The following is a 55606-nucleotide window of genomic DNA, read 5'->3' on the forward strand; positions in this document are numbered from 1 at the left end:
CCACGCCGGGTCGAGACGGGCCGGCGGCGTCGCTCGGTCGGCGCCCAGCGCGCGATCGGGCGGGGGCGGCATACCGGTGCCGAGCTGGACGCGACGCTGGTCAGCCTGGTCGACAAGGTCACCCGGCGACTGCGATCCGGCGAGCGCGTCGGGCGGACCTTCATCCTGCGACTGCGGTTCGACGACATGACCCGGGCGACCCGGTCCCGCACCCTGCGCCGCGCGACCGCGGGCACCGACGCCTGGCTGGTCGCCGGGCGCGCACTGCTCGAGGAGGCGATGCCGTTGATCGCCGACCGCGGCGTGACGCTGATCGGGATCAGCATCAGCGGGCTCGACGAGTCGGCCGACGAGCAGCTCGAGCTGCCCTTCGAGGCAGTCGCGCCGTCCCGGCTGGACGGCGCGCTCGACGCGGTGCGCGACCGGTTCGGCAGCACGGCCGTCACCCGGGCCGTGCTGCTCGGCCGATCGGAGGGATTCAGCACCCCGCAACTGCCCGATCAGCGGTGACGATGTGCGCCATACTTTCGCCATACACACGAGAACCCCCGAACCACAGCGTGATTCGGGGGTTCTCGGATGCGAAGTGAGTCACTCCTTGGCGGCGTGCCGGCCCCGTCGTGAACCGGACACCGACGCGTCGACCTTCTTCTCGAGGTCGCCGACCGCGTCGTCCGACACCGGGAGCGACGTGGTGTCCTCCACCGGGTTGACGTCCAGCTTCTCGATCTCCGGGGCGGTGACCTGCGGGTTCTTGGCGCCGGACTTCTGGCCGCTGAGGTAGAGCGCGACCGCGCCCGCTCCGGCGAGCAGGCCGAGGGCGATGAACACCTTGCCCTTCTTGCGGCGCTTCTTGGCGACCTGCGGGGCGACCGTCTCGACGGCGTCGCGGGCCTGCTGCGGCAGCGCGGCATACGCACTGCTGCCGGCGGCGGCCGTCGCGGCGATCGTCTCGTGGATGCGGGGCATCCACTCGTCGGCGAAGAGCCGGTGCGCCTGCTCCTTGGTCAGCCCTGCTGCCTCGGCGCGGTCGGCCGTGCTCGCCTTGACCCTCGCGGCGTCCTTGGCTGCCTGCTGGGCAGCCTTCTTCGCGGCCTTGCGTGCCTTCTTGACGCGAGGCGCCGCAGCGTCGGCGGCATCCTTGGCGGCTTGCCGGGATGCCTGCTTGGCGGCCTTCTTCGCCTGCTTCACACGCGGTGCCGCCGCGTCCGTCGCGTCGGCGGTGGCCTCCTTGGCCTTGGCGATCTGCGGAGCCGCAACCTCGGCGACGGCCTCCTTGGCCTTGGCGACCTGGGGTGCTGCTGCCTCGGAAACGGTCTCCTTCGCCTTCGCGACGTGCGGTGCCGCGGCGTCGGACGCCTTGTCGGCCGCATCGGAGAGATGACCGGCGACGCTCTCGACGACCGGTGCGATCTTCTCGCGGCCGGCCTCCGCTGCATCGGCCACCGCCGAGACCAGGTCGGATGCCAGGTCGGACGCCTTGTCCGATGCCTTGTTCACGGCCACGTCCTTGCGCGAGGTCTTGCTGAGCACTGGAGCCCTCCTAGGCTTGAGGCTTAGTTGGTTTCATCCTGCCAAGTCGCACCGGCGAGCAGTAACGCCGGGTCCGGGTGTACCTGAGAGTATGGCGTCTGCGGATGCCAGACTATGGGCATGATCGCAACACTGCAGACCAACCACGGTGACATCAAGGTCAACCTGTTCCCGAACGACGCCCCGAAGACTGTCGACAACTTCGTCGGCCTGGCCGAGGGCACCAAGGAATACCGCGACGACGAAGGTCGCACCAACCCCACGCCGTTCTACGACGGCCTGACCTTCCACCGGATCATCCCCGGATTCATGATCCAGGGCGGCTGCCCGCAGGGCATCGGCATCGGCGGCCCGGGCTACGAGTTCGACGACGAGATCTCCCCCGAGAAGAACTTCGCCGCGCCATACATCCTCGCGATGGCCAACGCCGGCAAGCGCGGTGGACACGGCACCAACGGCTCGCAGTTCTTCATCACGGTCGGTCCGACCCCCTGGCTGCAGGGCAAGCACACGATCTTCGGTGAGGTCGCCGACCAGCCGAGCCGCGACGTCGTCGACAAGATCGCCGCCGTGTCGACGGGTGCGCAGGACCGCCCGAACGAGCCCGTGGTGATCGAGAAGGTCACCGTCCAGAAATGATCGTGACCTGACGATCGTTCACCTCACGTGACCAACAGCATGGGGAACCTCCCCACCTGCCCTCGCCACCCGGACCGGGTGGCGATGGTGTCCTGCCAGCGATGCGGCCGTCCGACCTGCGCCGAGTGCCAGCGGCCTGCCGCGGTCGGCGTGCAGTGCGTCGACTGCGTGGCGGCGCAGCGGAAGGACAGCCGCTCCCTGGTGTCGATCTTCGGCGGCCGGGTGGCCCAGGGCCGCCCGGTCGTCACGATCACGCTGATCGCGATCTGCGTGGTCGTCTGGATCGGGCAACAGGTCAACGACAAGGTCACGACGGACCTGTTCTATGAGCCGATCCTGTCCAAGCAGGACCCGTGGCGGTTCCTCACGGCGGCCTTCGTGCACTCGCCGTCGTCGATCTTCCATCTGCTCTTCAACATGTACGCCCTCTGGATCGTCGGGCAGTACCTCGAGCCGCTGCTCGGCCGGGTGCGGCTGCTGGCGATCTACCTGATCTCCGCGTTCGGCGGATCAGTCGGCTACGAGTTGCTCGCGTCGACGCCGAACTCGCCCACCGACTACCCGACCGGGTGGGTGACCCCGACGGTCGGCGCGTCCGGCGCGGTCTTCGGGCTCTTCGTCGCGGTGGTCGTGCTCAACCGGCACCTCGGGCGTGAGGTCGGCCCGATGGTGGGCCTGATCGTCATCAACGGCATCCTCGGGTTCGTCGTGCCGGACGTCGCCTGGCAGTCGCACCTCGGCGGCGCCATCACCGGTGGCCTGTGTGCCGGGGCGATCGCGCTGCTCGGCCGCAATCGCGCGCAGCTGCAATGGTTCGCGCTCGCCGCGATCACGGTGCTGCTCGTCGTCGCCGCCGTGGTCCGGTTCGAGTCGGTCCACCTGCCTACCGGTTGACGTCATACGGAACGGACCGGAGGTCCTGACCAAGTCCTGAGAAAACGTTTACTCACGGACCCGTCAGTAGCCGCCCGCCAGCTGCGAGTGTGAGTCGTGGACACCGTGTCCACCGCCAGGGAGGAACTCACATGTCAGTCATTTCTCGCCGCAACCTCATCAGGGGAGGCGCGGCCGCCGCCGCGCTCACCGCCGTCGGAGTCGGCAGCACCGGTGCCGCCGACGCGGCAGTGCCGGGTCTCGAGGAGACCTGGAATCTGCGGGTCAGCCCCCGCTTCTGGGACTTCCGGTTCGCCACGTCCGCGATGACACTCTTCCAGCCGTCGGTCCGGGTGATCCTGCCCGACGGCTACGACCAGAACCCCGGCCGACGCTATCCCGTCCTCATGCTGCTGCACGGCGGACACCCGGAGGGCGTCGATCCGGCGCAGCGGTTCCCGGGTGCCTACCTGGACTGGACCATGCATGGTGGCATCGCGGACCGACAGACCGCCGGTGCCGACGTCATCATCATCTGCCCCGATGGCGGCAATGGCGGCTTCTACGTCGACTGGAAGGGGCCGCAGGGTGCGACGGTGAACTGGGAGGAGTTCCACGTCCCGCAGCTGATGAACTGGGTGGACCAGCGCTTCCGCACGATCGTCGGCTGGAAGACCAAGGCGGTCGCCGGCCTGTCGATGGGCGGGTATGGCGCGATCACCTACGCGGCGCGCAACCCGCAGGTGTTCTGCTCGGCGAGCGCCTACTCGGGGCCGGTCGACGTGTTCGACGTCAATCAGATCGCCGTCATGACCGGTGCACCCGTGGCCGACGGACAGTTGCCCGGGTCCATCTTCCAGACGGACACCGCGATGATGCAGCAGTGGAATCCGCGTGCGCTCGCCGACCAGCTGCGCGGCATACGCCTGTTCCTGTCCAGTGGCGACGGCGCGGGCGGCGACCCGGCGTCCTGGATCCAGGAGTCGACCGTGCGGCGCACCCAGGATGCCTTCGTCGGTGACCTGCGGGCACGGAACATCGCCGTCGACTACCGCTTCCTGCCTGGGGGCCAGCACGACTGGAACAGCTGGAACAAGTTCTTCGGCGAGGACATCGGCGGCATCGTGGCGAGCCTCCCGCACCAGTAGGACGTGTCATCCGCGGCCCCTGCCCGCCGGGCAGGTAGGTTGCGGAGATATGTCTGAGGCTGGCCACGTTCATGGCCCACTCCCGCTCACCGGTGACCATCGACTGACCGAGGACGATCTGCTGCGGGCCTACCCGTGGCCCCAGCACGGTCCCTGGCTCCGGGCGATGATGGTCACCACCCTCGACGGGGCGGCGGCCGGGCCGGACCGACTGAGCGGCTCCGTGTCGTCCCCCGCCGACCAGCTGATCTTCAACGCCGTACGCCGGGACGCCGACGCCGTGCTCATCGGCGCCGGCACGTTGCGCGCCGAGCGCTACACACCGATGCGTGCCAAGTCAGCCGACGAGCAGCGTCGTCAGGCTGCGGGCCAACAGCCCGCCCCGGTCGTCACGGTGGTCAGCGGGTCACTCGACCTGCCGTGGGATCTGCCGTTGTGGCACGAATCCAGTTGTCGGCCACTGGTGTTCACCCATGACGGCGCCGATCGGGACCGTATGGCGACGGCGCGCGAGCACGCCGACCTGGTCGTCCTGGACCGAACCGGTCCGCAGGAGATCGTCCACGAACTCGTCGACCGGAAGCTGACCCGGATCGTCTGCGAGGGTGGTCCGCAGCTGCTGCGTGACCTGGTCGCCGCCGATCTGGTCGACGAGGCGGACATCACGGTCAGTCCGGTGTTCGCGGGGACGGAGAACTCACCCTCGACGCCGGCCATGCCGCAGGTGAGCGAGTTCCGGCTGGCCCACGTGCTGCACGGCGACGACACCCTGATGATGCGCTACCTGGCGCCGGGCCGATGATCGACCTCACGGCGCTCGCCCAACTCGCCCAGCGCTACGAGAGCGACCTCTCGGCCCCGATCGAGCCATTGCGGATCGGCACGCGGACCATCGACACGGACGAGACATCGGTGCTGATGAGCGTGGTCAACCTGTCACGCGACTCGTCCTACCGGGAGAGCATCGCGGTGAGCACCGAGTCCGCGGTCCGCAAGGCCCGAATGCAGACGGCCGCCGGCGCGGACCTCGTCGACGTCGGTGCCGAGTCCACCCGGGCGACCGCGGCCCGTGCCGACCTCGCCGAGCAGCAGGCCCTGCTGACGCCGGTCGTCGAACAACTCACCGCCGACGGCATACCCGTCTCGGTCGAGGCCTATCAGGAGCCCGTGGCGCGAGCAGGTCTCGCCGCGGGAGCCTGCCTGCTCAACCTCACCGGGTCGGACGACGACGACCGGATGTTCACCCTGGCCGCGGAGCACAGTGCGACGGTGGTGCTCTGCCACGTCCTCGGCCCGAACGCCCGCGCGCTCACCGGCGACGCGGTCGACACCGATCCGGTCCCACGGATGCTGGACACCTTCGGACAGCGGATCGATCGCGCCCGGGCGCTGGGCGTCACCAGCGTCGCCATCGACCCCGGCCTGGGCTTCGGTTTCCACCTCGACGACCAGCGCGCGCGAGCCCGGCACCAGGCGACCGCTCTGCTGCACACCTTCCGGCTGCGGCGGCTGGGCGTGCCGATCTGTCACGCGCTGCCGCACGCGTTCGACATCTTCGAGGACCAGTACCGCAGTGGCGAGGGCTTCTTCGCGGTCCTCGCGCACCTGGGCGGCACCGGCGTCTACCGCACCCACGAGGTGCCGCTGGTGCGCAGCGTGCTCGACGCGTTGCGGTTCTTCGCCGCCGAGCCCGACCCGAGCTGACCCCCGCCGCGGCCGATCACCTGATCGAAGTTACACACATGTAGTTATCCACTGCTGTGGATAACTCTGTGGACAACGCGCCCTGAGCCACGTGGACCAGCCGGAATTCGGCGGAATCGGTCCTCGCTCTTGACAGCCCTAATGTGATGTGGTTCACACCGGGTGGCCCACTCGGTCGGTCGAAGGCGAGTGCCGGGTGCCTGGACGTGCGACCGGCGCCGAGAGTGACGCCGCCGATGCGTCATACCTGGCCCGGATTTGGGTGCCCCGCGACCGTATCGGGCCCGGCGGACCGAGATTGCAGCGAATCATGAGACACGGCAGTGGATTTCGGTGTTTCGGTGCAGCTCTGACTCCGACCAGGCTCAGATGAGCGCCTGCTCTCACCGACCGCGGGTTCCATAACCGTCGAGTGCGCTGCCGGAGTTCGAACTGCGCTCGCAGTCACGCGGATCCGGGCGGTCGACGGTCTGCACCAGGGTCTGGCAGGAAAGGCAAAACAGCGCCCCGCAAGGGCGCTGAATTACATGTGTGTAGTTTTCCACCACCTGTGGATAACCCTGTGGGTAACCGTGGGACGGCGGTCCTGCCGGGTGGCGCCGAGTGGTCAGCGCCAGCGGGTCGTCATACCGAATCCGATCAGGATCAGTACGAAACCGATGGCCATGTTGCCCAGTCCGATGCCTGGAATCGGGTACTTCTCGCCGGTCAGGTAGTAGACGACGAGCCAGAACAGTCCGACGACCATGAAGGTGCACAGCGTCGGCACCCACCAGCCGGGGCTGGGCGCGTCGACCATCTTCGCGACGCGCTTCTCCTCGCGCTCGCGGTCCTCCTCCTTGCGGCGGTTGGCCTTCTCCTCCTTGGCGGCCGCCTTGTTCGCCGCCTTCTTGGCAGCGGCGTCCTCGTCACCGGCGGGGACTGCAGACCTGTCGTCGGCGTTGTTCTCGGACGTGCTCACGGCGTTCTCCCAAAGCGAAATGTCAGAATTTGCTCCACACTATTTCACCCACCCGGATGCCGGGGGCGCCCAGACCCCTGCGGGATCATGGTGGGACCGTGACGGAGACAGCGAGGAGGCACGACATGTGGCGACCACAGAACCGATGGGCGTATGCCGTGCCCGCTATCGGCGTCGCTGCCGGTCTGCTCTTCGGCATCAGCGCCACCACCTCGCAGGGCACCGACCTGCGACCCGGCACGAGTGATCTGGTGCAGGTGGTGCAGGACGGCAACCGCCGGGTCGCCCGCCAGGCGTCCGACGTCGCCGGACTGCAGGCGACCGTCAAACGGCTCGGCACCAAGGACGCACCGGGCTCCTCGCAACTGCGCAAGACACAACAGACCGCCGACGGGTATGCCGGGACGGCCGGCCTCACCAAGGCCACCGGCAAGGTCGTGACCGTCACGCTCAACGACTCCACCCGCGACCCGTCGACGCTGCCGGACGGCGCCAACCTCGACTGGTTGGTCGTGCACCAACAGGACGTCCAGGCAGTGGTCAACGCGCTCTGGGCCGGTGGCGCGACCGCCATGATGCTGATGGACCAGCGGGTCGTGTCCACCTCGGCGGTGCGTTGCGTCGGCAACACCCTGCTGCTGCAGGGACGGGTCTACTCCCCGCCGTTCCGGATCCGGGCAATGGGTGACCCCGCCAAGCTGCGCAAGGCACTGACCGATGACCCGACGGTTGCGAACTACCGGGCCTACGTGCCCCTGGCCGGCCTCGGGTATGACGTGCAGACCTCCGACAAGGAGACCTTCCCGGCATACCAGGGTGCGCTCGACCTGAAATACGCGAAGGCCGGCAAGTGACACAGAAAGTGACCTCATGACCAGCAGCACGACGAAGATCCTGGTGATCGACAACTACGACAGCTTCGTCTTCACCATCGTCGGCTACCTGCAGCAGTTGGGCGCCGAGACGACCGTCGTGCGCAACGACGCGATCACCGCAGCCGAAGGCGCCGACTACGACGGGGTGCTCGTCTCCCCCGGACCGGGCACGCCCGAGGAGGCCGGTGTCTCGACCGCGATGATCGAGGCCTGCGCGCAGCGCGAGCAGCCGATGTTCGGGGTCTGCCTCGGGCACCAGGCCCTCGGCGTCGTGTATGGCGCGACGGTCGACCGCGCCCCCGAGCTGCTGCACGGCAAGACCTCCCGCATCGTGCACGACGGTGCCGGCGTGCTCGAGGGGCTGCCGTCGCCGTTCACCGCGACCCGCTACCACTCGCTCGCGATCGAGGCCGACACCGTCCCCGACGAGCTCGAGGTCACCGGCCGCACCGACTCCGGCGTCATCATGGCGGTCCGCCATCGGACGCTGCCGTTGCACGGAGTGCAGTTCCACCCCGAGTCGGTGCTGACCGAGGGCGGGCACCGCATGCTCGCCAACTGGCTGACGCTGTGCGGCATGTCCGATGCCGTCGAGCGTTCCGCCGGCCTCGCGCCGCTGGTGCACGGCCCGACGGCCTGAGCCGGTCCTCCCTTACGGGAAGGTCGGCACCGGCGGTAGCCCGGTGTGGCTCGGGTGCGTCGGCTTGGACGTCGGGCTGGTCGGCTCCGTGGTCGAGGACCCCGTGCTGCTGCCGCTGCTGCCGCCGGTCGAGGTCGGGGTGTCGGACGAGGAGCTCGGTGGCGGAGTGATCGTCACGGTCGTCTGACTGGAGTAGACCCCCACGGTCAGCGTCACCGTCGAGTCCCGGTCCACCCGGGCACCCTGCTTCGGCGAGACCTTCTGCACCTTGCCGCCCTGGTCCGGGTCGCTGACCGGGACCTGTTTGGTGTCCCACTTCAGATGTGCCTGGCGCAGCGCGAACTGGGCGTCACCGGCCTCCTGGCCGAGCAGGCCGGTGGGGACGTGCACCTTGCCGCTGCTGACGCTGAGCGTCACCCGCTGGCTCGGGTCGGCCATCGAACCGCTCGCCGGGGCCGCCGAAACGACCTGTCCTGCGGCGTATTCGGAGTCGTCGACCTTCTTGCTGGCGACCGTGACCTTGGTGAACCCCTGGTTCGCCAAGGTCTGTTTCGCATCGGCGACGGACTTGCCGGCCACGTCCGGGACCGACGCGAGGCCGGGACCGTCGCTGACGTTGAGCAGGACTTGGTCGGCCGGGTCGACGTTGGTGCCACCGTCCGGATCGGTGCTGGCGACATACCCCTTGGTGACGTCGCTCTTGACGAGCTTCACCTTCACGTTCTTGAAGCCGTGATCGCTCAGGATCCGTTTCGCGGCAGCGGCCTTCTGCTGGACCACGTTGGGCACCGCCTCGGTCGACGGCTTGTTGCTGTTGCCGTTCATCACCAGGTAGCCGATGCCGAGGATCGCCAGCAGCGCGATGACGCCGGCGACGATCCAGAGACCGGTCAGTCGCCGCTGTGGTTCCTTGTCGTGGATCTCGCGGGTGTGGTCGCGGCGCACCGGCTGCGGTGCCTGCGGTTCGCGGTCCATCACCGACGGCGCCGCGGCCGCGGCGGAGGAGATGACAGCCGTCGCGCCGTCGCTGAGCGGAGCGCCGGTCCGGGCGGCCTGCAGGTCGGCCCGGAAGTCCGCGGCGGTCTGGTAGCGGTCGTCGCGGCCCTTGGCCAGCGCGTGCAGCGTGACGGCGTTCATCGCCTTCGGCACCGACGGCTCGTATGCCGACGGCGGCTTCGGCGGATCGGTGATGTGCTGGTAGACCAGCGCGACCGGCTCGCCGACGAACGGCGTGCGACCGGTCAGCAGCTCGAAGAGCACACAACCGGCGGAGTAGAGGTCGGAGCGTGCGTCGACCGTCTCGCCCTGCGCCTGCTCCGGGGACAGATAGCGCGCGGTGCCGACGACGGCCTGGGCCGACGTCATCGTCGCGCCGGTGTCGGCCAGCGCGCGGGCGATGCCGAAGTCCATCACCTTGACGCTGCCGCCCTTGGTCAGCATCACGTTGGCGGGCTTGATGTCCCGGTGGACGATGCCCTTGTCGTGCGAGTACTCCAGCGCCGACAGGATGCCCATCGTCACGCGGGCCGCCTCGTCGGGGGACAGCTTCTCCTCGTCGTTGAGGATCTCGCGCAGGGTCTGCCCGTCGACATACTCCATGACGATGTAGGGCACGTCGATCTCGGCGCCACCGGACTCGGTGAAGGTCTCCTCGCCGGAGTCGTAGACCGCGACGATCGCGTGGTGCGACAGTCCGGCCGCGGAGTGTGCCTCGCGCCGGAAGCGGGTCAGGAACGTGCTGTCCCGGGCCAGGTCGGCGCGCAGGATCTTGATCGCCACGGTCCGCCCGAGGCGGGTGTCGTGGCCGAGATGCACCTCCGCCATACCGCCGCGGCCGATGAGTTCACCGACTTCGTAGCGACCGCCGAGGATGCGTGGCAGTCCGTCACTCACGCCAAACCCCTCGTTCCTGCCACCCCACGAAGTTCTCCGCTCCTTCGTCGCTCCGATACTTCGCGGGGACCCCGGCTGGGGTTGGCCTGAATCTGAGCCCTTGGTCGCTCGCTGCGCTCGCTCACGAAGAAGCCTCCGGGCTGTAGGTCACGATCGGTTGGTTGAACGGTCCGCTGTCGGGTGCGGTGGGGACCTTGGGACCGCCACCGCCGCTGGTGGCCAGTATGACGCCCACGATGATCGCGATGATCACCACCGCCACGACGCCACCGCCGATCAGCAACTTCTTGGTGCGCGAACCATCGGTCTGGGTGACCGCCTGGCTACCGGAGGTCACTCGCTGCCCGCCCGATGTGGCGAGCGGCTGCGGCCCGGACTGATGCTTGCGCTGGGACCGGGAGAGTTTCTGGCCACCGGAGGTCTGCGGCTGACCTCCGGAACGCATGCCGGTCTGCGGTCCGGACGTGTGCCCGGACTGGGGTCCCGACTGCGCACCGGATTGCGGACCCGACGGGCCGCCCGCTCCGGCCGCTCCGGCCGGACCGGTCGGCTGCGGTGCGGGCGCCCAGATGTTCAGGCCCATCTGCTCGCTGTCGGTCACGGCCTGGCGCAGCGCCCGGCCGAACTCCTGCGCGGAGTTGGGTCGCGACTCCGGATCCTTCTCCAGGGCGACGTGCACGACGGCACGCAACGGCGCGGGCACCTCCTGAGGCAGCGGCGGCGGCTGCTCGTTGACGTGCGCCAGCGCCAGCGCGACGGCGCTGTCGGCGGTGAACGGCCTTCTGCCACCGAGCATCTCGTAGGTCACGACGGCCAGCGAGTAGACGTCCGTGAGCGCGGTCGTGTCGCGGCCCATCGCGGCCTCGGGCGCGAGGTACTGGGCGGTGCCCATCACCTCACCGGTCTTGGTCATGGCGGCGGAACCGACCGCGCGGGCGATGCCGAAGTCGGTCAGCTTCACCACACCGTCCGGTGTCACCAGCATGTTGGCCGGCTTGACGTCGCGGTGGATCAGCCCGGCCCGGTGCGCGGCGTGCAGCGCCGCGGCGGCCTGGCCCATCAGGTTGGCGGTGTCGGCCGCCGAGATCGGACCGCGCTCGTGCAGGATCTTCGACAACGGCTTGCCCGGGACGTACTCCATCACCAGGTAGGCGAGGTTGCCGTCCTCGCCGTAGTCGTAGACCTGCGCGATGTTGCCGTGCGCCAGCGCCGCCGACAGTCGGGCCTCGTTGCGGAATCGCTCGGTGAAGCCCTCCTCGTCGGTGAGCCCCTCCTTGAGCAGCTTGATCGCGACGGTGCGCCCGAGGATCTCATCGCGGGCCTGCCACACCTCGCCCATGCCGCCGGCCGCGATCCGGTCGGTCAGCCGGTAGCGACCTCCCATCAGGTCCCCCATACCGGTCATTTGCCGATCACCGCTTCCATCACTTGCTTGGCGATCGGTGCTGCCACCAGACCGCCGCTCGCTTCCTGTCCGACCGTTCCGCCGTTCTCGACGAGCACCGCCACGGCGACCTTCGGGTTGTCCGCGGGCGCGAACCCGGTGAACCAGACGTCGGCGTTGCGGCCCTGGCCGTGCTCGGCCGTGCCCGTCTTACCTGCCACCTTGATGCCCGGGATGGCCGCATTGGTTCCCGTGCCCTCGCTCACGACCGACTCCATCATGTCGGTCAGCGTGCTGGCGGTGTCCCCCGAGATGGGGTTGGCGAACTCCTTGGAGTCGGTGGTCTGGATGACATCCAGGTTCTTGTCGCGCACCGATTGCACGAGGTAGGGCGTCATCTCCTTGCCGCCGTTGGCGATGGCCGCGCTGACCATTGCGATCTGCAGCGGCGTCGCGCGCACGTCGTACTGGCCGATGGACGACTGGGCCAGCTGCGGCTTGTTCAGGTCGTTCGGGAACACGCTCGGCGTGACCGACATCGGGATCGACAGCGACTTCCCGAAACCGAACTTCGTCGCCATACTCCGCACGTCGTCCTGGCCCAGGCTCATGCCGAGCGACGCGAAGGCGGTGTTGCAGCTGATCGTCAGGGCGCGCTTCAGGGTGACCTTGTCCCCCGCGCCGCAGTTGCCCGGGAAGTCGTTGGGCAGGTAGTTGTTGGTGCCCGGCAGCCGCAGCTTCGCCGGCCCGGGCAACGTCGAATCTGCTTGGTACTTACCGGACTCGAGCGCTGCGGCCGAGGTGACCAGCTTGAACGTCGAGCCCGGCGGGTAGAGGTTGCCGTTGATGGCGCGATTGAGCAGCGGCTGGTCGGGATCCTTGGACAACTTGCCGAAGGACTCCTGCACCTTGTTCAGGTCGTGCCCGGCGAGCAGGTTCGGGTCGTAGCTCGGGCTGGTGACCATCGCCAGGATCGCGCCGGTCTTCGGGTCGAGTGCGACGACGGCGCCCTTCTGGTTGCCCAGCGCCTTTGCCGCGGCCTGCTGCGCCTTGGCATTGATCGTCAGCTGCACGCTGGCACCCTGGGCCGACTGACCGGTCACGATGTCGATCAGCCGCCGGTAGAACAGCTTGTCGGAGCTGCCGTTGAGGAAGTCGTTGTAGGACCGCTCGACCCCGGTGCTGCCGTAGGTGAACGAGAAATAGCCGGTCACGTCGGCATACAGCGAACCCTGCGGGTAGGAACGCAGCCACTTGAACTGGTCGTCGGTCTTCTTCGAGACCGCGGCGGCCGAGCCGCCGACCAGGATCGACCCGCGTTCCTTGCTGTATGACGACAGCAGCGTGCGCCGGTTGCCGGCGCGGTCGTCCAGGCTGCGCGCCTGCACGAACTGGATCAGCGTGGTCGCGACCAGCAGCGCGCAGAACATCGCGGCGACGACGAGGCCGAGACGGCGGATGGGGGCATTCATGCGCACGCCGATCGAACGTCGTCCTGAGTAGCCCGGAGCCTGCGACGGGCGTATCGAAGGATGGCGGAGGAGCCGCGGGTCGAGCGGTGCCCTGAGTAGCCCGGAGCTTGCGAAGGGCGTATCGAAGGGTGCCGGAGGAGCGCAGCAGGGGAGGTGTTTCGAGACCAGCGTATCGAGATCAAGTGCGTCACTTCGTCTTCACCACTTGGGTGTCGTCGGTGCTGAGGTTTTCGGGTCGGTCGTCGGAGGTCGGCCGGCGGGCGTGGTCGCTGATGCGCAACAGCAGCGCGATGATCACCCAGTTGGCCAGCAGCGACGAGCCACCGGCGGAGAGGAAGGGCGTGGTCAGACCGGTCAGCGGGATCACCCGGGTCACGCCGCCGACGACCACGAAGACCTGCAGCGCCATCGAGAACGCCAGACCGGTCGCCAGCATCTTGCCGAAGCCGTCCCGGGACGCGACGCCGGTGCGCAGGCCGCGCTCGACGATCAGGCCGTAGAGCACCAGGATCGCGCAGAGTCCGACCAGGCCGAGCTCCTCGCCGAACGACGGGATGATGAAGTCGCTGTTGGCGAAGTAGGTCAGCTCCGGGTGGCCCTGGCCGAGCCCGGTGCCGAACATGCCGCCGGCCGCCATACCCATCAGGCCCTTGGCGATCTGGTCGGACATCCCGGGCTGGAACGGGTCCAGCCACAACGACACCCGCTCCTGGAAGTGCGCGAACAGCAGGTAGGCGACATACGCGCCGGCCAGGAAGAGGGTCAGCCCGATGATGATCCAGGACCGACGCTCGGTCGCGACGTAGAGCATGCCGACGAAGAGCCCGAAGAACAGCAGCGAGGTGCCGAGGTCGGACTCGAAGACCAGCACACCGAGCGAGGCGATCCAGGCGATCAGGATCGGACCCATGTCGCGCGCTCGCGGCAACGGCAGCCCGAGCACCCGGCGACCGACCAGGGACAGCGCGTCACGGGTCTGCACCAGGTAGCTGGCGAAGAAGATAGTGATCAGGATCTTGGCGATCTCACTGGGCTGGAAGGAGAAGCCGCCCACGACGATCCACACGCGAGAACCGTTGATGTTGCGCCCGATTCCCGGCAGCAACGGGGTGAGCAGCAGGAAGAAGCCGATGAGCCCGAAGGTGAAGGTGTAGCGACGCAACCGGCGGTGATCCGGCACGAAGAAGATCAGCGCGACCGCAGCAGTGGCGGCAACGGCCGTCCACATCAACTGCTTCGGCGCGGCGTGCGGTGACCCGGGCGCCAGGTCGATGCGGTGGATCATCACCAGCCCGAGCCCGTTGAGCAGCGTGACGATCGGCAGCAGCACCGGGTCGGCGTATGACGCCTTCCACCGCAACGCCAGGTGGAACACGAACGTGACGACCGCGAAGCCGCCGCCGAGTGTGTAGAAGTCAACCGGCAGCGAATTGTTCACTGCCAGACCGACATTCGCATACGCCACCAGCACGATGGCGACAGCGACGACCAGCAACACCAGCTCGGTGTTGCGTCGTGTCTTGGGCAGTGCCGACTGGATGCCGCGCCTTCTCATCCCTAGCAGCTGCTTCCGTCCGCGACCTGGGCCTGGCAGCTGACCATGTCCGCGCGGAGGTTCTCGACGATGCTGATCGCGGATTCCTTGCTGCCCGCCGTCATGTTCCCCGCGGCGACCTTGTCGCGGTCGTAGCTGGGCAGGTCGGCGACCCAGACGTCACTCACGGTGTTGACGGAGTGCAGCTTGATCGGGCCGAGATTCTGCGAAATGCCTTGGTAAATGGTGACTTTGCCGTCGTGATCGGCGATGTAGTACTGCCGCTGCGTCGCGGCATACCCGAAGACGGCGATGACGGCGAGCACGGCCACGACGAGTACGGCGAACAGGCCGCGGCGCAACCAGGTGAACCGACGCGGGCCCTCCTCGGCCAGGACCGGCAGGTCGTCGTCCTCGTCGTCGGGCGGCTCGGGGGTGTTGGCGGCCCGCCGGAGCGCGGCAGCCTTCGCCGCCGGGCTGGTGGGGGCGTCATCGGTCTCGGCGGAGCCGGAGACATCGTGCGCCGCCGCGGCGCCGACGACCTGCGGCGCGGTCGAGGTCTCGCCGTCGTCGTCACCATCGACCACGTCGGCCACGACGACCGTGACGTTGTCCCGGGTCGCGGCCTTCAGCGCGATCGCGATGAGGGCGTCGGCGATCTGCGCCGGGGTGCCCTCGCCGGTGATGATCTGCTCGATGGTCGGTGCGGCGACGTAGTCCGGCAACCCGTCGGAGCACAGCAGCAACCGGTCGCCCGGCTTGGCCTCGCGCAGCGACAGATCGGGCTCGTCGTCCTCCCGGCCGGTGAGCACCCGCGTCACCAGCGAGCGCTGCGGGTGGTGCTCGGCCTCCTCGGGCGTGATCCGGCCCTCGTCGAGAAGGGTCTGCACGAAGCTGTGGTCCTTGGTGATCTGGCTGAAGACGCCGTCCCGCACCAGATAGGCGCGTGAGTCGCCGATGTTGGCCAGCGCCAACATGTTTCCGCTGCGCAGGAACGCGATGAGCGTGGTGCCCATGCCCTCGAGCTCGGCGTCGTCGTCCATCTCCGCACGCAGCCGGGCGTTGGCGTTGTGGACCGCGGTGGCGAGGCGGCGCAACGCCTCGTCACTGGCGTAGGACTCACCGTCCAGGGCAACCAGCTCGGACACGACGGTCGAGCTGGCCATGTCGCCGGCAGCGTGCCCGCCCATGCCGTCGGCCAGCACGAGCAGGTCGGGCCCGGCATACCCGGAGTCCTCGTTGCGGCTCTTGCTGCCGAGACCGATGTCGGTGCGAGCGGCATACCGCAGGGAGATCGACATGTGGCGGTTACTTCCTGACCTCGAGGACGGTCTGGCCGATGCGCACGCGCGAACCCTCGGTCAGGGGCATGCCCTCACCGATGCGCTCGCCACCGACGTAGGTGCCGTTGGTGGAGCCGAGGTCGTCGATCATCCAGCTGTCGCCGCCGGCATAGATGCGGGCGTGCCGGCCGCTGGCGAAGTCGTCGGAGAGCACCAGGGTGCACTCCGGGTTGCGGCCGATCAGCACGCCGTTCTCGGTGAGCGGGATGCTGCCGCCGCGCATCGGGCCCTCGATGATCGCCAGCCGGGTCGGGCCGCGACGCACCGGCTTCGCCGGACGCTGCGGAGCGGCCGGGGTGCTGCGGCGATCGCTGGACCGCGTGGTGACGTGGGTGCCGTAAAGATCACCGCGCAGCACACTGACGATGCTGAAGATGAACGCCCAGAGCAGCGCCAGCAATCCGAGCCGGATCGCGGTGAGAGTGAGTTCGCTCACCGGGTCCCGCCTTCGTGCACCGTCAGGTGCGTTCGTCCGATGGTGATGCGGTCGCCCTCGTGCAGGTGCAGCGTCCCGATGGGGTCGCCGTTGACGAAGGTGCCGTTGGTGGAGCCGAGGTCACGAATGGTGATCACCTGGTGCGGGCCGTCGTAGGTGATGCGAATCTCGCTGTGCCGCCGCGAGATTCCCGGGTCGTCGAGCAGTATGTCGGCATCGTCGTCCCGTCCGATCACGGTGATCGCACCCAGCAGGGTGTAGCGGTCGCCGTCGACGTCCAGCCACGGTCGCTGGCGCAGCTTGCGCGGTGCCGCCGGTGACGGCCGGTGGTCGCTCTTGCCGGTCGACGGGTAGCCGGAGGCCGGGCCCGTCGAGATGGCTGAGGAGCCGGAGGGGCGAAGCGGAGGAGCCGGAGTTGCGGGTCGAGTGCCGGAGGAGCGGGGCGGGGGAGGTGTATCGAGACCAGGCCGACGCTGTCCGCCCGGCTGACCCGGCTCCTGTCCGCGCGGTGCGCGCGGGTCGTCGACATCGCGGGCCGGCGGCATACGTTCCGGCATCCGGCGCATGTCGGGCTGGACCTGGCGGGCGTTGGACGGCCGCAGCCGGAAGACACCGGTCTCGAGGTTCTCGTCCTCGGCGAATTGCACGCTGACCGGCCCGCCGGGCTGGTAGCGCTGGCTCTCGGCGTGCTCGGACGCGGTCGCGATGAGGTCGTCGGCCAGCTCGTCCTCGTGCTCGGTGACCAGCGCCTCGTAGTCGGTGGTGGACAGCTCGACGACGAAGAGGTTCGGGACGACGTGCCGCTTGCCCTTGCCGGCGCTGACCGCCCGGTCGTCCATCGCGCGCCGCATCGCGCTCGCGATCTCGACGGGCTGGACCTCGGAGCGGAACGCCTTGGCGAACACGCCGTTGACGCCGCGTTCGATGCTGCGTTCCAGTCTGTCGAAGATGCCCACGGTCGCCTCCTTGCTCCGGGTCGTGCGTGATCGCTTGTCCGCGGCGGCCGAGCCGCGCACGCCATGGTAACTGTGTGGCGTATGACGGCTCGGCATACGCGCTGGGATCCTTCCGAATCGGCACCGGCCGACCGCTGACGTCTCACGGACCCCGTCGATTTGGCGTTCTGCGGTCGGACAGGGCACACTTGACCCCGCACTCGCGCGAGTGGCGGAACGGCAGACGCGCTGGCTTCAGGTGCCAGTGTCCGAAAGGGCGTGGGGGTTCAAATCCCCCCTCGCGCACGTTTGGTCCCGGGCTCGACATCCACTGGATGTCGGACCCGGGACCTTTTGTATGCCGATCCGGATGCCGTTCTGTGTGCCGTCCTGGTCGGGGGTCAGCCGAGGATCGGGAAGCGTCGCACGATGTCGGTCCGCTTCCACCACGCGCCCAGGCCCCAGGCCTCGTCCGCGTGCAGCACGGGCAACGCCAGGACCGCGATCGCGTAGATGAGGTGATCGTCCATGAACGGGTTGTTCGCCGGCGGGAGCACGACCGACCACATGAGCACCAACATGATTGCGGCGGCGACCGCGGATGCGCGCATCGCGACGCCGACACACAGGCCGATTCCGATGCCGAGCAGGCCGAGCATGAAGAGCCAGTCGGCCCAGCCCTGACCGGCGATGTCCTTGTAGAGACCGGCGAACGGACCCTTTGCGGAGAAGTGCAGGAAGCCGTAGGTCGGGCTGCCGCCGTGGATCCACGCCTGCTTGCTGGTCGTGTCGTGCCCGAGCCCGAACGTCTTGTCGAGGAAGGCCCACAGGAACACCCACCCCAGGCTGAGCCTGAGGGCAGCGAGCAGGTAGCGGCGACCGACGGACGTCGACGGTGGTCGACCGGTGGTGGTGTGCACCTCGACCCGAGCCGGGTGTGCCCGTCGGATTCGCGTCTGCGCGGAAAGTTTCATGAAGTCCTCCTCGGTTCGCCCGGCGTAGCGGGTCTTGCTGTCATGGCCAGCGTCGCGCGGTCGAGGGGCTGCCGACAGAGACGAAAGTCCCGGGGACTGTTGGGTATTCGCCTCGTCGGACGGTGCTGCGGACCGGAGGTGTTTGCTCCAGTCGACCTGACTCAGCGCCACGAGCCCGGCCAGCATCGCGACCTCCAGCAGCACCCCCGCGGGAGACGTCAGAGTGGAGGTCATCAGATCCGCGGTGCTGGTGCCCTTCACCAGGTGTGCTCCCCCGAGATACAGGCTGTAGCTCACCAGTCGCCCGGCGAAGAACGATGCCGTGAGCGGGACCAGGCGGACCTGCATCAGCCCGGCGGCCTCGAACAGCTGCGCCGACGGGATCGGTGAGAGCGCGAACAACATGAGTCCCGCGACGGATCCGGCCCGTCGGCGCATCAGCACCGAACCGGCCGCCGTGAGGTTGTGTCGCCGCCCGGCGGGTAGGTGTCGGCCCAGCGCTCGGGTGCCGACGGCGAGCGCGAGTCTGCCGGCGGCCGCGGCCACCGCACCGGTCGGGACCAACAGGACCTCGGACAGATCGTCGCGCAGGTAGAAGAGCACCAGCACCGCCCAGGTCGGTGGCCCGAAGGCGGGGATCAGGTTGATGCCGAACACCGCCGCAGCCATCCAGAGGTACGTCATGGTGGATCCTCCCGCCGAGCACCTCCTCCTGCTCTCCGGGATGTCTTCATGCCGAGGTGTGGCTCTGGTCGTGCCCGCCGCCGGCTTGTTCGGCGCGGGTGTGGGAGACCACGGCGACCGGGCACAGCGCGCGGCGCATCATCCGTTGGCTGACGGCTCCGAGCACGAGGCCGGTGACCTCCCGGTGGCCCCGAGTGCCCACGACGAGCAGCGACGCGTTGGTGCTGTGCTCGACGAGCGTTTCGGCGGTGGGGGCGCATTCGACCCGAGGAGTGACCCGAACGCTCGGATAGCGTGCGGACGGCCCGGCCAGCGCCTTCCTCAGCAACCCGCGATGGTGTTCCTGGGCCGCCGCCATGTTTCCGCCCGGCATCGGGATGCCGCTGGCGAAATCCATGCGGTCCAGTTGCCAGCACAGCACGGCGACCACGCCGAGTCCACGGCGGTCGGCCTCGGCGAAGGCGAAGTCGAGTGCGGCGACGCCATCGGGTCGCAGGTCGACACCCACCACGACCGGTCCCCGTGACTGAAGTTCGGTGAAGGCTGCTCGGATGACCAGGACCGGGCAGTGCGCGGCGGCGGAGACGCGGGTGGCTACCGAGCCGAGTACGGCGCCACGAACGGCGCCCAATCCCCTTGTCCCGAGCACGATCTCACCAGCGACGATGGAGGCGTCGACCAGCGCGTTGACCGGTGAATCGGCAGGTTGTGACCAGGTGACGGCAAGATCCGGATGGTGGTGCTGCACGATGCCGAGGGCTTCGTCGCAGATGTTGTCGATGGGGTTGACGTCGGGCGTCGGACCGTAGGTGGAGTACAGCGCGCCCTCGGCGTGCATGACATGCAATGGGCTGGCTGCCTCCGCCGCCCGGTCGGCGGCCCAGCGGAGCGCATTCCAGCTTTCCCGGGATCCATCGACTCCGACGACGACCGCATTGCTCGGGATGTGGTTACTCATGGAAGGCCTCCTCGACCGCGCTTCCGGGTGGTGCCGCAGGTATTCAGGATCGATCGAGCGCGCCGAGCGGGTGAGGGGCGAAGGTCCCGAATCCGTTTCGTGACCGGCTTCCCGGTTCTAGGCTGGTCTCCATGCAGAGCCCCGAAGACGGTTCTGACCACGCCCGGTCCCTGGTGACACCGTCCACACTCGGTCTGGACGACCTGATCGAAGAACTGCGCGCCCGTGCGACGCAACGCTTCCGTTCCCACGAACAGCTTGCGCACCTGCTGGACGCGGTCGTCGCGGTGACGGCCGACCTCGAATTGAGCGATGTCCTGTCGCGGATCGTGCGCGCCGCATGCGAACTGGTCGACGCCAGGTATGGCGCCCTGGGTGTCCTGGATCGCGATCGGGAACACCTGGTCGAATTCGTCACCCGAGGACTCAGCCCCGAGGAGAGAGCCGCGATCGGAGATCTGCCGCACGGGAACGGTGTGCTCGGCCTGCTGATCCACGAGCCGCAACCGTTGCGCCTGGCGGACCTGGCCACGCATCCCGCCAGCTACGGGTTTCCCCCTCACCACCCTCCGATGCACACCTTCCTGGGGGCGCCGGTCCGGATCCGCAACGAGGTGTTCGGCAACATCTACCTGACCGAGAAGTCCGACGGCACCGAGTTCACCGCGGATGACGAAAGCATCCTGGTGGCGCTCGCCGCTGCGGCGGGCATCGCGATCGACAACGCTCGCCTGTACGAGCGGACCCGTCGGCAACGGGCCTGGGTGGAGACGAGCAATGAGCTCAGCCAGCGCCTGCTCGAAGGATCCAGCGAACGGGACGCCATGCGGTTCCTGGTGGCTGCAGCCGTGGAGCACGCGTATGCGCGCGACGGTTTCGTCGCGCTGCACGACGAACTCGGCCACCTGCATGTCGCCACGTGCAAGGTGGGCGCGCAGCCTGCTGACATCGTGCTCGCCGCGCCCGCTTGGAGCACCCTCGTCCGAGAGGGCGAGCCGGTGCTGATCAACAGGTCCGAGGAACCCGCACCGGACGCGACTGCCGCCCTGGTCGGCGAAGTGGCTGCCGTGCTGGGTGACGGGGACGGCGACGTCGCAGTCATGCCGGTCGTCGTCGGCACCGAGGACGTCGGAGTCCTGGTGGTCGTCTGGGACAGGGACCGCGGATCCGTGGCCGCCGAGATGCTCGAACTGCTGGCGGCGCTGGCCGGCCAGACCGGTCTCGCCCTGACAGCATCCAGGGCCCAGCGGGACAAGTCTCGTCTGGTGCTGTTGGAGGATCGGGACCGGATCGCCCGGGACATGCACGACCACGTCATCCAGCGGCTGTTCGCCACCGGTCTGTCCTTGCAGGCCGCGAGCCAGTTGGCGACGCATCCGACGGTCCGGGCCAGGGTCGACGACGCCGTCAACGACCTGGATCGGGCGATCAAGGACATCCGGCACGCGATCTTCGAGCTGCACGATGTCGAAGCATCGACCGCACAGCAGGCTGTGCAGGAGTTGATCACCGCGCTCACGTCCGCCCTGGGGTTCCGCCCCGAGATCTCCCTGCAAGGACCAATCGACCGGCTGCCGGCGGAGATCCTCGCCGACGTGCTGGCCGTCGTGCGGGAGGGGCTGTCGAACGTGGCCCGGCACGCGGAAGCGGATCACGCATCCGTCCGCGTCGAATGCTCGCAGGAGCTGAGCGTGAGGGTGCGCGACAACGGCACCGGGATCGGGACCGTCTCGCGGCGCAGCGGTCTGGACAACCTCGCCCGGCGTGCGAAGGCGCGCGGCGGGTCGTTCGGCGTCCGGTCGGTCACACCGGCCGGGACCGAGCTGGCATGGTGCATCCCGTTGAGCGGAGGCTCGACGGGACCGGCAGAACAGGTAGGACGCGCATGACGATACGAATCTTCCTGCTCGACGATCACGAGGTGGTGCGGCGTGGGATCCGGGACCTGCTGACCGCCGAACCGGACTTCGAGGTCGTCGGCGAGGCCGGCACCGCTGCCGACGCCCTCCGCGAGATCGTGCTGTCGGCCCCCGACGTCGCGCTGCTCGATGTCCGTCTGCCGGACGGGTCGGGTGTCGACGTGTGCCGCGATGCCCGGTCCGCGCTGCCGACCATGAAGGCCCTGATGTTCACGTCGTACAACGATGCGCGCGCCCTGCAGGCAGCGGTGCTCGCCGGAGCGGCGGGCTACCTGCTCAAGGACATCAAGGGCCCGAGCCTGACGGATGCGGTTCGCGCGGTGGCCAACGGTCGGGATCTGCTGCAGGACCACGAAGTGGAACAGTTGCGGCGCTCCTGGCAGGAACCCGACACGACCGACCGCCGGCTACAGCTCCTGACGCCCCAGGAACGCCGCATCCTGGACCACATCGCCCGGGGCATGACCAACAAGCAGATTGCCGACACGCTCCACCTGGCCGAGAAGACCGTGAAGAACTACGTCACGTCGCTCCTCGCCAAGCTCGGCATGGAACGCCGTACCCAGGCGGCGGTCTTCGCGGCCACACATCCCGAGGAAGGGCAGAAGCGGGACCAATGACCCTGGGACGACACCGACCCGCCGAGGACCGTCGTTGTCATGAACACAAGCAGCGACACACACACCGTCAACCTGTCCCTCTCCGAGTGCTGGGCACTGGTCCGGTCCGTCCCGGTGGGACGCCTGGCGGTCACCGTTGACGGTCATCCGGACATCTTCCCGGTCAACCACGTCGTCGACCACGGAACGATCATGCTGCGCACCGGCCCCGGCACGAAGCTGGCGGCGTCCGACAAGCAGGCGGTGGCCTTCGAGGTCGACGGGTATGACGCCGAGCACGCCCAGAGCTGGAGTGTGGTGATCAAGGGCCGTGCCCATTCGGTCGATCGGTTGCACGACGTCGTCGACGCACTGCAACTGCCGATCTTCCCCTGGCAGGAAGGCCCGAAACCGTGCTTCCTGCGCATCGAGCCGGACTCGGTCACCGGGCGGCGCATCACCGTGAGCGGCGGGCATCTTGCCGGTCCGCTCGCCGGCCGGTGACGGCCCACCGGTCGTCCGCCTAGCCGTCGAGCCGGACGGTCTCGCCGAGGCTCGGCGTGACCACACACCACCCGGTCGCCTCGCGGATCCGGCGTGCGAGGGCCTGTCGTGAACGATCCTCCCCGTGCACCAGGTAGATCACCTCCGGTGCCGCGGGCAGTTCCTTCACCCAGGACACGAGTTCATCGGCATCCGCGTGCACGGAGAAGCCCTCGTCGGCGACCACCGTCGCCCGGACCGGCACGTACCGGCCGTACAGCTTGAGCGCAGTGGCGCCTTCGGCGAGCAGCCGCCCCGGGGTGCCCGAGGCCTGGTAGCCGGTGAGAACGACCGCGTCGCCGGCGCGCGGCAACATGCTCAGCAGGTGGTGCACGACCCGGCCGCCCGTCCCCATCCCCGATGCGGAGACCACGATCGACGGTTCGGGTGGGGTATTGAGGACGATGGACTCCTCGGCGGTCCGCGCCAACCGCAGGTCGAGGTCATCGGCGATCGCGGACGTCAGGTCCGTGCGCAGTTCGGAGCGCATCGCCGGGTCGCGATAGATCTCCCAGGCGGCCAGGGCCATGGGGCTGTCGACATACACCGGCACACGTGGGATCTGTCCGCCGAGGGTGAGCTCGTTCAGCGTGCGCAGCACGATCTCGGTCCGGTCCAGTGCGAAGGCCGGGATGAGGACGGACCCACCACGTCGGACCGTGTCGCGGACGGTCTGCGCGAGGACCTCGTGCGCGGTGGCCACCGGTGTGTGCGAGCGGTCGCCGTATGTCGACTCCAGGACCACCGTGCGCGCCGCGGGAGGTGGTTGGCGCGGCAGCAGGATGGGGTGGTTGGTCCTGCCGAGATCCCCTGAGAACAATACGGTTTCACCGCCGACGTCGACCAGCGCCGACGCTGCGCCGAGGATGTGCCCGGCGCGCGAGAAGGTGACGGTGATGTCGTCGACAATGGTCTGCGCAGCCCCGTACTCGACGGGTGAGAGCAACTTGCTGGCGTCGTCCGCGTCGCCGGCTCGATACAGCGGCGCCGGCGCGCGGTGCCTGCTGAAGTGGCCGGTGAAAGCTGCTTGCGCGTAGTGCTCCTGCAGGTGCGCGCTGTCACGCAGCACGAGGGGCGCAAGACGCGCCGTCCCGGGGGTGCACCAGACGGGTCCGCGGTAGCCCGCCCGGGTCAGCACCGGCAGGCGACCGCAATGGTCGAGGTGCGCATGCGTGAGCACGACCCCGTCGATGCCCGCGGCGACGAACGGCAGCGGCTCCCAATTCCGTTGGCGCCATTGCCGATCGCCCTGGTACATCCCGCAGTCGACGAGCACTTCGCGCGCCCCGCGCCGCAACAGGAACGAGCTCCCGGTGACGGTGCCCACTGCGCCCTCGAAGCCGAGCGTGACCGACATACGACTATTCGTCATCGGCGCCGTCCTCGGTGACCGTCGCGTCGAACGGACGCAGGGTGCCTTCTCGCGCGATCAACACCGGGCAGACGGCCCGTCGCAGGACGGCCTGTCCGACCGAGCCCAACAGCGCCCCCGCGGCTTCGTGGCGACCGTGCGAACCCAGCACCAACAATGATGCGTTCGCACTGCTCGTGAGCAGTATGTCGGCCGGATCGCCGCGTTTCACAAGCACGTTCACACTGTTCGTCGGATGATTTCGTCGTTCGGCGGCCACCAGCTGCTCGATCCGAGCGCGCTCCAGGAAGCCGTAGTCCGTGACGTGCACGACCACCAACGGGCGCCGGTGGATGTCAGCGGCCAGGAATGCGGCGCGCAGCGCATCGCCGTCACTCGGGCGGCCCTCGAGGCCCACGACGACCGGGTCGGACTCCTGCACCTTGCGCAGCGGAGTCCGCGAGACGACGACCGGGCAGTGTGCGTCGGCGATCAACTCGACCGCGGTCGACCCCCCGACGACCTGGCGGACCGGCCCTCGGCCACGGGTGCCGACCGCGAGCAAGGTGGCAAAACGTGACGCCCAGGTCAACGCCGGCAGCGGGTCGCCATACGGCTGACTCCAGGTGACGGCCAGTGTGGCGTAACTGTCGGCCAACGCCCTACGTGCGTCGGCGACGCACCCCGATGGTTCCGGCTCGTAGTCGTCGACGCCGTCCGGCCCCAGCCACAGCGGCGACTGCACCGCGTGCAGCAGATGCACCGGGAGGTCGCGTCGGACGGCCTCGGCAGCGGCCCACTCCAGCGCGGCGGTGCTCTGCGGTGAATGGTCGAGACCGACGACGATCGCGTGCGCCGGGATCGTCGTCGATCGACCGGGGACCCCTGTGCGGTGGGTCGAGGTGTCGGCGTGCTCGATCGGGTTCATGACGATGCTCCCGCCGTGTTCTCGTCCGGTGCCGTCCGGAGTGACGTTCGCCCGTCGCGCACGACCAGCACCGGGCACGTGGCGGTTCGGATCACGCTCTGACTGACCGAACCGAGTACGGCGCCGCCGATCTCACCACGCCCCCGCGACCCGACCACCAGGAGCGCGGCGTCGGCGGAGAAGCGGGCCAGCGCATGGGCGACGCCGTCCTGAACCGCATGGGCGGTCACCTCGACGTCGGGATGGTTGTGCGCCTGGTCGGCGATGGTGCGGTTCAGCAGCGCGAGTTGGTGCTCCTGCGCCTCCCGGATCGGCAGGCCCTGCAACTCGAGGCCGTCCACGATCGTCGAGGCGTCCAGTTGCCAGGCGTGTACGACGACGAGATCGACATGCCGGTCACCGGCCTCCGCGAAGCCTGCGGCCAGGACCGGTCCGAAGCATCGGTCGTATCCGACGCCGACGACGACGGGCGCGCCCGGCCGCGGTATCGGGGTGTCCGCGCGCAGCACGGCCACCGGGCATCGGGTCTGCGCGATGAGCCGGGTCGTGGTCGATCCGAGCACTGCGTCGCCGACGGCGCCGTGTCCTCGGGAGCCGACGACCGTGACGCGTGCGCTTCGGGAGCCGCTCGCCAGTGCGGCAGCGGGATCGCCGGCCGGCTGGGACCAGGTGACTTGCAGGTCGGGGTGCCAATCGCTGAGCATCACCAGCGCGTCCCGGACGACCGAACGCATCGGACGGGAGGTGGTGCTCGAGTAGACCCAGGCCTCGTCGTCGACCACGTGCATGAGGTGCAGCGGCCAGTGCCGTCGGCGCGCCTCGGTGGCCGCCCAACTGAGGGCTCGTGCGCTCTCCGCGGACTGGTCCAATCCGACCAGTACCGCTCCCAGGGGGACAGCAGTGTCCATCAGGAACTCCTTCCGTCAATGCGTTGCCGTCAATGCGTTCAGGGCTCCAGCGTCCGTCGAACGCAGCACGTCCGGCAGGGACGAACGTCCCGCGACAACGATGCTCCGGAAGTGGGCCATTGGTCCCTGTGCGCGCCGGTTCACAGGGGCTGGACTGGTCGGAGCAGGTCAACCACCGGATGGAGACGTCATGACGACCAGTAGCGAATCATCAACGATCACAACCACTTCCGGAGCTTCCTCCGGCGGCACGACGATGAGAGCGGTCGTCTACGACGGGAACGGTCACAAGTCCTGGGACGAAGTGCCGCGGCCGACGATCCAGGCGCCCACTGACGCGATCGTGCAGATCGACGCTGCCACGATCTGCGGGACCGACCTGCACATCCTCGGTGGTGACGTACCGGAGGTCACCGCCGGGCGAATTCTCGGTCACGAAGCAGTGGGCACCGTCGTCTCGGTGGGCTCGGCCGTGAGCACCCGCTCCGTCGGCGACCGCGTCCTCATCTCCTGTATCACGGCCTGCGGCAACTGCGACTACTGCCGGCGCGGGCGGTACGGACTCTGCCTGGGAGGCGGTGGCTGGATCCTCGGCCACACCATCGACGGCACACAGGCCGAATACGCCCGCATCCCGTTCGCCGATCGGTCCACCCACCTCATCCCCGCGGAGGTGAACGATGAGGAGGCGCTGATGCTCGCCGACATCGGACCCACCGGATACGAGGTCGGCGTGCTCAACGGACATGTGGGACCCGGCGACACCGTCGTGGTGGTCGGTGCCGGCCCGATCGGCCTGTCCGCCATACAGTCCGCACGACTGTTCAGCCCCTCGCGGATCGTCGCGGTGGACCTCGCACCCGCCCGGCTGGCGGCTGCTCGACGGTTCGGCGCCGACGTCACGGTCCGGAGCTCGCAGGACGACCCGCTTTCGATCGTTCGCGATCTCACCGACGGGCTGGGCGCCGACGTCGCGATCGAAGCGGTCGGGACCCCGGGGACCTTCGAGCTGTGCGCCCGACTGATCCGTCCCGGCGGACGGGTCGCCAACGTCGGGGTCCACGGCAAGGCGGCCACGTTGCATCTGGAAGAGCTGTGGCCGCGCGACATCACCGTGACCACGGGACTCGTCGACACGTTCTCGACGCCGCTTCTCCTCCGGCTGCTGCAGCGGCGTCGCCTCAGCACCGCTGAGTTCGTCACCCACCGCTTCGCGCTGCACGAGTTCATGGCCGCGTACGAGGCCTTCTCCCGCGCCGCTGACACCAACGCACTCAAAGTCGTGCTGACCCGTTGAGGGCCGGCACCCAGCTCAGGAGGTAGACCCGTGCGACCCGCATCCGTCCGGATCCGTCCGTTCGACACCGCTGACACCACAGCCGTGCGCGCCCTGTTCCGTCGTTGGGGCGACCGGTCCGTCGAGCAGCGCTTCTTCGCCATGTCGCCCTCGCTGGCCGACGGGTACGTCGACGCGTTGGGCGACCCGGACAGAACCCTGTTCGCGGTCGTCGCCGGCAACGCAGCGGGTGACATCGTGGGTGTCGGATCCACCCATCGCCTCGGCGCCGATCGTGCGGAGTTCGGACTCTCCGTCGACGACGGCGTGCAGGGGCGCGGCGTCGGTACTCGTCTCCTGGCGGCATTGCTGCACGACGCCGACCGGCGGAACCTGTCGGCACTGGTGGCGTATGTCGAGCCGGCCAATCAGCAGATGCTGGAAGTGATTCGGGACGAACTGCCCGATGCCACCCGAGAACGACGGGACGGCGTGGTCACGGTGACGGTCCCCGTCGGAACGGCCCTGCAGCACGCGTCGGCCCACCTTCGCGAAGACGTGGTGCCGTCATGAATCGCGACTTCTTCCTCGACAACCCCTTCGGTGTGCATCACTCAGGTGCGACGGGTCCCCGATCGCCGCGAGTCCGTGCTGCGGTGAAAGGCGTTGGCGGAGACCGTATTCGGCTCGCCACGATCGGTCGGACCCTCACCGTCCTCGAAGCGACCACGGACCCCTGCCTGAGTCACCTGATGGCCGAGGACACCTGTTGGCGCTTCTCGCACGAGCAGTGGGTGCGGGCACGCCCGTCGCGATGGAACCGGGAGCAGTGGCACCGCTGGCAGGACGACGGCTACCGACTTCAGGACAAGCTCCGGCGCATCGAACAGCTGGCCCGCGGACTCGGCCTACCTCCGGAGCCGACGCCACGGCTGCGCCGGTGCCGTCGCATCCTGGGGTCACTCGGTCGATTGTTCCGGTGCTGACGATGAACACGACAACCGTGGGAAGCCCCGCGGCAGCAGGACCCGACAGCGTGCGAGACCTCGCGGTGAGCGTGATCACCATTCGTGACCTGCACAAGAAGTTCGGTCACACGGCAGCGCTCGCGGGCCTGGATCTGCAGGTGTCCGAGGGCGACGTGCACGGGCTGCTGGGACCCAACGGCGCCGGAAAATCCACCACCATCCGGATCCTGCTCGGTCTGTTGCGGGCGACATCCGGCCGCGCGCGGGTGCTCGGACTCGATCCGTGGTCACAGGCGACCGAGCTGCATCGGCAGCTCGCCTACGTGCCGGGCGACGTCGCCCTGTGGCCCAATCTCACCGGGGGCGAGGCGATCGACCTGCTCAGTGCACTCCGCGGAGGCGTCCCACGCGCACGACGCGACGAGCTGATCGAACGATTCGAGCTGGATCCCACGCGGAAGGGGCACACCTACTCCACCGGCAACCGGCAGAAGATCGCGCTGGTGGCGGCCCTGGCCGCCGACGTCCGGGTGTTGTTGTTCGACGAGCCGACCCGTGGGCTGGACCCGCTGATGACCCTCGTCTTCCAGCAGATCCTGCGGGAGCGCAAGAGCGAGGGACGGACGGTCCTGTTGTCCAGCCACATCCTCAGCGATGTGGAGGAGATCGCGGACTCGGTCACCATGCTGCGCGGTGGCACGGCCATCAGCAGCGGCAGCCTGAGCCGGCTGCGACATTCCGCCCGCACCCGAGTGCGCCTGGACCTGCGGACCGGCCCGACGCAGCACGAGCTGGCCGCGCTCCACGGCATGTACGACGTCTCCGTCGGTGACCTTCCGGGGTCCGGTCCGGTGCGCTGCCGGGTGACCTTCACCGCGGAGCCGAGCGACGTCGGGGGACTGATCGCCGCCCTGAACCCGCACGGTGTCACCGAAGTCGCATGCACCCCGCCATCCTTGGAGGACCTGTTCCTGGAGAAGTTCCGGGTCGCGCCATGACGGGGTTCGCGGGAACCGGTCCCCTGCTGAGAGTCGCCGTCCGCCGGGATCGACTCATGGTGTCGGTGACGGTGATTCTGCTGGCTGTGCTGGTGGCCGGCTCGGATCGCGCCACCCGCAATCTCTATCCGTCCGGCACGCATCTTCCCGCGAGCCTGCTGGACACGATGCGTAATCCGGCATTCGTCGCGCTGTACGGATCGCTCCCCGAACCGGCCTCGATCGACGCCGTCGGTGTCTCCAAGACGCTGCTGCCGGCGGGGTTGGGTCTCGCGATCCTGGCCCAGGTGATCGTGCGACGTCATACCCGCGCGGACGAGGAGTCCGGGCTGGCCGAACTCGTCGGGGCACAGATCGTCGGCCGGCACGCCGCACTCACCGCCGCTCTGCTCCTTGCGGTCGGAGCGGTCGCGTCCGGGGCCGTCCTGGCCGCCCTCGGGCTGTGCCTGGTCGGATCACCCGTCGCCGGCGCGGTCTGTTTCGCCCTGTGCTGGGTGGTGATCGGGTGCACCGGTGCCGGCCTGGCAGCCGTGTGCGTCCAGATCGCCGGCAGCACCCGGGGCGCGGGTCAACTCGGACTCAGCGCGCTGGCGGTCCTGTACCTGATCCGGATGGTCGGGGACCTCGCGGCTCCTGCGCTCACCTGGTCGAGCCCGATCGGCTGGGCGACGAAGGCCGAGCCGTTCGGAGCGAACAACTACTGGGTGCTGGGACCCGGGCTGGGCGTCTGCATCGTGCTGGTGCTCCTCGCGTACCTGCTCCGGGGACGCCGGGACATCGGTGTCGGACTACTTCCGCAACGGACCGGCAGAGCGCGCGGACGGATCGCCGGGCCGGCCGGGCTCACCTGGCGCCTGCTGCGCGGAGGCGTCGCCGGGTGGCTGGTCGCGTTCGGGGCCTTGGGTGTTGTCGTGGGCAGTCTGACGAGCACTCTCACCGGGTCGGCCGATGCGGCCGTCCAGCGCATGTTGCGCAGCCTCGGTGGTGGGCAGGGTTCCTTCATCGAGCTCTATCTGGCGACCGAGATCTCGGTCTGCGCACTCATCGCCACCGCCGCCGGCATCTCCGTCGCCGGTCACCTCGCCACCGAGGAACGTGCCCGCCGGATCGACCCGCTGCTCGCCACCCCGTTGAGCCGACGGCGTCTCCTGGCGCCATACCTGCTGTGGGCACTCGTTCTCCCTGCGGCGTTGATGCTGTTGTTCGCGCTGTCGGTCTGGGGCGCCGATCGACTGACCGGGTCCCGGCTGGCACTGACGCCGTTGCTGCGATCGGCTGTTGCGACCTTCCCGGCGATGTGGACGGTCGTCGCGATCAGCCTGTGCCTGTTCGCCATACGTGCGGCGTGGATGCCGGTGAGTTGGGGTGTCCTGGTGCTGGCCGGCACGGTCGCCCAGTTCGGTGGTCTGCTCTCCCTTCCCGGCTGGGCACGTTCCTGGTCGCCGTTCGAGCACCTCTCCGCGTTCCCGGCGGATCAGCTGAACGTCGCCGCGCTCGGGGTGTACCTCGCGCTCGCTCTCATCGCGGGTGCGGCGGCGGTGTTCGGATTCATGCAGCGCCAGATCGGCTGATCGCCCCCCTATTCAGCGGTATGCCGGGCCGGGACCAAAGACCCTGCAGCTGATCCGACCGCAGCGGAAGGCTGGGCACATGCAGTCATCGACACACCCCCGAACCCAGCAACTGACCTCCGAGCAGTGCATCGAGCTGCTCGCATCGGCGCCCATCGGGCGTCTGGCCGTCATCGTGGCGGGGCGACCGGAGATCTACCCGGTCAATCACACGGTCTTCCAGGGGGATGTCCTCTTTCGAACCGGTTCGGGCACCAAACTGGACGCGGCCAAGGGCCAGCACGTCTCCTTCGAGGTCGACGGCCTCGACCAGTCAACGCGCACCGCGTGGAGTGTGCTGGTCAGCGGAGTGGCAACCGAGGTCGCCGAGTTGCACCAGGTCCTGGATCTGCTGCGGCTGCCGGTATTTCCGTGGGAACCCGGTGCCAAGCCGCACCTGCTGCGCATCCACCCCGAGACCCTCACCGGCCGGCGGTTCAGAGCGATCGACCTGCTGAGCACCTTCGTCACGCACCAGAACAGCACCATGTGAATGTGGTCGTGAACCCGCAGTGAGCGCCTGCTCATCGGCGATCTGCCCCGGCATACGCCTCAGGACGGCCCGGCCTGTCGATCGGCGTCGAACAGGACCTCAGCGGTATGTCGCGCGATCGGCAGCTCTTCGTTCGTCGGCACGACCAGGACCGATACGGCGGAGTCCGGCGACGAGATCAACCTGGTTCGACCTGAAGCGACGGCGTTGCGCGTCGGATCCAGTGTGATCCCGAGGTGCTCGAGACCGGCCACTGCCATCGCACGCACTCTCTCGCTGTTCTCCCCGACTCCGGCGGTGAAGGACAGCACGTCGAGTCCGCCGAGCACCGCCGTGTATGCGCCGATGTACTTGTGCAATCGGTGAGCCATGACGTCGAGTGCGAGTTGCGCAGCTTCGTCCCGGTGGTCGGCGGCCTCGAGGACATCTCGCATGTCCGCAGACCCGGACATCCCCAGTAGACCGGAGCGTCGCGTGAGCAGGTCCTGCAGGGTGTCGCTGCTGAATCTCCCGGTGCGTAGTAGATGCAGCAGAACACCCGAGTCCAGGTCTCCGGCCCGAGTGCCCATGACGAGACCCTCGAGCGGGGTCATGCCCATGGACGTGTCCACCGGAATGCCTTTGTCGATGGCCGAGACGGACGCGCCGTTGCCCAGGTGCAGGACGATCTGCCGGACGTCGGTCGCCGGTACGCGGAGGAACTCCGGCCCCGCGACCGAGACGAACTCGTGCGACGACCCGTGAAAACCGAATCGGCGGATGCCGTGCTGTTCAGCCACCGCCCGGTCGATGGCGTACGTCGCGGCGGTTCCCGGAAGGTCGGTGAAGAATCCCGTGTCGAAGACCGCGACCTGCGGAACGTCGGGGAACGCCCGAAGTGCAGCCCGAATGCCGGCCAAGTTCGCAGGGTTGTGCAGCGGAGCCAATGGCACGGCTGCCTCGATGGCGGCGAGGACGCGATCATCGATCCGTGCCGGCCTGCTCTGTGCAAGGCCGCCGTGCACCACTCGGTGCCCGATCGCGACGGGAGGATCAGTGGCCAGGTCGAGTCCGAGAGTGCTGAACTGCCCGACGATCAGGTCGAATGCCGCCTGCACGCCGCGTTCTCCGGCAGCACCGGAGGCGCGACGCGCTCCGCACCGCACGCGGTATCTGGCGTCGCGACTTCCGAGCCGCTCGACGGCGCCGGCCGCTTCGCCCTGGTTGCCCGACGTGGGATCGATCAGCTGCACCTTGCAGGACGACGAGCCGGCGTTGACAACGAGGATTCTCATCGCGACAGTTCGGCCGCGCCGATCGTGGCCCGGTCGCCGGCTGAGCAGTCCGCGGTCGTCGGTGGGGCCATCAGGACGCGCCCGCCGCTGTCTGCCGAGAGGACGAGAACAACGGCTTGCGGCCGTCCCGTACGACGAGCACGGGGCAGGGGGCCAACCGGATCAGGTTCTGATTGGCCGAGCCGAGTACGGCGCCGCCGCTCTTCCGGTGGCCGCGCGATCCGACGACCAGAAGTGACGCCTCGGCCGCGTAGCGGCACAGGGCCTCAACGGCGCCGTCCGGCACGGCATGGGTGGTGATCCGTAGGTAGGGGTGACTGCGCGCGACTTCGGCGATGCTCCTGCGCAGCAGATCTGTCTCGCAATGGTGTGCCTCAGCCATCGAGGTGTCCCGGAGGTCGGCCTCGCCCGTCATGGTGGGCGCTTCTGCTCGCCACGTGTGCACGATGATCAGGTCGACATGGCGACTGCTCGCCTGTTCGAACGCCGTCTCGAGTGCACCGACATACGGCCTGCCGTACTCCAGACCCACGACCACCGGCGCTCCCCTTGGTGGGATCGCCGTGTCGGCCCGCAGCACCGCAACCGGACAGTGGGTCTGCGCGATGAGATGGGTGGTCGTCGATCCCAGGAACGCGTCGGCCGCGGCGCCGCGCCCACGCGACTCGACGACGACGAGGCGGGCGACCCGTGCGGCGGTGGCCAGCACCGTCGCCGGGTCACCGATCACCTGCGACCAGGTGATGTCCAACCCGTCGTTCGCCGCGGCGAGCCAGCTGAGCGCGTCGCTGACCACCGGCGCTGTCGCACGTTGCGACAAGGCATATGTCGGCCAGACCCGCTGCGACTCGTCGAGCACATGCATCAGGTGCAGTGGCCAGTGCCGCCGACGAGCTTCGGCTGCCGCCCAGTCCAGCGCCGCGGACCCTGCGCCCGAGCCGTCGAGGCCGACGAGCACCGCTCCCAGTGGCACGTTGACATCCATCATTCGCTCCCTTCACCCAGCAGAACGGTGGACATCTCCAGGGTGCGCCGCGCACCCGGTGTCCGGGAGGGACGAACGTCCTCGCATCGGACCGCGACATACACCGGTTGCGTGGTCCGGCAATGCCTGACGCGGGGCGCGGCAGCGGCAAGGCCAGGGCAGCGCAGGGCAGGAATGACGTGCGCATCCTCGGCCACCCAGGGACCAAAGGCCCTCCGGGCAGGGCGGCCGCCTCGGCATACTCAGCCCATGCAGCCGACCACCTATCTGGCTCCCGAGCACCTCGACCGTGACCGGTGCCTGGGTCTGGTCGGCTCGGTGCCGGTCGGCAGACTGGGCATCATCGTGGGCGGCCGACCCGAGATCTACCCGGTGAATCACGTCGTGCACGAGGACAGGATCTTGTTCCGGACCGGGTCCGGCACCAAGCTCACCGAGGCGCTCGGCAGGACGGTTGCCTTCGAGGTCGACGGGCTGGAGAGGACCGGCACGGTCTGGAGCGTCCTGGCCATCGGGATGGCCACCAAGGTGGCGCGACTGCACGACCTGCTGACGCTGACCGATCCGCCGGTCCGGCCGTGGGAGCCGGGCGCCAAGCCCCACCTGATGCAGATCCGCCTGGACACCCTCAGCGGCCGCCGCTTCCCCGTCGCCCCGGTCCGCCCGACCTGATCTGGAACCGGTGGTGACGACATGTCGAACGGCGGCGGCCACGCGGTGCGGGCACAGCACGTGCAGGTTTCGCTGCGCCGGACCCCTGTGTTGCACGATGTCTCGTTCGACGTACCCCGTGGGACGGTGGTGGGTCTCATGGGCCCCTCCGGCTGCGGGAAGACCACTCTCATGCGGGCGATCGTGGGCGTCCAGCGGGTCCAGGCGGGGCGACTCACCGTGCTGGGCGTGCAACCCGGCTCCCCACGGCTGCACCGGCGCATCGGCTACGTCACCCAGACACTGAGCATCTATCGGGACCTGACCGTCCGGCAGAACGCGACGTACTTCGCCGCGCTGCAGGGATACGACAGGGTGGCGGCCGCCCGCGCGATCGCCGCCGTCGGGCTCGCCGCACTCGCCGACCGTCGTGTCGAACGGCTCTCCGGCGGGGAGGCGAGCCGGGCGTCGCTGGCGTGTGCGCTGGTCGGCGAACCGACCCTGCTGATCCTCGACGAACCCACCGTCGGGCTGGACCCGGTCACGCGCGTGGAACTGTGGCACCACATGCAGTCCCTCGCCGAGCGTGGCGTCACCCTGCTGGTCTCCAGCCACGTGATGGACGAGGCCGCGCGCTGCGACAGCTTGCTGCTGATGCGCGACGGGCGCCTGCTCGACCAGCTGAGTCCTGCGGAGCTGCTCGAACGTGCCGGCACCTCGTCGTACGACGAAGGGTTCCTCCGGCTGATCCGGGCCCGGGGCACGACATGAGTTCGCGGGCGCTCGCCGCCACCGTCCGGCGCATCCTGCAACAGTTGCGTGCCGATCCCCGCACCGTCGCGCTGATCGTGGTCGTGCCGGCGCTGCTGCTGACGTTGCTCTACTTCGTGTATGACGGCGGGCCGCTCTTCAACCGCATCGCGCTGACGATGCTCGGGATCCTCCCGATGCTGGTGATGTTCCTCATCACCTCGGTCGCCATGCTGCGCGAACGCACGTCCGGCACCCTCGAACGGCTGTGGACCACTCCCTTGCATCGTGCGGATCTGCTTGCCGGCTATGGGATCTCGTTCGCGCTGGCCGCGGTCGTCCAGTCGGTCGTCCTCGTCGCGGTGAGCGTCTGGGGACTGGGCGTGACGACCGCCGGCCCGATCGCGTGGGTGCTGCTGGTGGCTGCTGCGTCGGCGATCGTCGGCGTCGCGACCGGGCTGCTCGCCAGTGCGTTCGCCCGCACCGAGTTCCAGGCCGTGCAGTTCATGCCCCTGGTGATCGGGCCGCAGATCTATCTCTGCGGCCTGCTCGTCCCTCACAGCTCGATGCCGCGCGCCCTGCAGTTGTCCTCCGACATCCTGCCGATGACGTATGCCGTGCGCGCGCTGAGCGCCATACGCGACCAGGCAGCGCCGGCCGGTGACGTGCTGCGCAATGTGCTCGTCCTCGTGCTCTTCGGACTCGGCGCGCTGCTGCTCGGGGCACTGTCAATGCCGCGGCGGACGCGCTGACCCACGTCCCGGCACAGCGACGAATCGTGCGGACCGGCGCCGCACCCGGCGGCGGTGGGTGAAGCTGCGGGGCGCGGCCGTGTGAGGTGCGGCGTGGTAGAAGAGCCGCTTGCCCAGCTCGATGAGGATCAGGTAGCAGCCGACCATGGCAAGCAGCGCGAGGAAGAACAGCGGCGGCAGCGACGCCAGGCCCAACGGCGCCGCGAGCGGACTCAGCGGCAGGAGGGCACCGACGCAGACCACTGTGAGCACGGATGCGGTGAGCGGGACGCTGGCATGACTTCGCAGGAACGGGATGTGGCGGGTGCGGATCGCGAAGATAACCAGGGTCTGGGTCGCCAGCGATTCGACGAACCAACCGGATCGGAACTCCGTCGCCTGCGCATGGAAGACCCAGAGCATGACGCCGAAGGTGAGGAAGTCGAACACGGAGCTGATCGGGCCGAAGACGAGCATGAACCGGCGGATCAGGGCGATGTCCCAGTGCGCCGGGCGTCGCACCTGTTCGTCGTCGACCCGGTCGGTCGGGATCGCGAGCTGGCTGGTGTCGTAGAGCAGATTGTTGAGCAGGATCTGCGACGGCAGCATGGGCAGGAACGGCAGGAACGTCGACGCGCCGGCTGCGGAGAACATGTTGCCGAAGTTGCTCGAGGTTCCCATCAGTACGTACTTGATCGTGTTCGCGAAGATCCGGCGGCCGGCTGCGACCCCGTCGGCGAGCACGTCGAGGTCCTTCTCCAACAGGATGATGTCGGCGGCGTCCTTGGCGACGTCGGTGGCGGAGTCGACAGAGATACCGACGTCGGCGTTGTGCAGAGCGAGTGCGTCGTTCACCCCGTCGCCGAGGAAGCCGACACCGTGTCCGCTGTGCCGGTGCAGTTGCACGATCCGCGTCTTCTGCTCCGGGCTCACCCGGGCGAAGACGGTTGTTCGTTCGATCGAGGCCGCCAGGGTCTCGTCGTCCATCGTCGCGATCTCGCGACCGGTGAGGGCGGCCGTGCAGGGCAGGGCGAGTTCCTCGCACACCCGTATGGCGACGTCGGCGTTGTCGCCCGTGACAACCTTCACCTCGATGCCGAGTTCGGCGAGTCGGTGCAGCGCAGCATCCGCACCGGGCTTGGGCGGATCGAGGAAGACGAGGAATCCGGCGAGTCGCAGTCCGTGCTCGTCCGCGGCCTCCAGCCGGCCGGACGCGACTGCATCGCGCACTCCCACGGCGACGACCCGGTTGCCCGCCGCGAATTCCGTCCGGAGCTGGGCCACCGCTGTCGGTGGTAGGTCGACGCAGCGCTCCAGCACCCGCTCCGGGGCGCCCTTGGTGATCTGTGTCGTCGTGCCGGCTGTGTCTCGGACGATCACTGACGCCATCGTGCGGTCGTGGTCGAACGGCAGGACGGACAACGTCTCGTAGGTGGCCTGCACGGAGGCCGCAAGGTCTGCCGGCGCGCCCTGCCACAGCGCACGATCGAGCGGGTTGCCGCCGATCGCCCGTCCCTGCGGGTCGGTCTCGGTGCACAGCAGTCCCCAGCGCAACACCTCGCTCGGCGGATCCGTGCCCACCGGCACCGTCCGCTCGAAGCTCACCTGCCCGACGGTGAGAGTGCCGGTCTTGTCGGTGAAGATCACGTCCAGATCGCCCAGGTCCTCGATGCACACGAGCCGCTTGACCAGGACCTTCAGGTGCCGCATCTCCCGAGACCCGGCGGCGAGACTGGTGGAGACCACGGCGGGGAGCAGTTGCGGCGTGATGCCGACTGCGATCGCCAGCGAGAACAACAACGAGTCGATCAACGGGCGATGCAGTACGACATTGACCGCGAAGATGCCGCTGGTCAGGGTGGCGGCGACCACCAGCAGCAGCGTCGAGAACCGGCGCAGCCCGGCCTGGAACTCGGTCTCGGTCTGGCGGTGTGCCAGACCCGCGGCGAGCTTGCCGAACTCCGCGTTGCGTCCCGTCGCGACCACGACGCCGTGCCCGCTGCCCGCACTGACAACCGTGCCCATCAGCGCGCAGCAACCGAGCTCCGCCAGAACGGTGCCGGGTGCTGCCGGTTCGACCGACTTCGTGACCGGGAGCGCTTCACCGGTGAGCACCGATTCGTCGCACTCGAGGTCGTCGACCGTCAGCAGCCGTAGGTCTGCGGGCACGATGTCGCCGAGCCCGATGCGCACCAGATCGCCGGGCACGAGTGCGGTGACGTCCACGGTGGACTGCCTGCCGTCACGTGTCACGACGGTCGTATGGCGGAGTGCCGAGTGCAACGCCGCAGCGGCACGCTCCGCCCGGTACTCGTTGACCAGCCCGAGGCCGACCGACAGAGCGATGATCACCCCGATGATGACGGCGTCACTGCGTTCGCCGACGAAGTAGGAGGCGGCTGCGGCGATGAGTAACAGCAGCAGCAGGGGCGAGTTCACCTGGCGCCACAACAGCGGCAGCAGTCGCGCCCGGTGCGTGGCCACCGCGTTCGGTCCGATCTCGCGGAGACGGCGGTCGGCCTCGGCGGCGGAGAGCCCGACGGTCGGCTTCGAGCCGACGGACGCGATCACGTCGGACGCCGCCAGGGACGCTGCGGCGACCACCGACGGCTCGTTCCCCTGGCGCGGGACAACCGCAGCAACCGTCATACCTGCACCATCGCGCGCTGGGGTACCGCTGCGCAGGGGCGAAAGTCCTTCGTCTCGACAGGGACCAAACGCCCTGGCTGCGTCCTGGCCGCGTGGCGAACGCTGGTGCGACAAGGTCCCTCTGCGAAAGGACAGGGCAATGGGCGGAACAGGCCGGATAGTCGTAGGTCTCGATGGCCCCGGGGCGGCCTACGACGCGTTGCGATGGGCCATGGAGGAGGCGATCATCCGCGACTGTGCCGTCGAGGTGGTCACCGTGCTGGCGAACCCGGACCTGGATCACGACTCGGTCGAGCGCATGCAGGACCGCCTCATCGAGGCGGCGTCGGAGAAAGTGCCGGACCCACCATCGGTCGCTCGACGGTGCGTCGTCGGTGCGGTGGCGACGGGCCTCGTCGACAGTTCGCACGGAGCGGCACTACTGGTCATCGGCCGACGACAGGTGCCGGTCATTCACGACACGGCGACCGGATCCGTGGTCGAGTACTGCAGTCGGGCGTGCGAATGCGCCGTGGTGGTCGTGCCGCACGCGATCGACGAAGCGCCGGCGAGGGAGCACTACCGGTGGCGCAGTTATGCCGGGGAGCTGTGAGTCGCGGACGTGACGATGGTCCCTGGTCCGCGCAGCGAGGTCGGGCCACGCTCAGGGGTATGACGCTCCCGCCCGACGAAGTTTCCGCTCTCGACGCATGGTTTCGAGCTGCCAATTATCTGTCCGTCGGGCAGATCTACCTGGTGGACAACCCCCTTCTCGAGCGAGACCTGGAGCCTGACGACATCAAGCCCCGACAGCTCGGGCATTGGGGGACCACACCCGGACTGAACATGATCTACACGCACCTCAATCGGCTCATCCGGCAACGTGACGTGAACGCGATCTTCCTGGTCGGTCCCGGACACGGTGGTCCTGCGGCGGTCGCATCGGCATACCTGGACGGCACCTACAGCGAGGTCTATCCGCGGATCGGCCGTGACCGCGACGGGCTGCGTGCGTTGTTCCGGCAGTTCTCCTTCCCCGGCGGCATCCCGAGTCACGTCGCTCCCGAGACGCCCGGATCGATCCATGAGGGCGGTGAACTCGGATACGTCCTTTCGCACGCCTACGGCGCGGCGATGGACAACCCCTCGCTGGTGGCCGTGGCGGTCGTCGGCGACGGCGAGTTCGAGACCGGTGCGTTGGCCACGTCGTGGCACGCGAACAAGTTCGTCGATCCGGTGCACGACGGAGCGGTGCTGCCGATCCTGCATCTCAATGGCTACAAGATTGCCAATCCCACTGTGCCGGCGAGGATTTCGCGAGAGGAGCTGGTAAAGCTGCTGGAGGGCTACGGCCACGAGGTGCTCGTCGTCGAAGGTGACGAGCCGCTCGACATACATCAGCAGATGGCGGGAGCAATGGACCGCGCTCACGACATGATCCTCGACATACAGAACACGGCGCGGGCCGGCGGTTCGTCCGCCCGCAGACCGTGGCCGATGATCCTGCTGGCCACTCCGAAGGGCTGGACCGGCCCGCAGGAGGTGGATGGTGTGCCGGTCGAGGGGACCTGGCGCGCCCATCAGGTGCCGTTACCGGGCACCCGAGAAGACGCCCGCCACCGGCGGCAATTGCAGGAATGGATGCGGTCCTATCGACCCGAGGAGCTGTTCGATGCCGACGGCTGCGTCCGTGCCGCGATCTCCGCGCTCGCCCCGGTCGGCACTCGGCGGATGAGCGCCAACCCACACGCAAACGGCGGCTTGCTCCGAACGCCTTTGCGAATGAACGACTTTCGTTCCTATGCCGTAGCTGTTCCGCGGCCGGGAGGTTCTACGCACGAGGCGACCCGGGAACTCGGTCGGATGTTGGTCGACGTCGTCCGCGACAACGGGAACACCTTCCGGATCTTCGGTCCCGACGAGACCGCGTCCAACCGACTGGACGCGGTGTACCAGGTGACCGACAAGGTGTTCGCCGGCGAGATCCGAACCACCGACGAACATTTGGCCCACACCGGTCGCGTGGTGGAGATGCTGTCCGAACACACCTGTCAGGGCTGGCTCGAGGGCTACCTGCTCACCGGGCGGCATGGTCTGTTCTCCTGCTACGAGGCGTTCATCCACATCGTCGACTCGATGGTCAACCAGCATGCGAAATGGCTGCACACCACCCGCCAGATCGAGTGGCGGCCTCCGGTGTCGTCACTGAACTATCTGCTCACCTCGCACGTATGGCGTCAGGACCACAACGGGTTCTCCCACCAGGATCCGGGATTCATCGATCACGTGATGAACAAGAAGGCAGACATCGTCCGCGTCTACCTACCCCCGGACACGAACACGCTGCTGTCGACGATGCAGCATTGCCTGACCAGCGAGCACTACATCAACGTCGTCGTCGCGGGGAAACAGCCGCAGTTCGACTGGCTGACCGGTCAGGAAGCGGACGACCATTGCGCCCGAGGCCTCGGCATCTGGGAGTGGGCCTCCAATGACGACGGTGACCCCGACGTCGTGCTGGCAGCAGCCGGAGACGTTCCCACACTGGAGACACTCGCGGCGGTGTCGATCCTGCGGAAGTACTTGCCGGCGCTGCGGATTCGCATGATCAATGTTGTGGACCTGATGCGGTTGCAGGACGAGACGCAGCATCCGCACGGTTTGTCCGGGCGGGACTTCGACGCACTCTTCACGACCGATCGCCCGGTCATCTTCGCGTACCACGGCTACCCGTGGCTGATCCATCGGCTGACCTACCGACGGACCAATCACGACAACCTGCACGTGCGCGGTTACCGGGAGGAGGGCACCACGACGACACCCTTCGACATGGTGATGATGAACGACATCGATCGTTTCCACCTCGTGATGGATGTGATCGACCGCGTGCCGTCGCTCGGCTCCGGCGCGGCTCGGCTCCGTCAACAGATGGTCGACACCCGGCGGCGCGCGAAGGAGTGGACGCGAGCCCATGGCGAGGACCTGCCCGAGGTGCAGCGCTGGACCTGGTCCGAGCTGCCGGTACCGCCTACGGTCCCGGAGGGGTCACCCGATGCCGGATCTCGCTGAGTTGCACCAGGCGCATGATCGCTGCCGTGGAGATCACCCCGACGGCGTCGTGGCGATCCACCACGACGGCCGTTGACCCCGATCGCATCCGGGTGAGCATGTCCCCCAATGGCTCCGTCGGACCGACCAGCAGCGCCGGCACGTGCCGGGGCAGGTCGCCGACACGCACTTTCGCGCGTCTCGCCCGAGACGCATCCAGCAGCTCCGTCATGGTGACCGCGTCGACGACGTGACCGTCGAGATCCACGACCGGTATGGCGGCTGCGCGCGCCTGTTCGACACTCAAGGCGTCGATGATCTGGCCGAGGGTCCACCACGACGGGACGGAAGCCGGAGCCGGCAACATTGCGTCACGAGCGACCAACGACTCCAGGTCCGACAGGACGCTGTCCCGTCCTTGCAGCGTCGCCGAGTTGCGGATGTAGAGCCCGATCAGAAACAGCCAGAGTCCAGCCGGACTCCAGGTGAGTACGAACACCAGAAGCCCCAGGGTCAGGAGGGTGGCACCCAGCCGGCGCCCGGCACGGGCCTCCCCGCGAACCGCGGCCCGCCGGTCGCCGCTGCGCGCCCACAGCGCGGCTCGCAAGACCCGACCGCCGTCCAGTGGCGCTCCCGGCAACATGTTGAACAGCCCGATGAGCACGCTGACGGCGGCCAGCCATATGGTCGCCGATCGCATCAGTGGATCCGTGACGAGCAGCGCGGCTCCGCCGCACACGATGCCGATCGCGATGCTGATGAGCGGACCGCTGAGTGCTACGACCGCTTCGTCCCTCGGCGTGCGTGGCTCCTCGGCGAGTTCGGTCGATCCGCCGAGCGTCCACAGGGTGACCCGCTCGACCCCCATGCCGCGACGCCGTGCGACGAGGGCGTGCGACATCTCGTGCAACAGCACCGTCACCAGGAACAGTGTCACGGTCACCACGGCGACCAACCAGGTTCGGATCCAACGGTGCGGCGACGAACCGCCCGGGAGGACCTCCGCGCCGAGCAACTCGACGAAGATCGCAGCCGTGACGATCGTCGTCCAATGAGCCCGGACCGGAATGCCGAACCACCGGCCCAGGCCGACCGTGCCGGAGGTCGCGCCGGTCCGGGCGTTCGCGTTCGTTGGCACGTGTCGCCGCGTCGGTGCGGACATGCGATCCGGCCGTCGTCTCAGCTGAACGGCAGCTCGGGCGGCAACCGGTCAGCACTCGTGGCGCCGGACGCGGCCACGCCGGCGGTGGCTCGCCGCTGGCCGTCGTCGCGACCGAGGACCGTCGGCGTGGATCCGGCCCGTGCCGGGCCGACGTCAGCAGCCTGTTGCTCGCGCGCGAGGAAGGCGCCGAGCTCCTCGATGGTGCTCATCAGTGGTGCCGGGAACACGACGGTCGTGTTCTTGTCGACGCCGATCTCGACGAGGCTCTGCAGGTTGCGCAGCTGCAACGCCAGGGGGTGCGCCATCATCGTGTCGGAAGCAGTGCCCAGTGCCGCGGCTGCCAACGCCTCGCCTTCGGCGTTGATGATCTTGGACCGCTTCTCCCGTTCCGCTTCGGCCTGGCGGGCCATCGCCCGCTTCATCGTGTCGGGCAGCTGGATGTCCTTCAACTCCACCAGGGTGACCTCCACGCCCCATTCGGCGGTGGTTGCGTCCAAGATCTTGCGGATGTCCATGTTGATGCGATCGGTCTCGGCGAGCGTTTCGTCCAGCGTGTGCTGCCCCACGACCTTGCGCAGAGTGGTTTGCGCGATCTGATCGATGGCCGGGCAGACGTTCTCGATGGCGATGACCGACTTGACCGCGTCGACGACACGGAAGTAGGCCACTGCGGAGACGTCGACGCTCACGTTGTCGCGGGTGATGATTCCTTGGGACTGGATGGGCATCGTCACGATCCGCAGCGAAACACGGCGCAGTACGTCGATGAACGGCACGATGAACCGGAGTCCGGGGTCCCGGACGCCGCGGAGCCGACCGAGGCGGAAGAGCACGCCCTTCTCGTACTGCTTGACGATGCGGATCGAGAGCCAGCCCAGCACGATGGTCACGAGCGTGACCACGACAAGGACGCTGATCAGGGTGTTCATGATGATCCTCACGGTCGGCGGTGACGCCGGCGGGTCCACCCCGGCCGGGCGTCACCGGAAACCTTGTGTCAGTTGATGGTCAGGTGGGTCGTCTTCGCCGCGGGCGCCTTCGGCATGGTGACGGTGAGAACCCCGTCGGTCAGGTCCGCAGTGGATTCCGACTCGTCGACGGCCACCGGCAGGGTGACCTCGTAGGTGAACGTTCCGGTGAGCCTGCTGGAGTGCCGCAGCACCCCCTCGCGGACGCGCTCGCGACGTTCACCGTGGATGTGCAAGCGGCGTTCGGTGATGTCGATGGTCACCGCGTCCTTGGCGACCCCTGGCAGATCCAACTCCGCGACGAAGCTGTCGTCGGTCTCGCGCAGGTCGGCACCCGGTGTGCCGTCCGAGAGGTCGCCCGGCTCGGGCCAGATCTCGTGCAGCAGGTGCGCGAACGGCCACGGGCCGACGGCCGGCCACACCGGGCGGCTGCGCTGTGCGACAGCGGTTTTCGGGGATGTCTCAGTACTCATGGGGTGCTCCAACGGTTGGTGGTTGATGACTCCTCGAGTGGACCTCGGACACGGCCCGGTTGCCAGGGACCAAAGACCCGAGTGCGACCACCGCCCGGCGCGCACCCTCCGACCCCTCGGGGGGCGGGACCTTCGGCCCTGATCGTGCAGGAGCAGCCCGCGCAGTCTGGGAACATGACACAGACACAGACACCGTCCAGCACCGACCATCAGCTGAAGAACAGCGTCGCCGAGGAGTTGTCCTGGGCCTCGAACGTGAACGCCGACCACGTCGGAGTCTCCGTCGACCGGGGCGCGATCACGCTGTCCGGGCACGTGAACACCTACCCCGAGAAGTCAGCGGCCATCGCCGCGGCACTGCGCGTCACCGGGGTGACCTCAGTTGCCGACGAGATCGCGGTGCGGTCCCGCCAGACCGACCGTGACGACACCGGGGTCGCGGCAAACGCCCGACAAGCACTCGAGAGCAGTTCCTCTCTGCCACGGACGGTCCAGGCCGTCGTCCATGATCACCAGGTCACGCTGATCGGATCCGTTCCGTGGAACTACCAGCGCAACATCGCCGGTCGCTTGATGGAGAACCTGCCGGGCGTCTACTCGGTGCAGAACGACATCAAGATCGTTCCGCAGCTCCCGTTCGCCGCCGATGCCGCCAAGCGAAACATTCGCGCGGCCCTGGTGCGCAACGCGCAGGTCGAGGCGGATCACATCCACGTCCACACCAACGGCACCGAGATCGAACTCACCGGGAAGGTCCGGTCGTGGTCCGAACGCAACCAGGCCGGACACATCGCGTGGAACACCCCCGGCGTGACGAAGGTGCGCAACAACCTGCACATCGCGTCCTGACGAACGCCCTGACGCGAGACTCGCGCCCACCCTCGCGTCCGGCCCCGGTCGCACCCCGTGCGTCACACGCCGGTCGGCTCGGTCTCGTACTCGTCCGCCGGCGCGGCCGGCTCATGACGCAGCGGCTCCAGCGGCGAGGTCGACTCGCACCAGATCAGGGCGTCGTACCGGCGGCCGAGGACGGTCGGGACGTAGTTGGCCCCTTCGCGCGCCGGGTCGTAGACGACGCCGATCGCACGATGCCCGCGCGGAACGGTCAGCCACGGTGACTGGTGATCGACGGCACTCAGATCGAGGACCGCGTCGGTCCCCAACGCGTCGTGCAGCAGGGCCTCGTGACTTCCGGCGCGCGCCGCAGGGACCTCCATCACCTGCTCGACGGCGCCCCATCGTGAACCGGCGGTCACCGCGCCTCGATATCCGGCGATCCCCACCAGGTAGACCTCCGCCGAACCGTGTCGCTCACGGAGCAGTTGCCCGACGTTGAGCATTCCCTGAGCCGCCATCGTGGTGGCCCGGGCATCACCGACGTGCGTGTTGTGCTCCCACACCAGCCCCTTGGACCGAGGCCCGAACCGGGCTGCCAGCTTGTCGATGGTGTCGGTCATGTGGATGTCGCGGATGTTCCACGAACCACGGTCGGTGCGCACCATGGCCCGGTAGTAGCGCTCCGCCTCGACCGCGATCGCGGCGTTCTGCTGGGCGTCGAACGCCTCGTCGTCCTCCGTGCCGGCACTACGTCGGACCTTCAGCAGCAGCTCCACCACGTCCTGCTCGCAGCTCTGCGGCACCAGGCGGGTGTTCCAGGCGTACGCGTGCGGATCCTGGTGGTACGGCTCGAAACAACGCCACGCGGCCATCGCCTCGGGCAGCGCGTCGGGTGCGTGCGCTGCGAGCCAGGTGATGACCTGGTAGAGGGATTCCCACAACGAGTAGACGTCCAGGCCGTAGAAGCCGACGCGGTCGCCGGGAGGACGCCGCAGGTTCTCGTCGCGCAACCAGTCCAGGAAGTCGGCGACATCGGTGTTGGACCACATCCAGGTGGGCCAGCGCTCGAAGCGTCCCAACGCGGCGCGTGCGTCCAGTTCCGGATGCTCCTCGCCACGCACCCACCGGTTGACGCGCCAGCAGTCGGGCCAGTCCCCTTCGACGCCCACCCAGCCGAAGCCGTGCTCCCGGATCAGTCGCCGGCTCAGCTCCGCGCGCCAGGTGTAGAACTCGTGGGTGCCGTGTGATGCCTCACCGATGGCAACGATCCGGCGCCGACTCGCGCTTTCCACGAGCGTGTCGAGATCCGCCACCGTGTGCAGCGGTTGGGAGCAGCCGGTGATGTCATCGGCGAATTCGCCGGTCATGATCCGGTCCCCTCGCCCACGGTCGTGCCGTGATGCGCGCGCAGCAGGGCGGTCACGGTCTCGTCACTGGTCTGGCCGAAGTCCTGGTAATAGCCACCTACCGACCGGAACCGACGCGGTCGAAGCAGGCAGACGATCTCGTCGGCGCCGTACACCCGCCGCAGAGCCTCCGGAGCACCCACCGGCGCCGCGACGACGACGCGGCGAACGCCCTTGCGCCGCAGAACCTCGCATGCCGCGGACAGCGTTGCGCCAGTGGCGATTCCGTCGTCGACGACGATCGCCACCCTGCCCGTCAGGTCCTCTTCGAAGCGATACGGCTCGAGCACGGCGATCCGAGTGTTCAACACCGCCCGCGCCCTCTTGTCGACCAGGTCGACCTGGGCGTCCGTGGTGCCCAGCCGCCGGATGAGCTCCAGGTCCAGGACGCGCACACCGCCCTCACCGATCGCGCCCATCGCCACCTCGGGCTCGAACGGCAGGCCGAGCTTGCCGACGACGATCACATCGAGTGGAGCGTGCAATGCGCCGGCGACCTCGGCGGCCACGGGTACGCCGCCGCGTGGCAGCCCGAACACCACTGCATCGGCCGAACGGTATCCGCGCAGCGACTCGGCGAGGTGGCGACCGGCGTCGGCGCGGTCGAGAAAGGGTGCGGTCATGGTCATCGTCCTCGGGATACGGCCACGGCCCGCTGCGCGGTCTGTTCCCCGCTGGTGAGCACGATGGCGGATGGTTCAGTTCATTGCGACACGGACCGCACACCCGCAGCCAGGGACCTTCGTCCCAGCCCGCGCCGTGGTGGTCACTCCGTCGCTGGTGACATGCGCAGTCCGGAGTGGTCGAGCCCGCCGACGCTCCAGCCCTCGGTGGTGACGTCGATGCACAAGTGCGCGGTGTCGACGGTGACACCGTCCACGTGCAGCGGGAGCCACCGCGGCGGAACCTCGGGCGAGCAGCCCACCACGCCCGCCGGTGCGTCGGGGTCCAGCCGCAGCATGCTGCGCAGCAGCAGTAGAGGTGCTGCTGCCGACCAGGCTTGTGGACTGCACGCAGCCGCGTACGGCACCGGTATGCCGAAATCCTCGCGGTCGTAGCCGCAGAACAACTCCGGCAGCCGGCCGTCGAAGTGCTCGGCGGCATCCAGCAGACCCTCGGCGACGCGCTGGGCCTCCGCGGCGAACCCGTAACGCATCAATCCGGCGGCGCAGATCGCGCTGTCGTGCGGCCAGACCGAGCCGGTGTGGTAGCTCATCGCGTTGTACGCCCGCATGGAGGACGCCAGAGTGCGGATTCCCCAACCGGTGAACATGTCTCGCGACAGCAACGCTGCCGCGACCCTGCCCGCCTTCTGGTCGTCGACGAGTCCGGTCCACAGACAGTGCCCGATGTTGGAGGTGAGCGAGTCGATCGGTTCCTTGTGACGGTCGAGACCGACCGCGAACCAGCCGCGGCTCGCCAACCAGAACCGGTCGTTGAAGGCGGCCTTCAGCGACGCGGCACGCTCCGCCCATTTCGCCTGCGCCCTGCCATCGCCGAACGCGGCGGCAAGCTCGGATCGCGCGCGATATGCCGCATACGTGTAGCCCTGCACCTCGGCGAGTGCGATCGGTGGTGTGGCAGGTGTCCCGGCGGCGAAACAGATCGCCGACGGTGAATCCTTCCACCCCTGGTTGACGAGCCCGTGGCCGGTGAGGCGTGCGCTCTCCACGAAGCCGTCGCCGTCCCTGTCGCCATACTCCGTGATCCAGTCCAGTGCCCGGTCGACCGCCGGCAGGAAGTCGGCCACCGCAGCGGTTCCGACCCACCGGGCGACCTCGCCCACGAGCATGACGAACAGCGGTGTCGCGTCGGTGCTGCCGTAATAGACCGTGCGGCGTCCCCGGCCCAACGGTTCGGCCGGGCCGAAGCGCACTTCGTGCGGGATGCGGCCCGGCTGCTCCTCCGAAGGCGGGTCGGTCTCGGTGCCCTGATACCGCGACAGTGCGTCCAGGGTGCCCAGGGCGAGCGTCGGTGTCGACGGCAACGTCATCCATGAGGTGAGCAAAGCATCGCGGCCGAACAGCGCCATGTACCAAGGCGCTCCGGCCGCCACCACCGGCGTCGCCGGCCTTGACGGATCGAAGATCCGCAGTGCACCGAGGTCCACCATCGACCGGTGCAGCGTGGCGGCGAGCGGCCGGTGTGCGGTGCTGATCGCCGGCGCGGCCGGGGTCCGTGGCGGGGCGGGGACGGTCCGCCCGGTCGCGGTCCGCGGCGGCGATCCGTGTGCCGCCCCGGCGAGCTCCCCCACCGTGATGAGAACCGACCAGTGGCCCTGCGCGGGCACCTGTGCACGCCATTCCAGTTGCCCGGGGCTGACGTGCGGTTCGCCCGACGCGTCGATGACGACGCCGCGTACGTTGCCGCTACGCCGTCGGGTGATGACCAAGGTCCGTTCGTGGGGTCGTCCCGACCGGGTCGCCCGCGGCCCGATCCGGCCGTTCTTCACCTCGAACACGTCGGCCAGGTCCGCACCGATGTGCAGTGTCACCGTGCAGGTGATGGAAGCGGAGGTGTTGTTCCACACGGTCACCCGCTCGCCGTGGTTCTCGCCGAGGAACCGGTGTCTGCCGATCAGGAAGGTGCTCGCTCCCCCGGCGATGTGCAGGTCCGGCAATCGGCTCAGGAACAACGCGCGGAACGGCTCCGCCTGGTGGACGGCCACCGGTGACAGTTCGAGACCGTCGACACGCAACAGCCAGCGGGAGATGATCCGGGTGTCACGGCTGTACCAGCCCTCGGTGTGCTCGCCGGCGATGTCACCGTTCAGCTGACTCATGCAGAAGGTCGAGCCGTCGAAGACCGTGACCAGGCTGTCCGAGACCCGACCGGGCCCGGCCTCCTGCGACCACGGCCGAGTCATCCGGTCGCGTCGGCGGCGGGTTCCGGCGTCCGGAGGTGAAGGTTCGGCACCCCCGGCGTGCCACGGGTCAGCATCGGATGCCGACGTCGCCCATCGCCCAGGGTGCTGCGGTAGAGATCCTCGTAGTCGCGCGCCATCCGGTCGGCTCCGAACCGTTCCTCCGCCACCGCACGGCACACTTCCCGGTCGATCTCGCCGATCCGCTCGACCGCGGTGATCAGCCCGTTCTCGGTCTCCCGGACGAACCCGGTCCGGCCGTCCTCGACGATCTCCGGGGCGGCACCGCACGGGCGGGTGATCACCGGAGTACCGGCCGCGAGGGCCTCGATCATCACCAGCCCGAACGGTTCCGGCCACCGGATGGGATTGACCAGCGCCGTGGCACCTCGTAGCAGCTCGATCCGCGCCTCGAGGGGCAACTCCTGCGGGGGCGGGTCATCGGGTCCGAGCAGTGGCGCCACCCGCTCCCGGAAGAACTCCTGCTCGGCCGGCGTGCGCATCTTGCTGGCGATGACAATCGGTAGGCCGGCCTGCTTGGCCACTCGTACGGCGGTGTCGACCCCCTTGTCGGCGCACATGCGTCCGACGAACGCCAGGTACCCTCCGTTGCCCGAACCGCGCTGGTACGCCTGCAGATTCAGCCCGTGATGGATGACCGCTCGGATCGGCACCGTCTCCGCCGTCTGTGCCTGCGCCCGGGAGATCGCGACGATCGAGCTGGTACGCGCCGCCTCGACCATCACCCGGCGGATCGCAGGGGTGAACCGCAGGTGATGTGTGGTGACGACCGGCGGACCCTGCCTTCGTGTCGGTGCCAGCAGCAATGGACCGAGCACGGTGTGGTTGTGCACGATGTCCATGTCCGACAAAGCCTCGTAGCCGGCGAGCGCGTGGGCCGCTTCGTCGGTGCTGTCGCCCATCGCGACCCGCGCGGAGGGGAACAGCCAATTGCGACGTACGGGGCATGTGGAGTCACCGACGGTGAACAACTCCACGTGATGCCCACGGGTCTGCAGTGCGCGCGCGAGGTCGTCTATGACGGCCTCCGTGCCCCCGTATGCCGGTGGCGGAACCGGCACCCACGGCGGTGCGAGGAGCCCGATGCGCAAGGTCACGACAGCTCTGACGGGGTGCGGAACGCCGGCGCCCGGTCATTGCCGTCGGTGTCGCGCAGCCATGCGAACGACTCCTTCCAGCGACGCCCACAGGTGCGGCAGACGAAGAGGATCGTGCCGTCGAACGTGACCTGTTCCAGTTCGTTGCGCGAGCACACGGGACACTGCCGGTGCGGGTGCAGCCGAGCATCGAAATCCAAGGAGACCGAATGCAGTTTCATGGATCCAGGGCACACGATCGGCGGGTGCGTCCCCAGGGCCGAAGGTCCCGGACTTCTCTTGGTGTCACGCGGGTGTGTCACATCAGCGTGACGGATCTCGAGGCCGTGACTGTTTCGCCCGGCCCATGGGCAACGGCGCGAACCGGTCCTGGGCACGCAGGCTGAGATAGGCGACACCGCCCAACGGGATGGGCACCCAGAACTCGACCAGGCGCCAGCTGAGCGCTCCGAGCAGGACGGCCTGCGGCGGTCCGCCGAAGGCGATGAGAGCGGGGATGAGTGAACCCTCGACCAGCCCGAGGCCGCCGGGCGTGACCGGCAGGGCACCCAGTGTGTTGGCACCGGCATACGCGACCAGCACGCCGACCGGGTCGATACGCACCCCGAATGCCGCCAGGAAGCACCACAACGACGCGGCGTCGAAGCACCAGTTCGCCATCGCCCACCGGGCGCAGTCCCACAGGTGCCGTCGGTCGGTGAACAGGTGCTCCGCATCAGCCGTGAATCGGTGCACGGCTGCGATGACCGTGGGTCGGAACCGCCTGGGAATCAGCGCCGGGAACGCATGGGCCAGTTGTATGCCGAGCCGAGAGCCCCGTGCTTGTCTGTGTGCCAGGACCGTCAGTCCGACGGCGACGGCGCCGAAGACGACCGGCGCCACGTACACCGGACTCGGTCCGTACCGCAGGGCAGCCGCAACCAGGGCCGCCCACAGCACCGTCAGCAGCGCCAGGAGCGAACCGATCCCTTCCAGGGTGACCCCGGCACCGGCATCCTCGATCGACATCCGTGCGCTCCGAAGCAACCGGTAGCGAACGGCGTTGCCGGCGGCCGCTCCGGCGGGCACCAGGTGGCTCACTGCCAGCCCGCTCACGTCGGTCCGCACCATCCACCACAGTCCCTTGTCGCGGACACCGAGGATCCGTAACGAGAACAGTGAGTAGCTGACCAGGCTGAGTATCTCCAGGCTCACACCGGCGGTGACCCACCACGGGTTCACCGTGGCCAGGAGGCGCAGGGTGCGCTCGGCGCCGGCGAGCCGGGGCACGACGACATACTCGACGGCCGCCACGAGCACCAGGACGGTGCCGACCCGCAGCACCCAGCGCCACACAGCGCGCCGCCTACCGGTGCCGGGTCCGCCGCTCATGACCCATCTCCGCACGGTCGACGGCATGCCCGGCAGGGACCATCGTCCCGCACGATGGCCACCGATACCCGCCCGGTTTCGCGAATCCGGTTGATGTCACGGGACGTTCGACCCTTCAATGCCCGGGCGAACGTACGCACGCTGGGAGGGGTGTCACTAGCAGAAGGAGACGGAGATGCCGGATGAGAAGAAGGTTGTCGTCGTGGGAATCGATGGATCGGCTCCGGGCGTGCGGGCATTGCAGTGGGCGACCGATTTCGCCGACCGAACCGGTGCGGACCTCCTCCTGGCGACGGCGTGGCAATGGCCGATGTCATACGGTGCGCCGGTCTTCTGGCCGGCGTTCGCGCCGGACAGCGACGCGCAGGCGGCGATCGACAAGGCCCGCGCGGGCGTCACGTTGCGGCACGGCGACGTGCACACCGTGGTCCGCGAGGGCCGGGCCGGACCGGTGCTGGTCGATCTCGCCGGCAATGCCGCTGCCCTGGTGGTCGGCAGCCAGGGTCACGGCGCGCTCGCCGAAGCGGTTCTCGGTTCGGTGAGTTCCTATTGCGTGCGGCACGCCCACTGCCCGGTCGTCGTCGTCCGATGAAGGCCTGGACGTTCGACCGGTGTGGGCCGATCGACACCGAACCGCTGCGTGGTGTCGAACGCGACGACCCGGTCCCCGGCCGGGGGCAGTTGCTGATCAGCGTGAACTGCTGCGGTGTCTGCCGCACCGACCTCCACCTCGTCGAAGGCGACCTCGCACCACGACATGCCCGGGTCGTTCCCGGCCACGAAGTCGTCGGAACCGTCGTGTCCTGTGGTGCCGGCGTCGACGGCTTCGCGCCGGGCCAGCGCGTCGGTGTCCCGTGGCTCGCTGCGACCGATGGACAGTGCGCCTATTGCCGTCGCGGTGACGAGAACCTGTGCACGCGAGCGAGATTCACCGGATGGGATGTCGACGGTGGGTATGCCGACCTCTGCGTCGCCGAGGCGGCGTACGTCTACCGCTTACCCAGCGGGATCGACGACCTGCGGGCTGCACCACTGCTGTGTGCCGGAATCATCGGCTACCGGTCGTTGCGGGCAGCGAAGGTTCCGCCGGGTGGGCGGCTCGGCATCTACGGCTTCGGTGCCAGTGCCCATCTCACCGCGCAGGTCGCATTGCACGAGGGAATGCGTGTCCATGTGCTCAGCCGTGGGCGCCGTAATCGAGAACTGGCGACACGACTGGGAGTCGACTCGGTCGGACACGCGACGGCCGAACCGCCGGAGCCGTTGGACGGGGCGATCCTGTTCGCGCCGGCGGGTGATCTCGTGCCGCTCGCACTCCGCAGTCTGGACCGTGGCGGGACGTTGGCCGTGGCAGGCATCTGGCTGTCCGACGTTCCCGTGCTGCGCTACGCCGACGCACTCTTCCAGGAACGCCACCTCTGTAGCGTGACAGCGAACACCCGCGCTGACGGCGAGGAATTCCTTTCCCTCGCAGCACGATTCGACCTGCAAGTGACCACCGCACCGTATTCGATGGACGACGCGCCTCGCGCACTCAGTGACCTGGCGAACGGCAGGTTCGGTGGTGCGGCCGTGCTCGTGACCGCTCACTGACGGTCCTCGCAAGGACGGGTGCACGTCTCCGAGGTTCGAGGATCCGCTTCAGCGACGCGGCAGCAGTCGACCGAGCTCGCCGTCCAGCCCGCGCAGCCGGTGTCGATCCAGTTGCCATCGCAGCAGTCGGTGCAGGCCGTAGGCGGCGAAGGAGACGTCGACCACGATGTTGAGGACCAGAACGGCAAGGTCGAGCACTCGCATGTCGTGCGGTCGGGTGGCGGTGACGCGATCACCCGAAGGGGTCGCCCAGACGCGAAGTTCGGCACCTCGGTGTGTGGCGGCGACGGTCTTGACGGAGCCGCGGTGGACCGAACCGGAACCGTCGACCCAGCGCATTCGAACGGTGTAGGTACGCGGGAGGTTGAATTCGCTGGATGGTCCGGCACCGGCGGGCATCTGTGAGACCGCTTCTACAACGGCGGTCGTCGGTCGCATCGGTGGTGACGCCCAACTGTCGACGATGCGCGGCGCGACGACGACGCTCAGCGCGGGGATGAGGAATGCCGCGACGAGGAACCACATCCAGGCCGAGATGTGCTGGAGCCGGTCGGTCGTCCGGCACATGGGGTTACGCAACAACGGCCGCCCCCCGGTGCGATGCCGGAACCAGCACCAATACAGCTCGTTGTTCCGTAGGAATGCGCGAACCCTGGCGGTCACCGGCTCATCGACGGGAGTCCGTGGCCGTCGGACGTTCGCCGGTTCTCGCCCGTCGCCGTTCTTGCGGGACGAGTCTTCCGGCCGGCGGTGAGGTCCAGACATCGGAGCGCCTCCTTCGGGCATGCTGCGGCCGACCCGTGGGAGCGGTGACCGTCGTCCCACGGGTGCGAACCGCTGGTCTCATGGGACGACGTGAATGTTGTTGTGCACCTTCGTCACACCCGGGGTGTTCCAGGCGACATCGGTGGCCTCCTGGCGTTCGGCCCAGGTGCGAGCGGTTCCGTTCAGTTCGATCTCGGTCCCGGTGGTCGTCACGTGAATGCGCTCGGCATCCAGTTGCGCATTACGCACGAAGGCTGCCTTGATGTTCTGCTCCGCTGTCTTCGCGGCGAAGGGCAGGTGTGGGACCACCGCGATGTCATTGCGCACAGAACGGACTCCGGGGATCTCCGCCATCAGCCTCCGGACGACATTGCGCTGGTAGTTCCACGGCACGGTGCCGGTGAGGGTGACGTGGTGATCGTGAACGGCGGCTCGCACCGTGTGCGGGACCGAGATGGTGGTGTCGAGAGCGCGTTGTGCATGCGTTGCGATCCCGATGTCGTCGCGCTCACCGGGCGACCGCACGGTGATCTCGTCGGCAACGGAGGTCACGCCGGTCACGCGCAGTGCGGCGGCGACGGCCGCCGTTCTTTCGGGGTAGCTGTCGACCTCGCCGGACAGCGTGACCACACCGTCGTTGACGGAGACTCCTATCTGGTCGGCGTTGACGGTCGCGGTCCACGAGAGTTCGTCGGCAACTGCGGTCTTGATCTGGTGAGCTGTGTGTCGGTGCGTTGTCTGTGTCATGTCGCTCAGCCTGTCCCCTGACCGAGGCACCCACAGGGGCCGAAAGTCCTGACACTGCAGACGAGATGCGGCGAACCCCGACATTTTGCAGCACCAGCAGGTCGATGCAGGCTGGGCACGATGCCCGACGTCATGGGCATCGTGTTGTGGGATGCTGGACTTTTCCGGGATTGCGGCGCGACGACCGTCCCGGCGAGCGGGATCGAGGTGCGCGCCGCGGCAGGTGCAGGAGGCCGCAGATGGTCAGTGCGGACCGCGGTGCCGGCGGGCAGGGTGCCTTGGCGGGGTTGCTGGACCCTGTGGATGTACTGGGGCGGGTGCCCGCCGCGGTGACGGTGTGGGATGGGCAGCTGCGGTGCTGGTTCGCGAACCAGGCAGCTCGACGCCATCGTGATCCGGATGGTCGTCGCCTCGGCTCCGGGGAGGGCGAGACCCTGTCGGAGTGGTTGGGTGACCCGGACGCCTTCGCCGCCTACCTGCCGCATGCGACGTCGGTGCTGGCAGGGCAACCTGTCGCCTTCGGTGCGATGTTCCGGGCTCGTGGATCCGAGGCACTGCGTTACGCACACGTGTGGATGGAACCGCTGCACGCAGCGAGCGAGGCGGGGCAGAACGATGCGCCGACCGAGCCGGTCGGTATGCAGATGCTGGCTGTGT

Annotated in this window: 54 protein-coding genes and 1 tRNA gene (2 of these 55 cut by a window edge); 27 read left to right on the forward strand and 28 right to left on the reverse strand. The window is 68.5% G+C overall.

What is annotated here, in order from left to right; genetic code table 11:
* On the forward strand, positions 1 to 510 hold the 3' portion of the coding sequence (gene dinB, locus ACZ50J_RS00270; protein WP_464299281.1) for a DNA polymerase IV. It extends 690 nt beyond the left edge of the window; only the last 510 of its 1200 coding nucleotides appear in the window; its start codon lies beyond the left edge, outside the window; the stop codon is at positions 508 to 510.
* 81 nt (positions 511 to 591) lie between these two features.
* Here dinB and ACZ50J_RS00275 read toward each other — a convergent pair whose 3' ends face one another.
* Positions 592 to 1533 carry a hypothetical protein gene (locus ACZ50J_RS00275; protein WP_464299282.1) on the reverse strand — a complete coding sequence of 314 codons (942 nt, stop codon included), beginning with the start codon at positions 1531 to 1533 and terminating at the stop codon, positions 592 to 594.
* A 120-nt stretch (positions 1534 to 1653) separates the two neighbouring features.
* On the opposite strand from ACZ50J_RS00275, the gene ACZ50J_RS00280 reads away from it, so the two are divergent.
* The 5 genes from ACZ50J_RS00280 (at position 1654) to ACZ50J_RS00300 (ending at position 5897) form a co-directional block, all read left to right on the forward strand.
* Positions 1654 to 2172, forward strand: a complete 519-nt coding sequence (locus tag ACZ50J_RS00280) for a peptidylprolyl isomerase (protein ID WP_464299283.1) — start codon at positions 1654 to 1656, stop codon at positions 2170 to 2172.
* Between the two features lie 27 nt (positions 2173 to 2199).
* Entirely contained in the window at positions 2200 to 3066 is an 867-nt protein-coding gene (locus tag ACZ50J_RS00285; protein ID WP_464299284.1) for a rhomboid family intramembrane serine protease, read from the forward strand.
* A 131-nt stretch (positions 3067 to 3197) separates the two neighbouring features.
* Positions 3198 to 4193: an alpha/beta hydrolase gene (locus tag ACZ50J_RS00290; protein WP_464299285.1), complete on the forward strand. Its 996-nt coding sequence runs from the start codon at positions 3198 to 3200 to the stop codon at positions 4191 to 4193.
* 49 nt (positions 4194 to 4242) lie between these two features.
* Positions 4243 to 4995 (forward strand): dihydrofolate reductase family protein, encoded by a 753-nt coding sequence (locus tag ACZ50J_RS00295; protein WP_464299286.1) that lies wholly within the window; start codon positions 4243 to 4245, stop codon positions 4993 to 4995.
* Complete coding sequence (locus ACZ50J_RS00300; RefSeq protein ID WP_464299287.1) at positions 4992 to 5897, forward strand: dihydropteroate synthase; 906 nt, start codon at positions 4992 to 4994, stop codon at positions 5895 to 5897. Before ACZ50J_RS00295 ends, ACZ50J_RS00300 begins: the two co-directional genes overlap by 4 nt.
* A gap of 607 nt (positions 5898 to 6504) precedes the next feature.
* Here the strand turns inward: ACZ50J_RS00300 and ACZ50J_RS00305 are convergent.
* Positions 6505 to 6858, reverse strand: coding sequence for a cell division protein CrgA (locus ACZ50J_RS00305; RefSeq protein ID WP_464299288.1), 354 nt, complete (start codon positions 6856 to 6858; stop codon positions 6505 to 6507).
* Between the two features lie 125 nt (positions 6859 to 6983).
* On the opposite strand from ACZ50J_RS00305, the gene ACZ50J_RS00310 reads away from it, so the two are divergent.
* Together ACZ50J_RS00310 and ACZ50J_RS00315 are read left to right on the forward strand one after the other, a co-directional pair.
* Positions 6984 to 7712 carry a DUF881 domain-containing protein gene (locus tag ACZ50J_RS00310; protein ID WP_464299289.1) on the forward strand — a complete coding sequence of 243 codons (729 nt, stop codon included), beginning with the start codon at positions 6984 to 6986 and terminating at the stop codon, positions 7710 to 7712.
* 16 nt (positions 7713 to 7728) lie between these two features.
* Positions 7729 to 8373, forward strand: a complete 645-nt coding sequence (locus ACZ50J_RS00315) for an aminodeoxychorismate/anthranilate synthase component II (RefSeq protein WP_464299290.1) — start codon at positions 7729 to 7731, stop codon at positions 8371 to 8373.
* 12 nt (positions 8374 to 8385) lie between these two features.
* On the opposite strand, the gene pknB is transcribed toward ACZ50J_RS00315, so the two are convergent.
* From pknB to ACZ50J_RS00350, 7 genes are all read right to left on the reverse strand, one after another.
* Positions 8386 to 10266, reverse strand: a complete 1881-nt coding sequence (gene pknB, locus ACZ50J_RS00320) for a Stk1 family PASTA domain-containing Ser/Thr kinase (RefSeq protein WP_464299291.1) — start codon at positions 10264 to 10266, stop codon at positions 8386 to 8388.
* Between the two features lie 121 nt (positions 10267 to 10387).
* On the reverse strand, positions 10388 to 11671 hold the full coding sequence (locus ACZ50J_RS00325) for a protein kinase domain-containing protein (RefSeq protein ID WP_464299292.1): 1284 nt from the start codon (positions 11669 to 11671) through the stop codon (positions 10388 to 10390).
* A complete protein-coding gene (locus ACZ50J_RS00330; protein WP_464299293.1) occupies positions 11668 to 13122 on the reverse strand; it encodes a peptidoglycan D,D-transpeptidase FtsI family protein in 1455 nt (484 codons plus the stop codon). Before ACZ50J_RS00330 ends, ACZ50J_RS00325 begins: the two co-directional genes overlap by 4 nt.
* Before the next feature lie 187 nt (positions 13123 to 13309).
* Positions 13310 to 14677: an FtsW/RodA/SpoVE family cell cycle protein gene (locus ACZ50J_RS00335; protein WP_464299294.1), complete on the reverse strand. Its 1368-nt coding sequence runs from the start codon at positions 14675 to 14677 to the stop codon at positions 13310 to 13312.
* 2 nt (positions 14678 to 14679) lie between these two features.
* On the reverse strand, positions 14680 to 15957 hold the full coding sequence (locus tag ACZ50J_RS00340; RefSeq protein ID WP_464299295.1) for a PP2C family protein-serine/threonine phosphatase: 1278 nt from the start codon (positions 15955 to 15957) through the stop codon (positions 14680 to 14682).
* A gap of 7 nt (positions 15958 to 15964) precedes the next feature.
* Positions 15965 to 16435, reverse strand: coding sequence for an FHA domain-containing protein FhaB/FipA (locus ACZ50J_RS00345; protein WP_464299296.1), 471 nt, complete (start codon positions 16433 to 16435; stop codon positions 15965 to 15967).
* Complete coding sequence (locus ACZ50J_RS00350) at positions 16432 to 17391, reverse strand: FhaA domain-containing protein (protein WP_464299297.1); 960 nt, start codon at positions 17389 to 17391, stop codon at positions 16432 to 16434. The genes ACZ50J_RS00345 and ACZ50J_RS00350 overlap by 4 nt, the downstream gene beginning before the upstream one ends.
* A 202-nt stretch (positions 17392 to 17593) precedes the next feature.
* Between ACZ50J_RS00350 and ACZ50J_RS00355 the strand changes: the two genes are divergently transcribed.
* Positions 17594 to 17676 (forward strand) — tRNA-Leu (locus ACZ50J_RS00355).
* Between the two features lie 95 nt (positions 17677 to 17771).
* Here the strand turns inward: ACZ50J_RS00355 and ACZ50J_RS00360 are convergent.
* Entirely contained in the window at positions 17772 to 19028 is a 1257-nt protein-coding gene (locus ACZ50J_RS00360; RefSeq protein ID WP_464299298.1) for a hypothetical protein, read from the reverse strand.
* Positions 19029 to 19074: 46 nt separating this feature from the next.
* Entirely contained in the window at positions 19075 to 19986 is a 912-nt protein-coding gene (locus ACZ50J_RS00365) for a universal stress protein (protein ID WP_464299299.1), read from the reverse strand.
* A gap of 131 nt (positions 19987 to 20117) precedes the next feature.
* Between ACZ50J_RS00365 and ACZ50J_RS00370 the strand changes: the two genes are divergently transcribed.
* The 3 genes from ACZ50J_RS00370 to ACZ50J_RS00380 are packed head-to-tail and all read left to right on the forward strand — an operon-like array spanning position 20118 to position 23008.
* Positions 20118 to 21875, forward strand: coding sequence for a sensor histidine kinase (locus ACZ50J_RS00370; RefSeq protein WP_464299300.1), 1758 nt, complete (start codon positions 20118 to 20120; stop codon positions 21873 to 21875).
* Positions 21872 to 22525 carry a response regulator gene (locus ACZ50J_RS00375; RefSeq protein WP_464299301.1) on the forward strand — a complete coding sequence of 218 codons (654 nt, stop codon included), beginning with the start codon at positions 21872 to 21874 and terminating at the stop codon, positions 22523 to 22525. The genes ACZ50J_RS00370 and ACZ50J_RS00375 overlap by 4 nt, the downstream gene beginning before the upstream one ends.
* A 39-nt stretch (positions 22526 to 22564) precedes the next feature.
* Entirely contained in the window at positions 22565 to 23008 is a 444-nt protein-coding gene (locus ACZ50J_RS00380) for a pyridoxamine 5'-phosphate oxidase family protein (RefSeq protein ID WP_464299302.1), read from the forward strand.
* A gap of 19 nt (positions 23009 to 23027) precedes the next feature.
* Here the strand turns inward: ACZ50J_RS00380 and ACZ50J_RS00385 are convergent, their stop codons facing one another.
* The 3 genes from ACZ50J_RS00385 to ACZ50J_RS00395 are packed head-to-tail and all read right to left on the reverse strand — an operon-like array spanning position 23028 to position 26234.
* Positions 23028 to 24419 (reverse strand): MBL fold metallo-hydrolase RNA specificity domain-containing protein, encoded by a 1392-nt coding sequence (locus ACZ50J_RS00385; protein ID WP_464299303.1) that lies wholly within the window; start codon positions 24417 to 24419, stop codon positions 23028 to 23030.
* A complete protein-coding gene (locus tag ACZ50J_RS00390) occupies positions 24409 to 25326 on the reverse strand; it encodes a universal stress protein (RefSeq protein WP_464299304.1) in 918 nt (305 codons plus the stop codon). Before ACZ50J_RS00390 ends, ACZ50J_RS00385 begins: the two co-directional genes overlap by 11 nt.
* The gene (locus ACZ50J_RS00395) at positions 25323 to 26234 is read right to left on the reverse strand and encodes a universal stress protein (protein ID WP_464299305.1); all 912 of its coding nucleotides are present in this window, start codon (positions 26232 to 26234) and stop codon (positions 25323 to 25325) included. Before ACZ50J_RS00395 ends, ACZ50J_RS00390 begins: the two co-directional genes overlap by 4 nt.
* A 190-nt stretch (positions 26235 to 26424) precedes the next feature.
* On the opposite strand from ACZ50J_RS00395, the gene ACZ50J_RS00400 reads away from it, so the two are divergent.
* The 6 genes from ACZ50J_RS00400 to ACZ50J_RS00425 all read left to right on the forward strand — a co-directional run bounded on the left by ACZ50J_RS00400 (position 26425) and on the right by ACZ50J_RS00425 (position 31579).
* Positions 26425 to 27531 (forward strand): alcohol dehydrogenase catalytic domain-containing protein, encoded by a 1107-nt coding sequence (locus ACZ50J_RS00400; protein WP_464299306.1) that lies wholly within the window; start codon positions 26425 to 26427, stop codon positions 27529 to 27531.
* Positions 27532 to 27561: 30 nt separating this feature from the next.
* Entirely contained in the window at positions 27562 to 28083 is a 522-nt protein-coding gene (locus ACZ50J_RS00405; protein ID WP_464299307.1) for a GNAT family N-acetyltransferase, read from the forward strand.
* Positions 28080 to 28496, forward strand: coding sequence for a hypothetical protein (locus ACZ50J_RS00410; RefSeq protein WP_464299308.1), 417 nt, complete (start codon positions 28080 to 28082; stop codon positions 28494 to 28496). Before ACZ50J_RS00405 ends, ACZ50J_RS00410 begins: the two co-directional genes overlap by 4 nt.
* A 2-nt stretch (positions 28497 to 28498) precedes the next feature.
* The gene (locus tag ACZ50J_RS00415; RefSeq protein ID WP_464299309.1) at positions 28499 to 29476 is read left to right on the forward strand and encodes an ABC transporter ATP-binding protein; all 978 of its coding nucleotides are present in this window, start codon (positions 28499 to 28501) and stop codon (positions 29474 to 29476) included.
* 56 nt (positions 29477 to 29532) lie between these two features.
* The gene (locus ACZ50J_RS00420) at positions 29533 to 31047 is read left to right on the forward strand and encodes an ABC transporter permease (RefSeq protein WP_464299310.1); all 1515 of its coding nucleotides are present in this window, start codon (positions 29533 to 29535) and stop codon (positions 31045 to 31047) included.
* A gap of 79 nt (positions 31048 to 31126) precedes the next feature.
* A complete protein-coding gene (locus ACZ50J_RS00425; protein WP_464299311.1) occupies positions 31127 to 31579 on the forward strand; it encodes a pyridoxamine 5'-phosphate oxidase family protein in 453 nt (150 codons plus the stop codon).
* Positions 31580 to 31638: 59 nt separating this feature from the next.
* Here ACZ50J_RS00425 and ACZ50J_RS00430 read toward each other — a convergent pair whose 3' ends face one another.
* Both ACZ50J_RS00430 and ACZ50J_RS00435 read right to left on the reverse strand, forming a co-directional pair.
* Positions 31639 to 32853: an acetate/propionate family kinase gene (locus ACZ50J_RS00430; RefSeq protein ID WP_464299312.1), complete on the reverse strand. Its 1215-nt coding sequence runs from the start codon at positions 32851 to 32853 to the stop codon at positions 31639 to 31641.
* Between the two features lie 70 nt (positions 32854 to 32923).
* On the reverse strand, positions 32924 to 33826 hold the full coding sequence (locus tag ACZ50J_RS00435; RefSeq protein ID WP_464299313.1) for a universal stress protein: 903 nt from the start codon (positions 33824 to 33826) through the stop codon (positions 32924 to 32926).
* Positions 33827 to 34087: 261 nt separating this feature from the next.
* On the opposite strand from ACZ50J_RS00435, the gene ACZ50J_RS00440 reads away from it, so the two are divergent.
* The 3 genes from ACZ50J_RS00440 to ACZ50J_RS00450 are packed head-to-tail and all read left to right on the forward strand — an operon-like array spanning position 34088 to position 35991.
* Positions 34088 to 34510, forward strand: coding sequence for a pyridoxamine 5'-phosphate oxidase family protein (locus tag ACZ50J_RS00440; RefSeq protein ID WP_464299314.1), 423 nt, complete (start codon positions 34088 to 34090; stop codon positions 34508 to 34510).
* Between the two features lie 21 nt (positions 34511 to 34531).
* Complete coding sequence (locus tag ACZ50J_RS00445) at positions 34532 to 35260, forward strand: ABC transporter ATP-binding protein (RefSeq protein WP_464299315.1); 729 nt, start codon at positions 34532 to 34534, stop codon at positions 35258 to 35260.
* Positions 35257 to 35991, forward strand: coding sequence for an ABC transporter permease (locus tag ACZ50J_RS00450; RefSeq protein ID WP_464299316.1), 735 nt, complete (start codon positions 35257 to 35259; stop codon positions 35989 to 35991). Before ACZ50J_RS00445 ends, ACZ50J_RS00450 begins: the two co-directional genes overlap by 4 nt.
* Here ACZ50J_RS00450 and mgtA read toward each other — a convergent pair.
* Entirely contained in the window at positions 35968 to 38619 is a 2652-nt protein-coding gene (gene mgtA / locus ACZ50J_RS00455) for a magnesium-translocating P-type ATPase (RefSeq protein WP_464299317.1), read from the reverse strand. The genes ACZ50J_RS00450 and mgtA overlap by 24 nt on opposite strands.
* A gap of 139 nt (positions 38620 to 38758) precedes the next feature.
* Between mgtA and ACZ50J_RS00460 the strand changes: the two genes are divergently transcribed.
* Positions 38759 to 39211, forward strand: a complete 453-nt coding sequence (locus ACZ50J_RS00460) for a universal stress protein (RefSeq protein ID WP_464299318.1) — start codon at positions 38759 to 38761, stop codon at positions 39209 to 39211.
* 59 nt (positions 39212 to 39270) lie between these two features.
* Positions 39271 to 41667, forward strand: a complete 2397-nt coding sequence (locus tag ACZ50J_RS00465) for a phosphoketolase family protein (RefSeq protein WP_464299319.1) — start codon at positions 39271 to 39273, stop codon at positions 41665 to 41667.
* Here ACZ50J_RS00465 and ACZ50J_RS00470 read toward each other — a convergent pair.
* The 3 genes from ACZ50J_RS00470 to ACZ50J_RS00480 form a co-directional block, all read right to left on the reverse strand.
* On the reverse strand, positions 41627 to 42784 hold the full coding sequence (locus ACZ50J_RS00470; RefSeq protein WP_464299320.1) for a site-2 protease family protein: 1158 nt from the start codon (positions 42782 to 42784) through the stop codon (positions 41627 to 41629). The two genes, ACZ50J_RS00465 and ACZ50J_RS00470, sit on opposite strands and share 41 nt — an antisense overlap.
* 41 nt (positions 42785 to 42825) lie before the next feature.
* Positions 42826 to 43737, reverse strand: a complete 912-nt coding sequence (locus tag ACZ50J_RS00475) for a slipin family protein (protein ID WP_464299321.1) — start codon at positions 43735 to 43737, stop codon at positions 42826 to 42828.
* 68 nt (positions 43738 to 43805) lie between these two features.
* Positions 43806 to 44249, reverse strand: a complete 444-nt coding sequence (locus tag ACZ50J_RS00480) for an Hsp20/alpha crystallin family protein (RefSeq protein WP_464299322.1) — start codon at positions 44247 to 44249, stop codon at positions 43806 to 43808.
* 174 nt (positions 44250 to 44423) lie between these two features.
* Here ACZ50J_RS00480 and ACZ50J_RS00485 point away from each other — a divergent pair, with 174 nt between their 5' ends.
* Complete coding sequence (locus tag ACZ50J_RS00485; RefSeq protein ID WP_464299323.1) at positions 44424 to 45098, forward strand: BON domain-containing protein; 675 nt, start codon at positions 44424 to 44426, stop codon at positions 45096 to 45098.
* A gap of 62 nt (positions 45099 to 45160) precedes the next feature.
* Here the strand turns inward: ACZ50J_RS00485 and ACZ50J_RS00490 are convergent, their stop codons facing one another.
* From ACZ50J_RS00490 to ACZ50J_RS00515, 6 genes are all read right to left on the reverse strand, one after another.
* Positions 45161 to 46453, reverse strand: a complete 1293-nt coding sequence (locus tag ACZ50J_RS00490; RefSeq protein ID WP_464299324.1) for an erythromycin esterase family protein — start codon at positions 46451 to 46453, stop codon at positions 45161 to 45163.
* Complete coding sequence (locus ACZ50J_RS00495; protein ID WP_464299325.1) at positions 46450 to 47115, reverse strand: phosphoribosyltransferase; 666 nt, start codon at positions 47113 to 47115, stop codon at positions 46450 to 46452. The genes ACZ50J_RS00490 and ACZ50J_RS00495 overlap by 4 nt, the downstream gene beginning before the upstream one ends.
* Positions 47116 to 47258: 143 nt before the next feature.
* A complete protein-coding gene (locus ACZ50J_RS00500) occupies positions 47259 to 49358 on the reverse strand; it encodes an amylo-alpha-1,6-glucosidase (protein ID WP_464299326.1) in 2100 nt (699 codons plus the stop codon).
* Complete coding sequence (locus ACZ50J_RS00505) at positions 49355 to 50473, reverse strand: glycosyltransferase family 4 protein (protein WP_464299327.1); 1119 nt, start codon at positions 50471 to 50473, stop codon at positions 49355 to 49357. The genes ACZ50J_RS00500 and ACZ50J_RS00505 overlap by 4 nt, the downstream gene beginning before the upstream one ends.
* Positions 50470 to 50694, reverse strand: a complete 225-nt coding sequence (locus tag ACZ50J_RS00510; protein WP_464299328.1) for a hypothetical protein — start codon at positions 50692 to 50694, stop codon at positions 50470 to 50472. The genes ACZ50J_RS00505 and ACZ50J_RS00510 overlap by 4 nt, the downstream gene beginning before the upstream one ends.
* Before the next feature lie 82 nt (positions 50695 to 50776).
* A complete protein-coding gene (locus ACZ50J_RS00515; protein ID WP_464299329.1) occupies positions 50777 to 51844 on the reverse strand; it encodes a lysylphosphatidylglycerol synthase transmembrane domain-containing protein in 1068 nt (355 codons plus the stop codon).
* 175 nt (positions 51845 to 52019) lie between these two features.
* On the opposite strand from ACZ50J_RS00515, the gene ACZ50J_RS00520 reads away from it, so the two are divergent.
* Together ACZ50J_RS00520 and ACZ50J_RS00525 are read left to right on the forward strand one after the other, a co-directional pair.
* The gene (locus ACZ50J_RS00520; protein ID WP_464299330.1) at positions 52020 to 52436 is read left to right on the forward strand and encodes a universal stress protein; all 417 of its coding nucleotides are present in this window, start codon (positions 52020 to 52022) and stop codon (positions 52434 to 52436) included.
* Positions 52433 to 53437, forward strand: coding sequence for a zinc-dependent alcohol dehydrogenase family protein (locus tag ACZ50J_RS00525; protein ID WP_464299331.1), 1005 nt, complete (start codon positions 52433 to 52435; stop codon positions 53435 to 53437). The genes ACZ50J_RS00520 and ACZ50J_RS00525 overlap by 4 nt, the downstream gene beginning before the upstream one ends.
* 48 nt (positions 53438 to 53485) lie before the next feature.
* Here ACZ50J_RS00525 and ACZ50J_RS00530 read toward each other — a convergent pair whose 3' ends face one another.
* Both ACZ50J_RS00530 and ACZ50J_RS00535 read right to left on the reverse strand, forming a co-directional pair.
* Complete coding sequence (locus ACZ50J_RS00530; protein WP_464299332.1) at positions 53486 to 54202, reverse strand: hypothetical protein; 717 nt, start codon at positions 54200 to 54202, stop codon at positions 53486 to 53488.
* A gap of 78 nt (positions 54203 to 54280) precedes the next feature.
* Positions 54281 to 54949 (reverse strand): BON domain-containing protein, encoded by a 669-nt coding sequence (locus ACZ50J_RS00535; RefSeq protein ID WP_464299333.1) that lies wholly within the window; start codon positions 54947 to 54949, stop codon positions 54281 to 54283.
* Between the two features lie 239 nt (positions 54950 to 55188).
* On the opposite strand from ACZ50J_RS00535, the gene ACZ50J_RS00540 reads away from it, so the two are divergent.
* Positions 55189 to 55606: the 5' portion of a hypothetical protein gene (locus tag ACZ50J_RS00540; RefSeq protein WP_464299334.1), read on the forward strand. The gene runs 245 nt beyond the window's last position; 418 of the gene's 663 nt are visible here — the first part of the coding sequence; the start codon lies at positions 55189 to 55191; its stop codon lies off the right edge, out of view.

This window comes from Flexivirga sp. G2 (genome assembly GCF_055397625.1).

Excerpts from the sequence above, each read along its gene's own strand:
- ACZ50J_RS00280 (WP_464299283.1), top strand. The coding sequence starts at position 1,654 with ATGATCGCAACACTGCAGACCAACCACGGTGACATCAAGGTCAACCTG.
- ACZ50J_RS00290 (WP_464299285.1), top strand. The coding sequence starts at position 3,198 with ATGTCAGTCATTTCTCGCCGCAACCTCATCAGGGGAGGCGCGGCCGCC.
- ACZ50J_RS00295 (WP_464299286.1), top strand. The coding sequence starts at position 4,243 with ATGTCTGAGGCTGGCCACGTTCATGGCCCACTCCCGCTCACCGGTGAC.
- ACZ50J_RS00300 (WP_464299287.1), top strand. The coding sequence starts at position 4,992 with ATGATCGACCTCACGGCGCTCGCCCAACTCGCCCAGCGCTACGAGAGC.
- ACZ50J_RS00310 (WP_464299289.1), top strand. The coding sequence starts at position 6,984 with ATGTGGCGACCACAGAACCGATGGGCGTATGCCGTGCCCGCTATCGGC.
- ACZ50J_RS00315 (WP_464299290.1), top strand. The coding sequence starts at position 7,729 with ATGACCAGCAGCACGACGAAGATCCTGGTGATCGACAACTACGACAGC.
- ACZ50J_RS00325 (WP_464299292.1), bottom strand. The coding sequence starts at position 11,671 with ATGACCGGTATGGGGGACCTGATGGGAGGTCGCTACCGGCTGACCGAC.
- ACZ50J_RS00330 (WP_464299293.1), bottom strand. The coding sequence starts at position 13,122 with ATGAATGCCCCCATCCGCCGTCTCGGCCTCGTCGTCGCCGCGATGTTC.
- ACZ50J_RS00335 (WP_464299294.1), bottom strand. The coding sequence starts at position 14,677 with ATGAGAAGGCGCGGCATCCAGTCGGCACTGCCCAAGACACGACGCAAC.
- ACZ50J_RS00340 (WP_464299295.1), bottom strand. The coding sequence starts at position 15,957 with ATGTCGATCTCCCTGCGGTATGCCGCTCGCACCGACATCGGTCTCGGC.
- ACZ50J_RS00360 (WP_464299298.1), bottom strand. The coding sequence starts at position 19,028 with ATGACGTACCTCTGGATGGCTGCGGCGGTGTTCGGCATCAACCTGATC.
- ACZ50J_RS00365 (WP_464299299.1), bottom strand. The coding sequence starts at position 19,986 with ATGAGTAACCACATCCCGAGCAATGCGGTCGTCGTCGGAGTCGATGGA.
- ACZ50J_RS00370 (WP_464299300.1), top strand. The coding sequence starts at position 20,118 with ATGCAGAGCCCCGAAGACGGTTCTGACCACGCCCGGTCCCTGGTGACA.
- ACZ50J_RS00375 (WP_464299301.1), top strand. The coding sequence starts at position 21,872 with ATGACGATACGAATCTTCCTGCTCGACGATCACGAGGTGGTGCGGCGT.
- ACZ50J_RS00380 (WP_464299302.1), top strand. The coding sequence starts at position 22,565 with ATGAACACAAGCAGCGACACACACACCGTCAACCTGTCCCTCTCCGAG.
- ACZ50J_RS00385 (WP_464299303.1), bottom strand. The coding sequence starts at position 24,419 with ATGACGAATAGTCGTATGTCGGTCACGCTCGGCTTCGAGGGCGCAGTG.
- ACZ50J_RS00390 (WP_464299304.1), bottom strand. The coding sequence starts at position 25,326 with ATGAACCCGATCGAGCACGCCGACACCTCGACCCACCGCACAGGGGTC.
- ACZ50J_RS00395 (WP_464299305.1), bottom strand. The coding sequence starts at position 26,234 with ATGGACACTGCTGTCCCCCTGGGAGCGGTACTGGTCGGATTGGACCAG.
- ACZ50J_RS00400 (WP_464299306.1), top strand. The coding sequence starts at position 26,425 with ATGACGACCAGTAGCGAATCATCAACGATCACAACCACTTCCGGAGCT.
- ACZ50J_RS00410 (WP_464299308.1), top strand. The coding sequence starts at position 28,080 with ATGAATCGCGACTTCTTCCTCGACAACCCCTTCGGTGTGCATCACTCA.
- ACZ50J_RS00415 (WP_464299309.1), top strand. The coding sequence starts at position 28,499 with ATGAACACGACAACCGTGGGAAGCCCCGCGGCAGCAGGACCCGACAGC.
- ACZ50J_RS00420 (WP_464299310.1), top strand. The coding sequence starts at position 29,533 with ATGGTGTCGGTGACGGTGATTCTGCTGGCTGTGCTGGTGGCCGGCTCG.
- ACZ50J_RS00425 (WP_464299311.1), top strand. The coding sequence starts at position 31,127 with ATGCAGTCATCGACACACCCCCGAACCCAGCAACTGACCTCCGAGCAG.
- ACZ50J_RS00430 (WP_464299312.1), bottom strand. The coding sequence starts at position 32,853 with ATGAGAATCCTCGTTGTCAACGCCGGCTCGTCGTCCTGCAAGGTGCAG.
- ACZ50J_RS00440 (WP_464299314.1), top strand. The coding sequence starts at position 34,088 with ATGCAGCCGACCACCTATCTGGCTCCCGAGCACCTCGACCGTGACCGG.
- ACZ50J_RS00445 (WP_464299315.1), top strand. The coding sequence starts at position 34,532 with ATGTCGAACGGCGGCGGCCACGCGGTGCGGGCACAGCACGTGCAGGTT.
- ACZ50J_RS00450 (WP_464299316.1), top strand. The coding sequence starts at position 35,257 with ATGAGTTCGCGGGCGCTCGCCGCCACCGTCCGGCGCATCCTGCAACAG.
- mgtA (WP_464299317.1), bottom strand. The coding sequence starts at position 38,619 with ATGACGGTTGCTGCGGTTGTCCCGCGCCAGGGGAACGAGCCGTCGGTG.
- ACZ50J_RS00460 (WP_464299318.1), top strand. The coding sequence starts at position 38,759 with ATGGGCGGAACAGGCCGGATAGTCGTAGGTCTCGATGGCCCCGGGGCG.
- ACZ50J_RS00465 (WP_464299319.1), top strand. The coding sequence starts at position 39,271 with ATGACGCTCCCGCCCGACGAAGTTTCCGCTCTCGACGCATGGTTTCGA.
- ACZ50J_RS00475 (WP_464299321.1), bottom strand. The coding sequence starts at position 43,737 with ATGAACACCCTGATCAGCGTCCTTGTCGTGGTCACGCTCGTGACCATC.
- ACZ50J_RS00480 (WP_464299322.1), bottom strand. The coding sequence starts at position 44,249 with ATGAGTACTGAGACATCCCCGAAAACCGCTGTCGCACAGCGCAGCCGC.
- ACZ50J_RS00485 (WP_464299323.1), top strand. The coding sequence starts at position 44,424 with ATGACACAGACACAGACACCGTCCAGCACCGACCATCAGCTGAAGAAC.
- ACZ50J_RS00490 (WP_464299324.1), bottom strand. The coding sequence starts at position 46,453 with ATGACCGGCGAATTCGCCGATGACATCACCGGCTGCTCCCAACCGCTG.
- ACZ50J_RS00495 (WP_464299325.1), bottom strand. The coding sequence starts at position 47,115 with ATGACCGCACCCTTTCTCGACCGCGCCGACGCCGGTCGCCACCTCGCC.
- ACZ50J_RS00500 (WP_464299326.1), bottom strand. The coding sequence starts at position 49,358 with ATGACTCGGCCGTGGTCGCAGGAGGCCGGGCCCGGTCGGGTCTCGGAC.
- ACZ50J_RS00510 (WP_464299328.1), bottom strand. The coding sequence starts at position 50,694 with ATGAAACTGCATTCGGTCTCCTTGGATTTCGATGCTCGGCTGCACCCG.
- ACZ50J_RS00515 (WP_464299329.1), bottom strand. The coding sequence starts at position 51,844 with ATGAGCGGCGGACCCGGCACCGGTAGGCGGCGCGCTGTGTGGCGCTGG.
- ACZ50J_RS00520 (WP_464299330.1), top strand. The coding sequence starts at position 52,020 with ATGCCGGATGAGAAGAAGGTTGTCGTCGTGGGAATCGATGGATCGGCT.
- ACZ50J_RS00525 (WP_464299331.1), top strand. The coding sequence starts at position 52,433 with ATGAAGGCCTGGACGTTCGACCGGTGTGGGCCGATCGACACCGAACCG.
- ACZ50J_RS00530 (WP_464299332.1), bottom strand. The coding sequence starts at position 54,202 with ATGTCTGGACCTCACCGCCGGCCGGAAGACTCGTCCCGCAAGAACGGC.
- ACZ50J_RS00535 (WP_464299333.1), bottom strand. The coding sequence starts at position 54,949 with ATGACACAGACAACGCACCGACACACAGCTCACCAGATCAAGACCGCA.